The following is a 57671-nucleotide window of genomic DNA, read 5'->3' as shown; positions in this document are numbered from 1 at the left end:
AAGCTCCAGAAAAAGATGCAGACCCAATTATCGTTCACCCTGCTGTTCGTAACATGCTTTTAACTCAAAAAGCATTTGCTGAAGGCGGTCGTGCACTTGTTTACTTACTTGCTCAATATGCTGACATCGTTGAAAAAGGCGAAACAGAAGAAGAGCGTAAGTTTGCTGACAACATCTTGTCTTTATTGACTCCAATTGCAAAAGCATTCTTAACTGAAACAGGTTCTGAGTCTGCTAAGCACGGTGTTCAAGTCTTCGGTGGTCATGGCTTTATTTCTGAGCATGGCATGGAACAAATCGTACGTGATACACGTATTTCATGTTTGTATGAAGGTACAACCGAAATTCAAGCACTTGATTTGTTAGGCCGTAAAGTATTGCAAACTCAAGGTGCAATGCTAAAAGACTTTACCAAAATTGTTCACAAATTTGTTGAAGCAAATAAAGACAACGCTGCCATGAAAGAATTTGTTGAGCCGCTTGCAGCTCTTAACAAAGAATGGGGCGATCTCACTATGCAAATTGGTATGCGCGCAATGCAAAACCCAGATGAAGTAGGTGCTGCTGCTGTAGATTACCTCTACTTCTCAGGTTATATCACTTTAGCGTATCTATGGGCTCGTATGGCACTTGTTGCACAAGAGAAATTAGCAGAAGGTACGACCGATGTTGATTTCTATAACGCGAAAGTTACAACTGCTCGCTTCTACTTCAAGAAAATCTTGCCACGCGTACGTTCTCATGTAGACGTGATTGCAGGTGGTCTAGATCCATTGATGTCATTAGACGCTGAACATTTCGCTTTCTAACCATAGTTAGTTGCGATATGCAATGTTAAAAAACAAAAAAGGACTGCTCAGTTTTGACGGTCCTTTTTTTATAAAATCAATGATAAATTTACACTTTAAATTCCATATCCATTTCGTTTTACAGGATATCTAGCACAGGCCAATGTGCACAAAAAAGGTGAACGATTATGCCAATTTACAATGCTCCTTTAGCTGATATGAAATTCATCTTAAATGATGTATTTAAAGCAGAACAATTTTGGCAGTCTAATGAGAAACTCGCTCATGTAGATGCTGCAACAGCTGAAGCAATTTTAGAAGAAATGGCTAAATTTGCTCAGAACGTGACTCATCCATTAAACCGTACCGGTGATGAAGAAGGCGCTCGCTATGAAAACGGCGAGGTGTTCACACCAGCTGGTTTTAAAGATGCATTCCGTCAATATGCAGAAGGTGGTTGGATTGGCTTAGGTGCCGATGAAGAATGGGGCGGTCAAGGCATGCCAAAAATGCTCACCGTTCTTTCTGATGAAATGTTATTTGCAACTAACCCATCATTTATGCTCTACCCGCTTCTTTCTGTGGGTGCAGGCATGGCTTTAAACAGCTATGCATCTCAAGAACAAAAAGAAACTTACTTACCAAAGATTTATTCAGGTGAATGGTCGGGCACGATGTGCTTAACCGAGCCACATGCAGGTACTGACTTAGGTATTATTAAAACCAAAGCAGAACCTAATGAAGATGGTACTTATAACATCACAGGTACTAAAATCTTTATCACTGGCGGTGACAACGATTTAGCAGAAAACATTATTCATTTAGTACTTGCTAAAACGCCAGATGCTCCTGCTGGTTCACGCGGTATTTCTTTGTTCATCGTGCCAAAGTATTTGGTAAACGAAGATGGTTCATTAGGTGAACGTAACCTCGTTGGCCCAGGTTCTATCGAACACAAAATGGGGATTAAAGCGTCCGCAACTTGTGTGATGAACTTTGATGCAGCAAAAGGTTACCTTGTTGGTAAAGAAAACGAAGGTCTTGCTGCCATGTTTGTCATGATGAACTACGAACGTTTATCAATGGGTATCCAAGGTTTAGGCGCATCTGAATTTGCTTATCAAAATGCAGCGCAATATGCAACTGACCGCTTACAAGGTCGTAGTGCAGCTGGTGTTCAATCACCAAATAAACCTGCTGACAGCATTTTAGTTCATGGCGATGTTCGTCGTATGTTGTTAAACGTACGTGCAAACAATGAAGCATCACGTGCTTTTGCAGTCTATGTTGGTCAACAGCTCGATATCACTAAATTCTCAACTGATGCTGAAGCTGTGAAAAAAGCCAATAATCGCGTTGCGCTTTTGACACCAATTGCTAAAGCTTACCTCACAGATACCGCATTCCAAGCAACTTTAGATGCTCAGATGGTGTTCGGTGGTCACGGTTATATTCGTGAATGGGGTATGGAACAATGTATTCGTGATCTTCGTATTGCTCAAATCTACGAAGGAACGAATGGCGTTCAGTCTCAAGATTTAATTGGTCGTAAAACTATTAAATGTGGCGGTGCGTTCATTGCTGAATACATCACTGAAATTCGTGACTTTGCAAATGACTTAGACACCGATTTGAACTTTATTAAAGATGCAACTTTAGATGCTGCAACTGAAATCGAAGCAATCACTCAGTTTATTATTGAACAAGCTGCTGAAAACGTAGACTTCCCGAATGCTGCTGCTGTTGATTATCTACATGCAGTTGGCTTACTCAGCTTCGCTTATATGTTTGCAAAAATTGCAGCGGCAGCAAAAGATAAGTCTGGTGACTTCTATCAAAACAAACTTGCTTTAGCTCAATACTTTGCTGATCGTATCTTGCCGGATATTGATGCACGTATTGCTAAAATTAAAGCGGGTTCTGACCTAATTATGGGCTTCAGTGAAGACTACTTTACGAATCAAGCTTAATTAAGTTCTTTATGAAAAAGCGTCTGAATATTCAGGCGCTTTTTTATTTTGTATTTACTATTTCCATTGGCATGAAATTTGTTTAATTTCTAAACATTAAGAAACAAACAAAAGATCTTACTATGCCTGATCCTAAAAAATACGAGCGAATACTTGACCGTTTTGGTCATTACGCCGTAGAAGCCTTCCACTATTTAGCCCTGTTTATTATTGGATGTATGGTGGCTTGGTCCGCAGCCAATACTGTTTTTGAAATTTTGACTGTCAAAAAGTATGCTTCAATTGATGATATTTTATTATTATTTATATACTTAGAACTTGGGGCGATGGTTGGAATTTACTTTAAAACCAATCATATGCCTGTACGCTTTCTTATTTATGTTGCGATTACGGCCTTAACCCGCCTACTCATTTCAGATATTCAACATGACCATAAAGCGGATATGGACCAAGTCATTATTACCGGCTCGATTCTTATTTTAGCTCTGTCTATCTTGGTTGTTCGTTTTGCATCTTGGAATTATCCGTCAGTGATGAAAGAGAAACATGCAAAAACACCAACGCCTTTAAAGCCTCCTCAGCCTCAAGATGATGAATTAGCATAAAAAAATGGCCTCAATATTGAGGCCATTTATATATTCTATATTTCAAAATTAACGGACACGATAAATTTGATGTTTTGAATCTACGAGTAAATATTGATTCGGTGTTTTAACCCAACGGTATCCACGTGGTGGTTCATACAAACGATGCGATCTCCAGTCTGAAACATAATAGCGACTATTGCGGTATTCTGCTGGAACACGATCACCACGCTTAAATGCTACATATCGACCATAGTGCTTACCGCGATCGGCATTTGACCACTGTGGAGCGCGATGATCATTTCGGTAGTCATGACGGCGGTCATCACGATGCTCATATCGATCATAGTTTTTACCATGATTATTGTCCCAACGATGACTTGTATCGGCCATCGCAGTAGCTGACATACCCAACATTAATGTTGAAAGTACAAGAACGATTGGCTTTTTCATGACCTATTTCCTTTTATCTTGATCTGAAGCTAGATTAAAAGAGAGTCAAGGAGAAACCATGAATAAAACCGCTTTGATTGATATTGTTTGTAATGACTATAAAGAAAATATGAAGAATCTGTATCTGTGCTACCATTACCATTTTTCAAACTAGGTCAATTGCTGTGTCTGAAATCAGTTTTGAACGTCTTCATCAATTTTTTTGCAAAGTTCCAACCGTACAAGAAGCCCGTATCATGGCTCATGGAGCAGATGGCGAACATGCTTGGTGGTTTAAGTTCAGTATTGATGTAGAACATCCGCTAGCATGGCAAACAGTTCAAGAATTAGGACATGTTTTAAACTATCTCTCGACGAATGAACGTCTACCGACTTTATTCTTCCCTGTTTCTCCACCGCCTTATATGAACGGTGAAGCGAAAGACTTCTTATCGTGGATTATTCAGTGTAACCATCCTGAATTTAACCCAGATGTAGTCTGTGACTGGCTTGAGGCTCGTTTACCAAATCCTGTAGATGATGAATCGCAGTGGAAAATTAAGACTGATTTGAGTGAATTAGAAAAGTTAGATGATAAGACTTTGGATCAGTTGATTCCGCCAGCGCCTTAAATCGGACTTATGGCACAGCCTTTACTTACAGTGATGTTCTAATGTCTTTTGTATAGGCTAATGCCTCACTTTTGAGAGGTCAAAAGTGACAAAAACCTTTGTTTCACTGATGTTGCTTCCCTGCAACACAGTGAAACGGCGACATCCATGTCGCTAATCACCTTGCCAATTTTGTACAAAATTCTGGCAACGAATAAGCTGCAAGTTTAGAATCAAACTAATTAAGACTCCGTCGTGAACATATAGCCTCAACGTCTATATAAAAAATAGAATTAGAAAGTCGACAACCCTGACCATTCCATAAAACGATAAATCCAATACTTCACTTTAGACTCATCTGCATACTTCGCGTAATCCACGCTCATCTGCCTACTTTGTAGGTTTGACCAAGAGGTATTGAAGTAATCTTGCGCATCTTTAAAGACTTGATCTTGAACATTACCCATAACCAACATATCTGTTTCAAGGTTATAATTTTTTAAATTACGGGCCGTAAAATTAGCAGATCCTACAATTAACTCAGCGTGTTGGGCATTATATTTCAAAATCATTTTGCTATGGTTCTGCTCACCATGTGTGTCACACCAACGGATTGGAATACCCGCAGCATGTAGCTCTGAAGCTACCTGACGATTTGGAATACCATTTTTTTGTCGGCCAAATGCATCTTTATTTGGATCAAGTAAAACTCGGACAATAACCCCTCTCTCTTGAGCACTTTTTAGAGCCTGAATAATCTTGCGTTCAGATAAATAAAACATACTTAAATCAAGATGCTCTTTCGGCTTAGCTGAGTTAATCAATTTCAATACAGATTGATAAATCGCCCCTTCAGTTAACACTTGAACTTGAGGTTTGGTTACGTCTTTTTCAAAGTCACCTAAAATGAGCGATGGAGAACTACTACCTGACATTCGCGCAACCGCGGCTTCAGATTGTAAAACGTCTGCGGCTGTCGCTCCTGTTACAACTAATGCAACATTTGAGTGTCTAGAACTACCATCATGCGGATTTGCTGAAGTCACCAGTGACTTCCAACCAGCATCGGTATCGACAACTACAGTTTTACGGTGATTCGCCTTAAAGTTAAATAAGTTCAAATAACTGCGCAGTGTAATTTTTTCCTCACCAAATGGATTTGGCAACCAGCCTTTTTCAGGGTTATTTCCAACATTCTGACAGCAGATATACCATAAGCCTGACCAGAACGGATTAGAAGCACGTAAAGGAGCTAAATTGGTTTCAATCACATCAACACCCGCTTGACGTAACTGGCGGTAATGTTCAGGGCTTAAACCACCATATACTGAGTTAATTGGGTCAGTAATTAATACAATCTGGATTTGGCGATTCTGTCTTTTTTTACTTACTAATGCATCGGTTAACTCTTGCATTAATGGCCTTTGCTTCAGTTTTGAGTCACCCACTTCCGAATTAAACAAGAACATGTCGACCACAACTGTGGTTTTTGCCTCATCAATCATTTTCAAGATTTCATCAAAGATATGCTGATCAACCTGTTGTTGCCCTTTTGCATCAAGGTAGGTTTTATCTGCTAAAAATTTGACATCAGCATGTCTAAGCTTGCCACTAAAGTTAATCCCTTGCGGCAATGGTTTTACTGTGTGGTAAATTGCCGATGCAATATATGCAATAGCAACAACGCAAAGTAATATCGCCATATAACGACGCCCTGACCAATTTATTTTTTGATGAATTCGTTGAAAAATACGCATAAAAAAGACCTAACTTGATGGTTTCAAATTAGGTCTTTTGGATTGATTTTTCAAGTTTAGTTTCGTGTTAAAGCCTTAAAAACTAAAATCAACACCTACCGTAAAATTACGTCCAACTTGTGGAATATTTGATAAGAACGAAGCATGCTGATAAACCGTATCATCTAACAGGTTATTCGCTTTCATATAAACACGATAATCTGTTTTTGCACCATATTGTCCAGAATATGCCAGACCAAGATTGAGCATGTTATAGCCTTCAGTTTCAGTCTCGTAAGCTGCGATCTTATCTTGATTAAAGACATGGTAGTACTCGGCAGAACCGCTAAAGCCATCGCCAAAATCTGCATCAACTTTAGTACCTAAACGTCCCGCTGGAATACGTGGGGCGTTACCCTCTGCATCAATTTTACCGCGTACATAGTCACCAAAGGCACTGATCTTGTACATTGGGGTAATTTGATAACCAATTTCACCCTCAGCACCATAGAAACGTGCTTTATCTTGAGTATATTGAACTAAACGGAAGTCTTTATAACGGTCAAGGGTTTGCGCATAGATGTAGTCATCAAACCAGTTATGGTAAACATGAAGATGGTAATCAAGTTTGTTATTATCAAAATGCAAACCTAACTCAACATTATTCGATTTTTCCTTACTGAGTTGATCATTTCCTAACTCATAAGTATTTGTCGCAAAGTGCCCACCATTGGCATATAACTCTTGAGCTAAAGGTAAACGTTCCTGATGTGAAGCGACAAAAGAAAGTTTGTAGTTCGGTGCAAACTCCCAATTCGCAGCACCTGCATAGGAAAATGCCGAGCCATCAAAATCTTGTTTAGAGTTATCATCTACATCAACTTCTTGCTGATCTGCTCGTGCAGAAAGCTCAAAGTGTACGTCTTTCCATTGTTTATGTTCTAAAGCAAATACACTCCACTTTTTGGTAGTGGTCGGTGCCATAAATGCTTCTTCACCAGTTAAATTCAGTTTTTGCTGGCCTAACTGTGCACCGATCACCCCTTCCCAACTTGCAATTGGGTTATGTACTAACTCAACACGCCCATCATAGCCTTTGTTTTGGAATCTGGTTGCAATTGCTCCCTCTTCAATTTCGTCATGTTGATAGTCGGTATAGCTCGCTTGTGCACGTAACTTTTGGAAGCCTGCAAACGGATCATTTAACTCAGTTTTAAAATCATAACGCTCAGATTTTAAGTCAATCCATGGACCACCATGTTCGTGACCATGTTCTTCTTGTCCATGATCATGAGCTTCTTCACCATCTTCATGCTCATGGTCTCCACAATGCAAATGTGGTGTACCTGTTAAATGAGCGCTACAACTTTCGTATTCATGACTATGCCCCGGTAGGCCATATTGATCGCGACGGTTGCTATAAGAGATACCCGTATAACCACGGTCATAAATCCAAGACAATCCGACATTAACTGAATCGCCCTGAGCAAAAGTATTGTCTACACGGCGCTCTTTTTCACCTTCATGAATGTAATTTGGCGCAATGTAGTTATTCGCATCACGTGTTAACCCCTCAACACGTAAAGCAACTTGGCTACCCAAGCCAACAGTTACTCCAGCGCTCGCCAGTTTTTCATCACTTCCAGTGTTATAACGTAAGCCAACTTGTCCTTCATAACCGTTTTCAGGCATTTGCGTAGGGATCTTGTTATCAATTACGTTAACTAAACCACCCACAGTTCCAGCACCAAACAATAAAGTTGAAGGGCCTCGAATCACTTCGACTTGCTTCGCAAGCACAGGATCTACAGTTACTGCATGGTCAGGAGACAAGGTCGAGACATCAATATTTTCTGATGAATTTTGGAGTACTTTAACGCGTGGCCCATCTTGTCCACGGATGACTGGACGACTCGAACCAGCCCCAAACTGATTCGCGTAAATTCCGACTTCACTACTCAGCGCATCCCCAATAGTGGCGGCCCCTTGCGATAAATGCTTTTGATCAACAACAGTATCTGCAACAGCAAAATCTTGTGAAGTTTGCTCAAGTGGATGAGCCTTAATTCGAATAGTTTCTAACTTTTCAACATTTTCACTTTCTGCTGCAAACGAAGGAACGGATATGACAGCTAAAATGGATAAGGTCAAAATATTTTTATAAAACTGCATTGGATGTGTCCCGAATCACGATATGTTTTATTTTTGTTATATTATAACATTTCGTTTGTTTTGCAATAAAAAACATTTCTGATTCGACGATTAGTTAGACTGGTCAACTAAATGAAGTGAGTAATTTTTGATTTCTAATGCCTTTTACCATCTCTCATGCCGTTATAGCTCCTCCCTTATCTAAGCTTAGCCAAAACACTTTACCGGTTGGCGCGTTAGCCATTGGGAGTATGACACCCGATCTTTACCGCTTATTTACAGTTCAGTCCAGCATGCTGACGCACCAATGGAAAGGTCTGATTTATCCCAACCTTGCATTAGGCCTCGTATTTTGTGCAGTTTGGTATTTTCTTTATCGTCCAGTGGTGTACCGTTTTTTTGGTGTGCAACATGATCTTGGCCTCAGCTCTTTAAAACGTATTTTTATATTTTTTATTGGAGTTATATTTGCACTCATTGTCGGTATAGCAACTCATCTGATTTGGGATGGTTTAACACATTCAGACTTTCGAACGTTTGTATTTAAAGATGTATTAGCTACGACTATTCATTTTTTTGGTCATCCCTACCCTTTGCACCGTCTTTTACAACTTGGCTCCTCTGCTCTTGCCTTACCTTTTCTTGGTTGGATGGGTATTCACTATTACCAGCGCTACAAACAACACTGGAAAGTAAGTAAAAAAATTAAAATTTTCGCGTGGTCTCTGTTTATTCTATCTACAGTCTAAGGCTTATTTTCATTTTGGGATTATGCACGTTACATACCCCATGAGGTTTGGCATGCCGATACCTATTATTTTACAGGCCGTTCTATCAACGAGTTTATGCAAGGTTGGTTAAGTACCTTTAGCTTAGGATGCTTATTATTCTTGTTTTTAGATCGACAACAAAGAATGGGATGAATCAGAAAATTTGCTGCCAAATTGCTCATTTTCAGGTTAATTTCCGCGGTTTTTTGATCTAGTTCTTGTGGCAAACCATGCAACAGGGCATAATCGAAAACTTATTTTTTTGACGGTGCGCGGTTTACGCATCCGTCTTTTCAGCCAATATAGTTTGGATATTTTTCATCATGATGCGAACTCATTACTGCGGCTCTTTAACTGAAGCCCAAATCGACCAAACCGTTACACTATGCGGTTGGGTACATCGTCGCCGTGACCATGGCGGTGTTATTTTCCTTGATATGCGTGACCGTGATGGTCTCGTTCAAGTGGTTATTGACCCAGATACTCCAGAAGCATTTGCAACTGCAGATAAAGCACGCTCTGAATATGTATTAAAAATTACAGGTCGTGTTCGTCGCCGTTATGAAGGTACTGAAAATGCCAATATGGTGAGTGGTCAAATTGAAGTTTTGGGTAAAGACATCGAAGTTCTTGCCGCTTCAGAAACACCTCCATTCCCTTTAAATGATGAAAATACCAATATTTCTGAAGAAATTCGTTTGAAATATCGTTTCTTAGATATTCGTCGTCCTGAAATGTTGGATCGTTTACGCTTCCGTTCTAAATTGACCAATCTTATTCGTAACTATTTCGAAGATAATGGTTTCTTAGACGTTGAAACACCTATTTTGACACGTGCAACTCCTGAAGGTGCGCGTGACTACTTAGTACCAAGTCGTGTACAAAATGGTAGTTTCTATGCACTTCCACAATCACCACAATTATTCAAACAATTGTTGATGGTTGGTGGTATTGATCGTTACTACCAAATCGCGAAATGTTTCCGCGACGAAGACTTACGTGCTGACCGTCAACCAGAATTTACTCAAATCGACGTTGAAACATCGTTCATGAGTGACGATGACATTATGGACTTAATGGAAGTCCTGACTGTGAAGATGTTCGATGAACTTCTTGGCGTTAAATTCGATAAATTCCAACGTATGACTTACGCAGATGCAATGCGTGACTATGCATCAGACAAACCTGATATGCGTATTCCGTTGAAACTCGTTGACGTTGCAGACTTAATGCAAGAAGTAGAGTTCAAAGTATTTGCGGGTCCTGCAAAAGATCCTAAAGGCCGTATTGTTGCTTTACGTGTTCCAGGTGCAGCGTCATTGCCACGTAGTGCAATCGATGAATACACCAAATTCGTTGGCATCTATGGTGCAAAAGGTTTGGCTTACATCAAAGTGAATGAACTCGCTAAAGGAATTGAAGGTCTTCAATCTCCAATCGTGAAATTCATTGAACCGATCGTACTTGAATTGTTGGCACGTGTTGGTGCGCAAGATGGCGATATCGTATTCTTTGGTGCTGATAAAGCTAAAGTTGTAAATGATGCAATGGGCGCGCTTCGTGTGAAGATTGGCCATGATTTGAATCTTGCAACTTGTGAGTGGGCTCCACTTTGGGTTGTTGATTTCCCAATGTTTGAAGAAACTGACGATGGCAAATGGACTTCTGTTCACCATCCATTCACTCTACCAAAATCAAGTGTAGAAGAAGTGAAGAGCAATCCAGGTGAAGCACTTTCTGTTGCTTACGACATGGTATTGAATGGTACTGAAGTTGGTGGTGGTTCTCTACGTATTTATACATTAGAAATGCAAAAAGCGATTTTCGAAGCGCTTGGTATTTCTGATGAAGAAGCAGAAGAAAAATTCAGCTTCTTATTAAATGCACTTCGTTACGGTGCTCCTCCTCACGGTGGTTTGGCATTTGGTCTTGACCGTTTAGTAATGTTAATGACTGGCGCGACTTCTATTCGTGACGTTATTGCATTCCCTAAAACGAAGACTGCTGAATGTCCACTTACTCAAGCACCTGCTCCTGTTGAAGCAAATCAGCTTCGTGACTTGGGCATCCGCTTACGTGAGAAGCCAAAAGCTGAAGAATCTAAATAATTTTTAGATTCTCAAATTAAAAAACCCTGCTTATGCAGGGTTTTTTATTCATTGATTTTCAAATTTTAATGGGATATTTCTTTTTCAAAACTTGAGAGTGTTTTAAATTTTTGATCAAAAATTTGAATGATTTCTGTTTTAAGCTTTTCAAAATCGACCACGTGTTCATCATCATTTAGACAAATTTGTGGAAGTTGCTCATTCTTAATAACCTGATTAATTTCAGGGAGATTTTGTAGCCTTAAATTAAAGTTTTGTCCACGCTCAAATATGTTGACAGGATAAAAACGGGATGAGCACAACTGCCACAATCGAAAAAGATACTGATTAACGTCTAAAGGCTGTCTAAATCGATGACTTGATACTTCTTTTAAATAAGCTTCTTCAGTTTTCCAAACTTCTTCAAATACCGATTTCAAAAAAGGTTGAGGCAAATGAGTACTATAAAAACTTGAAAATTTTCGGTTATATAAACTTAAAAAATTACCCAAATTACTACTCATAGAATAGCGATAGTTAAAAAGTGCATAGGGATTTTTATGAAGTAATTTTCGCTTATCAAAATGTTTATTAATAATCGCAACATCCGTTAGGGCAACTGCACCTAGAAAGTTCTCTTCACCTACGACCATAAGTGGCTGTAAACGCATACCATCACAAGGTAAACCATTTCTAAAAAAGAACTCAGGCTCTAAGGGCCTATTGATAAAGGTATCATCATTAAAATAAACAAAATGCTCTGCTAGTCCCTCAATTTTATAAATATTGATTTCAATAGCATGTGAGTTAAATGTCGGTAAACAGTTTGATTCCATGATTTGATCATGTGTGACCAAATTTAACTTAGGATGATTTTTGACTAAAAATTCAGGGAAATGACCACAAGTCACCAGATGGATCTTTCTAACCCACGGGCAAAACTTCTCAACAGATCGAAACCAGTAATGAAGATTATTCCAGTCGCGATAGCGGCATTGATCAACAAGTTCAACCGCCTTTGTTTGAGTTTCTTTGGATTTATAATATATATATTGTTGCTGCCATTTCGTATCGGTTGAGTCCACCCAAATCATTACAAAATCAACAGGTTGCATTAAACATATATCCAAATAAGTACAGAAATTTACTAGAAAATTTCAGATAAAAAATGGAATTCGAGGTTTATTAATGTTAATAAAAATTCACAATTTATTCATAATTTTAATTTTTCTACACAATTGACTCAATTTAGACTCTATTGAGATGACAGTGAGCAAATGGCATAATATCAGCACTTTTTCTCCCTTGGTGATTCATTATGGCAATGCGCCCTGATGTACGTCGACATGCTTTAATCGTAATTGTATTCTCTCTTGCGCAATGGTTTTTCATGCGCTATATCCTTGCAAATGAATTATTTAACATCACTACAAATCAACGTATTCTTTATTTCTGCGTAAGTAGCTTAGCAGGTGCATTGCTTATTTTTGTTGCGCTGATTTATATGGTATTAAAAGGAAATGCGGATAAAAATTAATATCCGCTTTCCCTCATAAAATTTAGATAATCCTAAAATTTATTTCCCAATATAGTTATCGCATAACTGTATCAATTCCGGATGTCTGTCATGCTGATGGACAATAGGAATGATCTTTTGGTTACGATTGATAATAAGACCTTGATCATTAATCGTAATTTGATCTATTGGATATAATCCAAGAGTTACAATAATAGAATCAAATGGCTGACAGCGAGTTACATCTGCTAAATCATTGGTAATTAATAATTTATTGTGCATTGCCTGATCATAGATTCTTTCAGACATTTTTTGATATGGCTGTTTGCAGAACTCTTCAATCATTTTATTTATATAGACTTTAATCGAGTTCATATCTCCAATTGTGACGCCTGAGCACGAAACCTGCTCATCTTTTGCACTATTATAAAAACCATCTCCATACGCATCGATAATCCATTTTTGATTATATTGCTCAGTGCCTATCGTATAATCTGGATTTTCCATACCAACAAAGAGTCCTTTGCCGAGATCTTTAAAAGGATTACCCTGAAAAAAAACGTCTCGCACATCGCTAAGCAGCACATGTGAAGCATCAGGATGACTTTCTACAACTTCTTTATATTCAAAAAAGCGACTCACATGCGGATAGCCTGTGATTTTAAGGGCTTTTATTTTTGAATCAGGAACTGCTTCATTTACAGTTAATCCAATAATTTTCTTAAGAATATTCTTTATAAACTTAAACTTGTAAATACCTGAGTATTTTGACTTCGATTTAAATTTCCCAATCGTTGAAACTTTAAATTCAATTTTAAAATTTTTGATATTTGAAAATGCATTAACAAACTCTGGCATTTGCTCTTTATAGATAATTAAAGTCAAAATGCCATCAAAGTCTGTCTTTTCCAAAGAATATACAAAAGAAGAAATGAGGTCAGCACTGTATCCAGTTGCTGACCCGATAATAATATTTTTTTGCTTAGTCATAAAATTAGTAAGAAAATTTAAAAAAACGACTAAATTATATATTTATTAAGTATATATTTCTTTAGTTTAACTCTTAGGTAACGTAACAAATCACTATCATCTTGTGAAATAGGAGTAATTAAGCTTCTTTCCTTTTCTAAATAACTTAACGCATCATTATTTTCGATGATCGGGTGATCGAATAAAAAGCTGACATAAAAACTGAAATCACCTCGTCCAACAAGATCTTGCCAATGGTCGTAAATTTTGATCGGCTGATGATAATCAACCAACATCTGCGCCATTTTACGGTCTACAACATAGGCATACGCATAGGCTAGTTTTTCGAGATAGTCATAATCAACTTTTAGAATTTTTTGGTTATACAACTCTTCTGATAAAAATTTTCCACGAACGCGATTGCATATTTTCATTTGAATACCGCCCAAGCTTAGGAAAAAGCACGGACCTAGATTCAAAGAATGAATGTGCTTTTCTAAGTCTTGGAAATCAATTTCAAAACGTTCGATCACATCATCTTCAAAAATAATTGCATATTCTTCATCGGAGTTTAAAAAATCTTTTAGTGCAGCAATATGAGACATGGCACAACCAAGCTCGCCAGGCGTCATCGGTTTTTTCTTGCCTGCTACACCTTGTTGAAAATATTCACTGACGCTTAAATTCTTACCGATTACCCCAAACTGCTTAAATTCATCGCGATATTTGTAAAATGTTGCTTGAGAGTACAACTTTTTTAAACGTTCACTATTAGCAGATTCAATACTGATTAAATATTTTTTCATTTCATTCAAATGTTAAAATGAGTCAGGGATAGTCTATCTAATTATAGTTATATCGAGTGTAAAATTTAATGCTAAATCGCCTGATTCAAAAAAAATGGTATAAATACCAACAAGCAAAAAAAGCAAAATCTTTTGACTCTCATTGGTATATGCGTTTTGGCTGGTTAGAACAACCGTTTACTACACTTGAGCAACTAGATTCTCTCTTTGAGATCCACTCCCCTAAAAAGTTTACATTTGCAGATAGCTTTTATGCTTATGAAAATGGCCGTCATTTCATTTTTTTTGAAGAAGTTGATGACGAACATCCTGTAGGTTTTCTTTCAGTTTTAGAAGTTTTTAAAGATGGCACCTACACACCACCCGAGACAATCTTAAAGCTCGACTATCACCTTTCTTATCCTTGTATATTCAAAGTAAAAGATACTTGGTACATGATCCCAGAAACTTCTGCCAATAAGACGATTGAACTTTGGAAATGTACTGAATTTCCACTGAAATGGGAAAAGCATTCTAATCTGATCGAGAATATCGAAGCAGTCGACAGCACCCCTTTCTATCATGAAGGCTTATGGTATCTTTTTACTTCAACGCGTCGTGATTGTAAGAAATTTGGTGATCGTTTAGATCTATTCTTTACCGAAGATATTTTACATCCAAACTGGCAAGAACACCCAATGAATCCAGTGTGTCGAGGTAGTCAGCAGTTCCGTATGGCGGGTAAACCTTTTATTTATAAAGGACAACTGGTTCGACCAAGCCAAGATTCTTTAAAACGTTATGGTGGTAATATCGAATTAAAGGCAATTACTCAGCTTAGCCCGACAGCTTATGAAGAAAAATTACTAGAAGTAGTTTTACCAGACTGGAATCAAGCAGATGACGGTTGTCATACCATTAATGTCGAAGATAACTTTGTGGTACTTGATGCCATCCGCCTTACACCGAAGAATAATTAAGTTTTCAGCAGGCCTTTATAAATATTATGCGTCTGCTCAGCCATGGCTGGTACAGTCAGTTCAGCCTTGGCTTTTGCATATAAAGGGCTAAAGTCGTGTTGAGCTTCAGGTTGAAGCGCACATTTAATCGCTTTTGCTAAACTTTGTGCATCTCCAATTTCTGCCAGATATTGCTCCGGCAACCACTCAATCACACCGTTCACTTTGGTTGAAGCCATTGCTTTATCGGCCTGTAAAGCTTCGACCATGACGAGTGGAAAACCTTCACGATCTGATGACAAAACCACGATATCTGCTAATTGCACCAGATCTCGAGCATCAGTTCTAAACCCAAGAAAAGCGACCCGATTTTGCATGTTTAATTCACTGACTTGTTTTTCTAAACTTGCTCGAAGTGAACCATCACCAATAACCCATAAATTGGCATCAATCTGTTGCATCGACTCAATCAATAAACTGATATTTTTTACTGGCTCTAGACGTCCAATACACATAACAACTTTTTTGCTTGCATCTAGCTCAGAAAAATCCTTTTGAATCGATTGAAGTAACTTTTCTTTATTTTCAACTGTAAGTACGGGTTGAGGATAGACCCCGTTGTAAACCACGTGTGCTTTAGACTCAGGAATGCCTTGCGTGAGTGCTTGACTCACTGCAATAACCGCATCACCTGCTAAATAGGCAGATTTATTCTTTTTCGTGCCGTGTACAGTCGTTACAAATTTCGGGCCAGATAAAAATGGCTTAATTCGGGCAATCAACTCAGCCGCCTTTCCTGCTTGTGCATGAACAATAGCGGGTTGAATTTGCTGAATGAGATTTTTAAGTTGCCAGAGTAAAAAAATATTCCAACGGCTTCGTGCAAAATCGACAGCATGAAAATGTACTTGTTGGCTAAACTTCTCTACATAGCAAGGATGTGCAATCACATGTACTTCATGGTTTAAAGCAAGCTCATTAACAAGATTAAAAGTGTGCTGCTCTAAACCACCAACTCCACCGCTAGTCGCCAATACCTGAACAATTTTCATAGCTTGCCTACTTATTTTTTATCTTTATTCATGGTTTGTTCAAATAGTTTGGCTTCTTTTAGAAAAGCATAAAACGCGTTAATCATACTATTTACGAAACCACGCCAACCATTTAAGAAACTACGACGAATAAAATAAGACTTCATGAAAGTCACAGGCATTACCAAAACCAATTTTGCAACGCTTGGAGACTTTCCTTTTTGGTATTTCTCTAGTGCTTTGAGGTTGGAATATTGATTATTTTTTTCGACTTTAACGAAAATGCTCGACTCGCCATAATGATAGATATCATGTTGAGCACGCTGAGATTCACCTTCTACAATCACATTTTCATGGACTTTATTGGCAAGGTCGTAACGCCCTTTAGACTTGCGAAAAAAGCGCACCTTTGCATGTTTTTTAGTATGTTTGCTGTTGGGAACACCTAAAAAAACATCATTAATCGGTGTGATTAAAGCATCAAGCTTGTTCTGCTGAATGGTCTCAACAATTTCTTGTTTTAACTCGTTAGATAAGACTTCATCACCATCTAAATTGAGTACCCAATCATTTCGGCATTTTGCTAAAGCCAAACTTTTTTGCCCAGCATAACCTTGCCAATCTTGATGAGAGATTTGCGTATTTTCAAAACGCTGTGCAATTTCATAAGTATTATCAGTACTGCCAGAGTCTAAAATAATAACTTCATCAAATTCACTAACGCTTTGCAAAGTTCGCTCTAACCAAGCACCACAATTTAAAGTGACAATATAGACACTACATGGAATTTTATTCATAACTTATAACGTCCTTTAGCAAGGGCGATACGCATCTGTAAAGCATTCATGGCACCATGCGTGCTGACACGTGGAATATTAAATTGATTAACAGCTTCATAGGCTTCGATTTTTTTACGAGTCGATACAGCGTTTTTAAAGCCAATCTCTTGAGCCATTTTCTGGTGCTTTTCGTTAAATCGACCAAATGGATAAGCAAAGCTCGGGCACTTTCCAACTAATGCTTCAACATCTTGTTTAGACTGAAGCATTTCTTCGTAAGCCGTTTGATCGTCAAGCTTAAGTAAGTTCACATGGTGTTGCGTGTGCGCACCAAATTCAATCAAACTAGAATTCGCCATTTCATGAATTTGATCATGAGTGAGCTTTTCGATTCCTTCAATTTGAGTTGCCAAATAAATGGTTGCTTTTGCATTATATTTTTTAAGTAATGGATAGGCATAAAGATAATTATCCATAAAGCCATCATCAAAACTTAAAGCAACGACATTTTTTTGATTACGATATTGTTCAAGCTCAGAGACAAAACAAAAAGTAGTTCCCTTACGTGTCAACAACTGTAAGAGTTGTTCAAACTTTTCAGGCGGCATGTTCATACCAGAGGCTGCATCTTTAGGTGTAACCTGATGCAACATCACAATGCGTGGTAGTTTGTTCGAACGGAACGGAAGCCAGAAAGTATAATTACCCAGCACATATAACAGTGCAGCAAGTACTAATAGGCCTACCGCAACGTACAAAAACCACATCATGCATAAACCTCATGTGACCATTCATAATCTTCTGAAAGGGGCTGCTTAAATGTCACTTCAACCATAAATTGGGTGATGCGTTTAGCATTGAAAGACCTACGTGTTTTCTCCCAACCCTCTTTCGCTATTTTTTCAGCCTGATCTGGGTTTTGATCAAAGAACTGGATCTTCTTGGCCAAGTCAAACTGATCATCAAAATAAACCACTTCCTGTTCAGTATAGAGCTTCTCAAAGCCTGGAATTCTTGGGCTAAAAGTGAGTAAACCATTACCAGTTAGCTGCACAATACGGTCAGAACTATACAGAGTTACATCATTACGGCGTGAGTAATTAAGTCCCATTTTTGTTTCAGATAGAACTTTATAATAAGCTTTACCGTAAACACCCGGTTGCTCAAAACAACCATAATATTGATAGTTCACATGGCCTTGTTGCAACGCATCTGCTAAGTCCTTTAAAAACTTCTCACGCTCAGGTTCTTTATAGACCACGCCACAAAAAATAAAGGTTTTATCCGTATTCACATTTGAAAATTGCTGTAGTGTTTCTACATTACGGTGACCCACATTTGGCAGATAGGCTACGCTTAAATGCGGCTGTTTTAATTTTTGTAGATATTCGCCACCGGTTGTACAGAAAATAGCATCTAAATATGGCGAGAATGCTTTAACAAAGTCGAGTTTGCTTTCAAGATAAAGCGGGTCAACATACCAAAATGCAATTTTAGTATTTGGGTAAGATTCTTTAATTTGTCTTAAAACATCTGGACTCATTAAGTCACTATGCCCAATCAGCACTAGATCAGGTTCAATATTATTAACGACCTTTAGAACTTCTTTATTAGCCCAATTGGCACCCAGTTTTTTTGTTTTAAAAATGGTTCCCATACGAGCCATGTCACGAAAACTAAAATCATAAACGAAATGGCCATTTTCAATTAATCCGGCAGAAATTTTACGGTCTGTGCAGTAAAAATGGGCGCCTTGTTTATTAAAGCCAAAATTCGCAATATGCAATATTTTCATTTATTTACTCAAAATAAAAAATTTAATTTTTCGCTAAAAGATATGTTGCCACACGGTCTGCTTCTTTAAAAGCATAAGGTTGTGGTAACTGTACAACACAAGTCTGCTGTGAAATTAATTTTGATTCTAACATTTGATCAACTGAGTGGGTAATCCGGTCATCTTTCAACCGGTCCATTGCCATTACACCGACTCGACAACCTGCGGTAAGCGCCTCAAAAATCATAGACACGCTGTCTTCTGTTACCCAAACTGCTTCTGCTTTTTGCATTTCTTCAAAAATCCAGCCTTGAGGTGTTTGATCAACTGGAAATATTTGTAAATGCCCAGCAAAGCTTTGCTGTCTTAAAATATCGATAAATTCTGCTGGTGTACGGCGTGAAGTTGTCAAAATAATCTCAGCGGCTGGATTATTCTCAACAATTTTTTCAACACTGCTTAATACTTTGTTTTGGTTCCATTGATGTCGTTTAGATGAACCACCTAAAGCAATTAAAATTCGGTCTTTTTGATGGCGGTTTTCATTACGAATTGGATTTAATGCCCCACGTGTGACAATCACATGGCTATCAGCATGAATACCGTCATGTTCTGGAATAACAGCATAATCAAAGCAAACCACAGGTAAGTTAGGTTTCATCAATATAATAGTTTTGGCTTTTCTAAAAATTTTGCCGAGTAACCAGACACGAAAGTGTGTGTGGCTTCCCACGCCAAATATAAAATCAGGTGTTTTTTTTAATAACGATTTTTTTGAAGAGAAAAGCGCCTGAATTAAAGAAATAATTGGCAAATCAGAAATAAGGATCTCTTCAAAAGTTGTTTCTGGCTGTTGTCTTTGCATTGCCTGAAACAAGCCTAATGCTTGTGAACGGTGCCCTGCCTTACCATCAGAGACATAGACAATATGCATAAAAGCTCCCGAAGCCAAAAATAAAAAGGCGAAACTTATGTTCGCCTTTTTATGTTAACGGATTAACTTATTTTACGTAAGTTAACCAGTGTTCATATTTCGGATTTCTACCTTGAACTGCATCAAAGTAAGTCTTTTGAATTTCAGTAGTAATTGGGCCACGGCCACCTGTACCAATTGGACGGTCATCGTATTCACGAATTGGCGTTACTTCCGCAGCAGTACCTGTGAAGAATGCTTCATCTGCAATGTAGAATTCATCACGTGTAATACGACGCTCAACAACTTGATAACCAAGATCTTTAGCAATCGTCATTACTGTTTGACGTGTAATACCATCAAGCGCACCACCAGCGATATCTGGAGTGTGTAAAACGCCATCTTTAATTAAGAATACGTTTTCACCAGAACCTTGGCACACATAACCTTGTGGATCCATTAACATTGCTTCGTCGTAACCAGAATGTGCAACTTCTTGATGAGCAAGAATTGACAACGTGTAGTTACCAGATGCTTTTGCTTTACACATCGTCACGTTTGGATGATGGTGAGTAAATGATGAAGTTTTAACGCGAATACCATTCGCCATTGCTTCATCACCAAGGTATGCACCCCACGCCCATGCTGCAACTGCGGCATGAATCGTGTTATTTGTTGCAGCAATACCAAGTTTTTCTGAACCGATCCAGATTAATGGACGTAAATAGCAAGAAGCTAATTTATTTTCACGAACAACATCGATTTGTGCTTGTTCAAGCGTGGCTTGATCATACGGCACTTTCATTTGATAAATTTTTGCTGAATTTAACAAACGTTTTGTGTGGTCTTGAAGACGGAAAATGGCAGTACCTTTAGGCGTTTCATAAGCACGAACACCCTCAAATACGCCCATACTGTAGTGTAATGTATGGGTTAAAACGTGAATCTTTGCATCACGCCAATCAATTAATTTTCCATCTTGCCAAATAAAACCATCACGATCAGCCAAATTCATGGAACACTCCAAATTGTTATAAAATCATTCACTATCCAACTCAACCGAAGCGGTTGGGTCTATTAATCTTTGCCATAAATTGCAAACGACCGCACGGGTACTACGCCAGTCCGCTGCGCTGACTTGCATGGATTGATTTGCAAGGGCTAAGCGGTGGCTTTCGGCACGTTCACTAAGATAGGCTCGAATTAATGCTGTGGCATCTTCACTGGATAAGCAGTCTGCTTTAGCAGCATCTTCTAATATTCTTACATTATCAGAATAATGGGCGAGATCGGGTTTCGTCCCGCTCCATGCAAGTACAGCATACTGTGCCATAAATTCGATATCGACGATACCACCTGCGTCCTGTTTTAAATGAAAAATACCATGTTTTTTTTGTTCAGAAGACGAACCTAGGTGGTCTTTCATTTTCTGACGCATTTTCAACACTTCCTCACGAACATAAGCCTCATCTCTAGATTGAGTCAATATCTCGCGTCGAAATATTTCAAATTTCTGGCAAAGTACCTCGTCACCTGCAATAGAGCGGGCACGTACTAATGCCTGATGCTCCCAAAGCCATGCACTTTTCAACTGATAGTGTTCATAGGCCTTGAGACTTGTCACCAATAAACCGGCCTCACCTGAAGGTCTTAACCGCGTATCAATTTCATAGACACGACCATCTAGGGTTTGAGTGGTCATGAGTGACATAAACTTTTGAGCGACACGCATCGCAAACTCAAAGCCACTAATTGACTTGGTTCCATCCGTATCTGCTTGTTCATCTAGATAATGAATAAAGACAAGGTCCAAGTCAGAACCATAGCCAAGCTCAATCCCACCCACTTTGCCATAACCAATAACAGCAAATGCTTTGTAGTCAAGTGAGCAACGTTTTCCATCAACATCACATGGATAACCATGACGCTTTGCTACGGTCTGATAAGCCAAGTGAAGTGTTGCATTCACACTAACTTCAGCAATATCGGTTAATGCATCGGACACTTTCATTAGCGGGCTTTCAGCTAACACATCACTTGCCGCAACAGTGAGTACATTGCTCTTTTTAAACAGTCGAAGTGCTCGCATTTGGTCTTCAACTTGATCAATTTCAATGCGGAGCAATTGCTGACGTAATGAGTCTTCTAAGTCCCTACGCTTTGGCAACTCAAAGCCCATCGATAGAAACTCATCAAGCAGTACTGGATATTGCGTTAGCTCTTCACAAATCCACGGACTTACGGTCGCCATTTTAACTAAGCGTTGCAATGCGCCTTTACTTTCAATCAACATCACTAAGTACACGGTTCGGCGCATAACTGATTCAATCAGCGGCATTAAGCGCAAAAGTGCAGTTTGAGGTTGTTCAGATTGTAAGATTACTTCAATTAAATGAGGCCAGAATGTTTTTAAACGCTGGACAGCATTTGAAGGTAATTTTTTGAGTGCGTGACCGTGCCAGAATTCATGAATTAGATTTTTCGCATTATCATCCAACACTTCATCTAACTGCTGTTCTAACTGTCCAAAGTTTTCAGTTGCAGCATTTGAACTTGTATCTTCAATGAGCTGCTTAAATTGAACTTTAACTTTTTGACGTTTCTCGTTAAGAACATCAATAAATTCATCCCAACTCGTAAAACCTAAGGTATCTATAATGCGTTGCCTTAGCTCCACTTCTTCTGGCAATAGCTGAGTTTGTTGGTCATTGAGGGCTTGAATTGCGTGTTCAACACGCCGTAAAAACAGGTAAGCATCCTCAAGTTCAAAAACAGCTTGTCTTTCTAACAAACCTGCTTCACCAATGTGCTCAAGGCTAACTAAACACTGACGGTCTTGAAGCTCACGTTTAGAGCCGCCGTAAATAAGCTGGAAGACTTGAACAATAAACTCAATTTCGCGAATACCGCCTGCTCCGAGTTTAATATCATCCTCAATATGACGACGTAAAACTTCACGCTCAATCATCGCTTTCATGTCACGCATCGCGGCAAAAGCGGTGTAGTCGACATAACGACGGAATACAAAAGGACGTGTCATTTCCAACAAGTCTTGTCCTTCTTTACCTCCCGTCACAACACGCGCTTTAATCCACGCATAACGCTCCCACTCACGACCATGCTGACTTAAATATTTTTCTAAAGCTGCGTGACTAATTGCTAATGCCGAGCCATCTCCCCAAGGACGTAAGCGCATGTCAACCCGAAACACAAAACCATCTGCGGTAATGTGCTCAAGTAAATAAATGAGTTTTTGTCCCCACAAAATACAGAACTGCTGTACATCAATACATTTGCGGCCATTGGTTTCGCCTTGCTCATCAAAGGCAAAAATTAAATCGATATCACTCGACAAGTTAAGCTCTTGAGCACCAAGTTTACCCATGGCAACCACAATCAAGTCTTGGACTTTGCCAGAATAACTTAACGGTTCCCCATGTTTCGCCACAAGTGCTAGACGCGCAAAATCCTTTGCTGCACAAATACTGGCATCGGCAAAATCAGAAAGTTCGCGAGTAAGTGTGACAACATCGGTAAGCTGATTGGCATCCTGCCAGATCCAGCGGAACATTAATCGACTACGTAAAATACGCAATCCACGCATCCAAAGCGTTTCATCACCAATTCCATCTAATGTGGTTTGTACAAATTGATAAATCTGTTCGGTCGAGAGCGGTGCAGCAAATTGATCTATTTGATAATCTTGTTCTAAAACAGCTTGATGCAAACCTAAAACTTGTTCTGCGTACTGACTAGCACGCAATGTTTTTTGTAACTGCTCCGCATTCATATAAAAAGCTCTTTTCCTCGTACTCTGTTTTTAGTTATAGCAGTTCGAGTAGTGGTAGGAAAAGGGATTAGACTAATTTTGCTTCCGATGAAGAGTGATGTTCGGTAAGCGCCTCATGACTTTCTTGAGCCGAAGGTAATAAAACTTTAAATGTCGTTCCTACACCCTCTTTGGAGCTAACATCAATTTTACCCTGATTAATTTCGACAAAACGCTTACAAAGGCTCAAACCTAAGCCCGCACCTTTTTCACCTGCGGTTCCTTTAAAGCTGGCTGTAATACGTGGATGGAACAAATTTGTCATTTGTTTTTCGGTCATGCCTAAACCAGTGTCTCGCACGGTTATTTCTATATTTTTGTCAGCTTGCCTAGCTTCAATAAAGACTTTTCCGGATCCATCAATATCGGTAAATTTCAGCGCATTTGACACCAAGTTTTGAATTACAGAGGTCATCATATTGATATCGGCATAGATATTTAAATCATCTGGAACATCATTGACTAGTTCAATATTTTTTTTCAACGCTAAAGTACGCAAAACATCACAAACAATATTGCTGACTTGTCTAAGTTTAAAGTTAATTGGGTGATAAACAAAACGCCCACCCTCTGCCATCGCCCATGTTAGTAAACTTTCAAGCAAGTTATAGGTCGATTGTGAGGTGTCATATAAATAATCTGCAATATTTTGAATACTAGATTCATCTAACGTTTCACGTTCTTTGGCCAGTACTTCAGAAAATCCGAGCAACCCATGAAACGGCGCTCGTAAGTCATGTGAAATAATCGAGAAAAATTTAGTTTTACTTGAGTTAATCGCAACTTGTTGTTCATAGAGTTCGTTTAACTCTTCATAGTTAAACTTCAATTCGACTTGCTGCATAAAAGTAGAACAGTAATCGAGCAGCAATTGAATATCGTCATCTTCAAATGTAGCTGCATCATCATCAAAAAAGACAGCAAAGCCCATAGACGTTTTATCAGGATGTAAAAGATGCACTGCCAATGCCCTGCTGCACTCGATGTTTAGTTCTTTTAAATAGTTGGTTAAGTTTTGATAAGAAGGATGTGAGTGATTAATGATCTGTTGTTTAGCAAAGCACTGTTTTAAATGTTTCGAAGGTTTAAACGAGATTGCCGTCATGCCCTCTGGGCAACGATGCCAAAAGTAAGGTTCCTGATTAAAAGTCAATAAGGCTTTTTTACAATTTAAAAGACGCAGACTAAACCGGAAAAATTGCTCAATGTAGTTCTGCTCGGCGTTTAATCCGAGTAACAGAGATATCCTACAAGCACTTAACTGCTCAACCTGATTTAGTTCTAAACGCTGGAATGTCATTGCCCGCCTCACAGATTTTGTCGTTTTTGGTCGGAACCGCTCTTAAAAAATGTACTTATAATCATTATGATCTACTACAAACTTTAACACAGTACATTAAAAGAGCAACGTTCTTTTCAAAATAGAAATGTGAAGTTTCAATTAAAGGTTTTCAGATACATAAAGTGGGTATGCTTGAGGAAAATACAACAAATGTTTGAAGGTAAAGAGTTGTAAGATGTTAGAAATGCGAGTTCAGAATCATACTAAAAAAGAGAAAACTCATTTTTAAATTTTTAATAATTACAACTTAAACAACTCTAAATTCAACCTAAAGACTTTAGCCGCTCTTCCCTTACCGAATGTGAAGAATGTGGAAATGATATTCCCGTTGAGCGTCAGCGCTATGGTTCTGTAACTCTTTGTGTTGAGTGTAAAAATACACAATAAAAAACTTTCACATCGTTATCGTTAATTATTTTAGTTCAACATGTCAAAACAGTTTTCACATTTTAAGTCACAGGTTTTCAAGAAATTAGCAGGATTAAATTTAGCAGATAAAACAAAACCCCAAAAATTCGTGGTCCTTGAGGTTTCTGTATTCAACCCTTACCCAACAAGGATTAAATCATGCCTGAAATTATATCATCAATTGTAAAAAGTATAGAGAGTGCTATGGAAAAATATGGTTTTTGGAGAGTAGCTTTTCTTATTTTAATTATATTCTTCATCTGGAAATTGCCCGACCTTGTACAAGCATTTCGATGGTGGTGAGCTATGTGGTTATATCCAATATTAATAGGTACTATTTTTGGTTCGATCTTAAGCAGTTTAATTATTTTGCACTATTTATATTTAATATAGCCTTATTAAAAAGGCTATATTAAATAATGAAAACTATTAGAAGATTATTGAATCATTTCTATCGTTATTGGCTTTTGATTAATTGTCGCCTTCGATAGATCTATATTATCACCATATTTCAATGTTCTTTGAATCATTAAATTATCAGACTTAGGTGGAACTTCAGATGGTATTCCTTCTAAACTCGCTACAGGCTTACCATTTTCAATTGATAAAATCATCGTGTTTTCTTGAATACCATTAATTTGACTAAGTGAATTAATTTCTTGGCCTAATTTTTCTATATCCTTATCTTTGAGTTGATTATTTTCCAGATACATTAGCATTTGATTAGATACCTGAATCCCATTAAAACTAGGTTTCCCTCCAACCCTTACAGCAATTGGATAAATATCACTAATCAAGGTACACAATTGCTTTTTACCTAAATCAAACATGCTTATTTTTTTACAGATCTCTTCAATCTCTTCTTTAAACCTTTGATCGCAGATTGCTCTTCTATCTTCTTTTTCATTATCCTTTTTACAAATTTCTTTTCCGTAATTTTCCCCTCCTTTTAAGCACTTAGAATAACAATTATCATGATTGGCACATGCTTGTCTGATATCAATTCCAAGTATTTGGTCAGGTACAAATTTTTCATTTGCTCCTGATCCGCAGCCATTATTAAAGTCTTTATAAGTAGCACCTACTTCTTCAGCATAAGCTGGTGCTGTCATAAATACCGCTAGCAAAGTACAAAACCAAAGTCGCTTCATAGAACATCCCCTTTAGTAGAAGCCACCAACAATTTTTTTTAGATTAATTTTATTTTCTAAATATATTTATCTTTACCTAGTAATAATAATCTTGTGTTCTCCAATTAAAAAATGGAGTTGTTCTATTACAAGTTAGACATGTCATAGATTGTGTCATATTTAATTCCCAATCTCCGGCAAGAGTTTGCTGTTTAAACTTTAAAGTATCATCGAAAGTTTGAAACGTGTCCTTAGTACCACATGCAGTACACTCAACATGAGTTAATCCATCTTTAATAATCATTACAATTTTATGCTTCATAATTAGTTCTCCAAAACCTTCACAAAATCATCTTCAGTCAAAATACGGATATTTGCACCATCCTTCTGCCATTTCAAAGCCTGTTCAAACTTACGCCCATAGCTCATATGTACCCAATGAGGGTTCCCTTTATTACAAATCACTAAATAATCAACTTTCTTAGTGAGACTATCTGTGAAAATACCTCCTTTGGCTTCAATAGCTTCCTTCCATTCAGCCTTTGTATATTGTCCAGATGCGCCAGTCAGACAAATTGTTTTCCCTATAATTTCAATATTTCCATGATAGAAATCAGGATTTTTATTATCTTTAGAGCTAGATACTCTAACTTGAGGTAAACCAAAATTATTAATTTGAATATATTTGGCTAATGTTAAACGGAGTACTTCTTTTGTATCACCACTTACCTGATTTAAAATTCGTACAGGATTCAAAACAAGGATTATTTCCTCATAAATAGGATCATCTTTCAGATAATCATGACGATCCAACCACGCATTTAAAGCCAAAACTTCGTCATCTGTGTAAACACTATCACATGCCAGACCAGCTAATACGCCATGTAATCTTTGAATATCACAAGTATGTTCTTTAAAGTACTTTGAGTTTTTAAATAAATCTAAATGTGCTTGAACTTCTTGGTGATTCGCTAATAAGAACTGCGGGTCTTCAGCTGCTTTAAGCAAAACCTGATAAAGCGGTTCAAAATGAGGTACTGTTACAGCTTCTGGATATTGTTCTACCCATTTAATTAAGGCTTCAATTTCCTGTAAACGCACACGACCATCTAAAAATAAGCCCTCAAAAAACCTAAAAACAAATTCCCTAATTTACTTTGTTTCGCATTGAAATTTATACGATTTAAATCAACTTCCATGATGTCACCAATCTCATTTTATTATTAAAGTAAAGTTGGTTACATAGTATCCAAGATACTAATAACAATCTATATTTTTCTTAATTTTTAAGAGTTTATGCTTGTATCTTTAGCCTAATTATCCTTTTAAATTCTTAATAGCTTCTGTTGTGGCCTTAACCATTTCAGTAGTACTTTTCATTTGGTCTGAGATTAAATTGCTCATGTCTTTATGAGCAGTCCCATCAATTTCTCGACCAAAGTACTTAAGTGCAAGTTCTCTTCGTACACTGGCTGCTTCTTCTGTAGGAACGCTTTCCATAAAACTTGGGTAAGCTTGTAGCTCAACTTGGGTTTGATAGTTTTGATCAGCCAACCTTTGATAGTGTGAGGATTGCTTTATAAAATAGCTAATTAGTGTAATTCCTAATAATAAAATTGAAATTTTAAGAACCCAATATGAAAACTCATCAATTCCAAACTTTTCAGTTAATAATTTCTTACTTAAAAATGTTAAAATTGCTATTATTATGACTATGGGAACTGAGCGATAAAAATATTTTCTATATTTTTTCTCAAGCTTTTTATACTTAGCAACTGCAATATCATAAATATTTTCAGTCATTAAATTATCTAAAATATTTTTAGACCTTCTAAACCCAAGAATCTCCTTATTAACCTCTACAATTTTCCCTTTAAAATTATCAAACAAAATATCATCAAACAAAAGTCGTAGAGAGCTGTATCTTTGTGTTAATGAGGTTAAACCAGCAATTTCGCTAAAATAAAAATCATAATCAGCCTTTAGAACATCATCCAAATAAAATAAGTCTTTGACTTTATCCTGCTTTATTTTTTCAACATCTTTCCTACTTGCATTAGATAAAAGCCCACTAATATTTTCATTAAGAAATAATATAAATTCTTTTTCATTTAAATTATTAAATGTTGATAGGGATAAGTCTTTAAATTCATCTATTGCATTTAATAAATCATTTCCCCTTGCTTCAGACTGAATATAATTAATATAACTATTTTGTCTAAATTCATTAATTTTACTCCTTAAATTATTACTTAATTTGTTAAAATCTTCTAATCCCTCTTCTATTTTCTGATTCATTTTCAAATCACTCGCACATCAATTTATTATAAAGTCTTGACGCACAATAGTATCTAAGCTTTTCTAAACTTTCTACAATAAAAATTAAGCCAACAAAAAACCCCTAAGCCGTTAACTTAGGGGTTTTCGTAGAATCTTACGATTCTGAATATGGTCCCGAGGGTCGGACTCGAACCGACACGTCATCTCTGACAGCGGATTTTGAGTCCGCCGCGTCTACCAATTTCACCACCTCGGGAGAGGAAGTATGTTTGTGTTGCGTATATTAGCGCGTTTGTAAAACTTGTCAAACCCTAAGTGAATATTATCGTTCACTTTTAGATCACTTAAACATTTTTCATGATTTAAGCCATAAGCACAGCCATAAAAAAGCTAAAAAGTTTATACTAGGCCCAATTTTTGCGGTGTTTTTTTCTAAATATGCAACTGTCTGACTTTTCCTTTGAATTACCTGATGAACTTATTGCCCGTTACCCTCTTGAATCACGTAGTGCTTCACGATTGTTACACCTAGACTCAAAGGGTCAATATCACGATCACATGTTCACAGACATTATCGACCTGTTCGAAGAAGGTGATCTGTTAGTGCTCAATGACACTAAAGTCATGAAGGCGCGACTTAAAGGAAAACGCTCTACAGGCGGTGCTATCGAGATTTTGGTTGAGCGCATGCTGAATCACACCACAGCGTATTGCCATATTAAATCGAGCAACTCGCCTAAAGCAGGTGCTGAGCTTTATGTCGGTGCAGATAACATTCCTGTGATTGTACGTGGTCGTCACGAAAATTTATTTGTGGTTGAGTTTTCACAGCCAATTTTGCCTGTCCTTGAACAATATGGTCAGTTACCTATTCCGCCTTACTTTAACCGTGAAGCAGAAGAAATTGACACTGAACGCTATCAAACGGTTTTCCATAACCCAGAAAAAATTGCCAGTGTTGCAGCACCTACTGCAAGCTTACATTTTGATGAAACACTTTTAGAAAAATTAGAACAAAAAAATGTTCAAAAAACTTTTGTGACTTTACACGTGGGAGCTGGCACGTTTATGCCAGTCCGCACTGATGACATTACCAACCATATCATGCACAGTGAATGGTGTGATGTACCTCAAGAAACCATCGATTTAATTTTGGAGACTAAAGCACGCGGCAATAAAGTGATTGCGGTTGGTACAACAGCAACACGTGCTTTAGAAAGTGCAGCTCAAGCTCATGGCGGTAAAATCGCGGCTTGGACTGGTGACACGCAAATCTTTATCTATCCAGGCTATGAGTTCTGCATTGTAGATCGTTTAATTACTAACTTCCATTTGCCAGAGTCTACTCTGCTCATGTTGGTATCAGCGCTTTCAAATCGAGACAATATTTTAGCTGCTTATGAACATGCAGTTAAAAGCCGCTATCGTTTCTTTAGCTATGGCGATGCAATGCTGGTTGATAAATTAGAAGTTTAAAAACCAAGGCGGGGTTAAATCTTACAAGTTGATTCGAGGTTTAACCCAGCTCAAATTTTTACAATAAAAATAATGAGTTTAGCTTTATGAGTTGAAAAAAATTATCGATGAAAATCAAGCATCAATTTTTAAAGATAAATTCCAAATTTAAAAATATTTGGTCTTTATCTCTTTCAATTTAAAAGATAATCTAGAAATAGCTCTTTATGATAATGAACTCATTACTTCCATGCCAATCGATACTGTACAAGAAGCTCTTCATATAAGACGTAAGAAAAATACACAGGTTTTTCGTAATATTGCTCGACTTTGGGATGCTGGACAAAATTCTCATTCAGCCCAAGATCTTTTAGATGCTTTACATCCATGGCGTGAAGATCACAACCTTCGCTTTTTTAATGTGCTCCCCTATTTACTCACCATTTGCAGCATCACAATATTGGCCTTTGGCTATTTTCTTCATCCACATATTCAATATATTTGGAGCTTTTTAGGCGCCTTTTTAACAGGATTTCTGGCTTATTTACTCTATCAATCTCAAGAACCATTAACGCAAGTTATCCGTTATCTAGAACAACGTATGGTGATTTTGCGTTACGGTTTACAGTTTCAACAGTTACCAGTTTATCTTCCCATTCATGCTCAGCCAGTTTTAGTTCTGAGTAAATTAAAACAACACTTCCCGCTGTTTAACCGAGGGACTGAGTCTAACGAAATTACTCAATTTGCTTCGACGACATGGAACGATGGAGTAACCGATCATCAAGTCTTGCTGTTTCAATATCATTACGTTAATGAAATCCCTATTATTCAAGATCAAAATAGCGATAAAAAAATTATAAAAGAAATTCATAAAGATTTATGGGGCGCTTTTATATTTCAAATACCAGCTTTGGGTATTGCTGTTAGCAATCAACGTTCTCGTTTTTTTACTCCCTACAGCAGTAAATGGCAAAGTAGCGATATTTTAATTAACCAAGAACTTAATATTTTTGGGGTTAATCAACACCAGTTAGCCAAAGAAGTCAGCCCGAGCTTAACTTTAAAATTAAATGATTTTTTTCAGCACTTTAAAGGTGATTTAATTTATCATCACGAAGAACAAATTTTGTGTTATCTGGGGGAACAAAATCTTTTTCAGACCACCAGTAAGCAAAGTGAAATTCATGATGTTTCAGCATTGCGTGGGCACTTGCGTACCATGACCATGCCGCAATATGAAAAATTTCAGCAATTAATGTTGAATTTAATTAAATAAATCTCTCGTATTACTTGATTGTCATCTCATTAAAAAATGAGAAGTTAAAAAGTAAACTGAGGGAATAACAATAAGGAACTGACCATGACTGGTTTATTTATTTTCTTGGGGATTTTTGTTGTACTGATTGTCTGGGGCGTTCACATCCGTAATACCATCGTACGTTATTTTAATGCGACTAAACGTGCTTGGGCTGAGGTTGCCAATTTCGAACGTCAAAAAGTAAAGACTTTAGAAGCGCTTGAGACAACACTTAATCAATATACTCATTTTGAAAAATCGACATTAGAAAAAGTCACTGAATTACGTCAGCAAATTCTTAATTTAAATGTGAATAACACTGATATTTCTCAGCTCCAACAAATCGAGAAAATGAGCAAAGAACTGATTCGTAGCTTAAATGTTGTTGTTGAAAACTACCCTGAGCTTAAAGCCGATTCACTCTATAGCAAGATGATGGATGATATTCAGGAACAAAACGAAAATGTGGGTGCTGCGATTAGCATTTTTAATCGTAATGTCGAGTTGTTCAACAATCAGATTGAAGTATTCCCTAACAATCTCATCAATACATTAACTTTATCCAAGAAAGCGATTCGTCCTTTTAAGGATAGTCTTGTTAGTGAAAATTTTGACTATAAACCTAATTTTTAATAGGAAAAAAATAGGCCCTAACCTGTCGAAAATTTTATCTATTTTATAGCCAGCTACATTTAGTAGTAGAACTACATCGCAGAATCAAGGAAAATAGCTCTCTTTTTAGCAGCGAACTGTTTCTTCGCCTCTGCTCGTGTTCAGGATTTTTAGATGAAGTTTGAAAAATTAGGTCAGTCGGGGCGCGCCCGTCGTGGTCGTTTAACTTTAGAGCATGGTGTTGTTGAAACACCAGTTTTTATGCCAGTGGGGACTTACGGCACAGTCAAAGGTATGCTACCGCGTGATATCGAAGACATTCAGGCACAAATTATTTTAGGAAATACCTTCCATTTATATTTGCGTCCGGGTCTTGAAGTGATTAAAGAACACGGCGGTTTGCATAACTTTATTAAATGGGATAAGCCAATTTTGACTGACTCTGGCGGTTTCCAGGTTTTTAGTCTTGGCGCAATGCGCAAAATCAAAGAGGAAGGTGTTACTTTCCGCTCGCCGATTGATGGTTCAAAAGTGTTTTTATCGCCTGAAATTTCTATGGAAATTCAGCAGGTATTGAACTCTGACATCGTCATGATTTTTGATGAATGTACACCATATCCTGCAACGCATGAAGAAGCACAAAAATCATTGCAGCTTTCTTTACGCTGGGCAAAACGTTGTAAAACTCATCATCATGATGAACTCAAAAATAAGAATGCGTTATTTGGCATTATTCAAGGCGGTATGTATGAAGACTTACGTGATGAGTCTTTAAATGGCCTTCTTGAAATTGGCTTTGATGGTTATGCGATTGGCGGCTTATCTGTAGGTGAGCCTAAAGAAGAGATGATCAAAGTTTTAGATTATCTACCAAGCAAAATGCCACAAGACAAACCGCGTTACTTGATGGGCGTTGGTAAACCAGAAGATATCGTTGAAGCGGTGCGCCGTGGTGTCGATATGTTCGACTGTGTAATGCCAACCCGTAATGCGCGAAACGGTCATTATTTTGTCACTGATGGTCTGGTACGTATTCGTAATAGTAAATATCGTCATGATCAGAGTCCGCTCGATCCACATTGCGATTGCTACACATGTAAAAACTTTACCCGTGCTTATCTATTCCATCTTGAAAAATGTGGAGAGATGTTAGCGTCTATGCTCGGTACCATTCATAACTTACGTTATTACCAACGTTTAACTGAAGGTATGCGTGATGCATTAGAGAATGGCACATTTGATGAATTTGTTGAGGACTTTTATGCCCGTCGTGGTTTAGAAGTTCCACCATGTCCGATTGATGAATAAGCCCGATTTGCGCTCAACCTCAAGACAAGGTAAATTGCAAAACGAATTAGGATTATGTCAGGTATCTGACTCATATTTTTAACTTTAGGAAATCAAAATGAGCTTTTTAATTTCTGCTGCACATGCAGCACCGGCAGCTAGCCCAACTACAGGTATTTTGCCAAACATCTTGATGATTGTTGTATTCGTTGCAATCTTTTATTTCTTAATTTGGCGCCCTCAAGCAAAGCGTGCTAAAGAGCACCGTTCTTTAATCGAAAGCTTAGGTGTAGGTAGTGAAGTTGTGTTCGCTGGTGGTTTAATGGGCAAAGTGACCAAAATTGAAGGTGACTATGCAGTTGTTGAACTTAGCCGTGGTGTAGAAGTAAAAATTCAGCGTGCCAGCGTAATTTCAGTATTACCTGAAGGCACTCTAAATAACCTTTAATCATAAAACAGTCGTGCTTTAGCACGACTTTTTCATTTAAGAAGAAAGCGAATGCGTTACCCTGCATGGAAATATTTACTGATTCTGGTTGTTCTGGTAGTCAGTACATTATACGCACTGCCAAGTCTATATCCGGATGAGCCCGCCGTTCAAATTTCCGGTGCCAAAGCTGGTACCCAAATTGATCAAAGTGTGGTGCAAAAAGCAGAGCAAATTTTAAAAACAGCAAATATTGCAAGTCACGATAATACTTTTACAAATAATGCTGCCCTCTTGCGTGTCAGCTCTTCTGAAGCACAGTTGAAAGCAAAAGAAGTATTACGCCGTGACTTAGGTGATCAATATGTTGTCGCCCTAAACCTTGCACCAACCACACCGGAATGGCTGCAAAAGATTGGCGCAAAACCAATGAAACTTGGTTTGGACTTACGTGGTGGTGTCCACTTCTTGCTTGAAGTAGATATGGACAAAGCCGTTGCCCAGCGTATGGAAACCTCTGCCACCGATTTGCGTCGTCAGTTCCGTGAAAACAAAATCAAATTTAATAGTCTTGCATTAACAAACAATGTAATCACTGTTCAATTTGCTGACAATGCTGACCGTGATGCAGCAATGGATTTTTTACGTCGTAATGGGAATGAATATACTCAACAGGCATTAGCAAGCTCTACAGGTTCTACTTTAAAGCTTACTTATACAGATGTACGTCGTCAGGAAATCCAGTCATATGCGGTAAACCAAAACTTAACAACATTACGTAATCGTATTAACGAACTTGGTGTTGCAGAAGCATTGGTACAAAGTCAGGGTAGCAACCGTATTGTTGTTGAATTACCAGGTGTGCAAGATACAGCTGAAGCTAAACGTGTTTTAGGCCGTACTGCAAACCTCGAATTCCGTTTAGTTTCTGACTCAAATGATCAATATATTGACTCATATACAGGTAAATATAATGGTCAACCTTTACCTCCGGGCACAGAAGTTTTTGCTTATGAGTCTTTAGATAGCGGTCGTCAACTTTTGTTGCAACGTAACCGTATCTTAACTGGTGAGCGTGTTCAAAATGCAAGTTCTGGCTTTAGCCAAGACTCTGGTGGTGCCGAGGTAAATATTACCCTCGACAGTGCTGGCGGTAAGCTTATGTCCGATGCAACTCGTAATGCTGTTGGTAAACGCATGGCGGTATTGTTCATCGAAAATAAGCAAAAAATTACTTATGTCACAGATCCTAAAACTGGTGCACAAACAGAAGTTCGTACTCCATACACTGAATCTGTAGTTATTAATGCTGCAACAGTTCAAGCCGTTTTAGGTTCAACTTTCCGTATTACCGGTTTAAGTTCTCCTCAAGAAGCATCAGAACTTGCATTAATGCTACGTGCAGGTGCTTTGGCAGCGCCAATGTACTTTGTTGAAGAACGTGTGGTTGGTCCAAGTCTTGGTCAAGAAAATATTGATAAAGGCGTATTATCAACTCAAATCGGCTTCTTGCTTGTTGCAATCTGGATGGTGGTTTTCTTCCGTGTATTCGGTTTAATCGCGAACTTTGCACTTGTTGTTAACTTGGCAATGATTTTAACAGTCATGTCATGGATTGGAGCTTCCCTCACCTTACCGGGTATTGCGGGTATCGTTATTACCATTGGTATGGCTGTCGATGCGAACGTACTGATATGTGAGCGTATTCGAGAAGAAATGCTCTGGGGAGCCTCGCCCAAACAGGCCATTGTGGCCGGTTATGATCGAGCCTATAACACGATTTTTGACTCGAACTTAACAACGTTCCTTGTTGCTTTCATTTTGTTTGCAATTGGCACAGGTCCGATCAAAGGTTTCGCCGTAACGTTAATGATTGGTATCGTATGTTCGATGTTTACTGCAATTACAGTGACTCGCGCAATTGTACAAATCATTTATGGTAAACGCCGTAATTTGAAAAAGTTGAGCATTTAAGGAGATCGATGATGACTAAAGTGACTCAACAAGATTCAAAACAATATGGACGTCCGGATGATGCAAAAATCATCCCGTTCATGAAGATTGCTAAACCTGCGGCAATCTTCTCGATCCTGATTACGCTAGCGAGTATTTTCTTTATTGCGACTAAAGGTCTTAACTTAGGTTTGGACTTTACAGGTGGTGTTTCAGCTGAGCTTAACTATGCTCAACCAGCCAATCAGTCAGAAGTTATTCAAGCACTTGACAAAGCTGGTTTTAAAGATGCTGTAGTACAGACACTTGGTAGTAATAAAGACTTACTTGTCCGCATGCCAGTACAAGAAGTTAAGGTTGAAGACCTTACAAATGCCATCACCAAGGCTGTACAGTTGCCAAATAATACCGCAGAAGTTCATAAAGTAGACTCTGTAGGTGGTCAAGTAGGTAACGAGCTTTATGTTCGCTCTGCTGGTGCTGTTGCGCTTGCTCTTATTTTAATGTTGATTTACGTGACGATCCGTTTCGAGTTTAAACTCGCGATGGGTGCCGTGATGTCTTTATTCCACGACATCATCATTATTATTGGTGCTTTTGCATTATTCCAGTGGCCGTTTGACCTTACAGTTTTAGCTGCGGTACTTGCTGTTATTGGCTTCTCGCTTAACGATAACATTGTAGTGTCAGACCGTATCCGTGAAAATTTCCGTAAAATTCGCGGTGCGACTCCTCGTGAAATCGTCGATATTGCTTTAACCGAAACTTTACGTCGTACCATTCATACATCAATGACCTTATTGCTAGTCGTTCTAGCAATGATGTTCTTAGGTGGTGATGGCTTACACTGGTTCGCTGTGGCAATGTTTGTTGGTGTTTTTGTAGGTACTTACTCTTCAATTTATATCGGTACAGCTTTTGCCTTATGGCGTGGTCTTAATCGTCAGGACTTCATCGTTCAGGTTAAACCTGAATTTGAAGATGACATTCCTTAAGTTAGATAAAGTAAGACATATAAAAAAACCGCGATTAATTCGCGGTTTTTTTATTTAAAACATATATCATTTACGGCGCAATGCATCCGAAATTGCTTCAACCAACTGTTGAGAAATTTCTTGCTTAGATGCTTTCTCTAACTCACGTTTTTTCATGTGATAGTTTTCAGCAAAGAAAACCGTCATCGCATTTTCATCAGAAGCAAAACCAATATCTGCACGTGATACATCATTGCATGCAATCATATCTAGTTTTTTAGCGACCAGCTTTCCTGCCGCATATTCTTCAACATTTTGTGTTTCAGCTGCAAAGCCCACCATAAATGGGCGTTTTTCCTGACCCGCAATGGTTGCCACAATATCCGGATTTTTTACAAGGGAAACATTCAACTCATCCCCTGCCTTCTTAATTTTATGCTCGGCAACTTCTGCTACGCGATAGTCAGCGACTGCGGCGGTTGCAATGAAGATATCACAGCCTGTTTCTAACGAGTCCATACTGATATCTAACATCTGTCTTGCAGAGGCAACATTTACACGTTTTACACCATTCGGTGTATCCAAACTTACAGGCCCAGCAATCAAAGTCACTTGTGCACCAGCAGCGTAACAAGCAGCAGCTAAAGCAAATCCCATTTTACCAGTACTGTGGTTCGAGATATAACGAACAGGATCAATCGCTTCACGCGTTGGCCCAGCGGTAATAACAACTCGCTTACCTGCCAACAACCCAAATTTTTCAGCAATTGCACGTTGAGCCTGATGGAAATACCCAGCGACTTGCCTTGCAATTTCTTCTGGCTCTGGCATACGTCCTAACCCGACATCTCCACACGCTTGCTCACCCGCGTCTGGCATAATTACATGTACGCCATCTTCAACCAGAGTTTGTAAATTTCGCTGAGTTGCTTTAGCAGCCCACATTTGCTGGTTCATGGCTGGAGCTACCCAGACAGGAGATTTTGTTGCCAAAAACACAGTGCTGAGTAAGTCATCTGCTAAACCATTCGCAAATTTAGCCAATGTGTCACAGCTTGCAGGTGCGACCAGTAACAAATCAGCCCAACGCGCTAATTCAATATGTCCCATACCTGCTTCAGCCGCAGGGTCTAGAAGTTCAGTATGAACAGGATTACCAGAAAGAGCCTGAAAAGTTAGTGGTGTAATAAATGCCTGAGCACCATGTGTCATCACCACTCGCACATCAAAGCCATAATCTTTGAGACGGCGGACTAAGATGGCACTTTTATAGGCAGCAATTCCGCCAGTAACAGCTAAAACAATGTTTTTATGAGGAATAACACTTAGATCAAAGCTCACGAACAGGATACCTTACTGTTGCAGTGGCGCTCACAATAGCATTAAATACGCGCAGACCCAAGATTGATTGGGCAAACAAAATAAAATTTTAAGCGAATTATGCTGGGGAATATGAATACTTCTATTAAAAATTGGCCCGAACAAGAGCGGCCAAGAGAACGGTTATTGCAACAAGGCCCTCAAAGTCTCTCTGATGCGGAGCTATTGGCGATTTTTCTTCGCTCAGGTTCAAGGCAACATTCAGCAGTCGAATTATCACGTTTACTCATTCAACGCTTTGGTAGCCTAAATGCAGTGTTTGATTCATCGTTAAGTGAATTAACTCAATTTAATGGAATTGGAGCAACGAAATACTCTCAATTACTGGCAGTTAAAGAACTTGGACGGCGTTATCTCGATCATCATTTCCACAAGAATAATCTTAGTCTTCACTCTTCTGATTTAGTTTTAGATTATTTATGCTATGAATTAAAAGGTGAAAAACAAGAAGTCTTTGCCGTGCTGTGTCTAGATCCAGAATTAAGAAAGCTTCATTTTAAAAAGCTATTTTTTGGTTCAATGCAGCATTGTGCGGTCTCGGTCAATCAAACTTTACGATACGCCTTACAACAACATGCTTGCCAACTCGTTATTGCACACAATCATCCATTTGGTTCAGCGCAGCCTTCTGCCGAAGATATTACCTTAACTCAGCAACTCGAACATGCCTGCCAACTTGTTGAAATACGGCTCCTAGATCATTTTATTATCTCCCCGGAAGGAAGCTTTTCATTTGCTGAACAACAACTGCTCAACCCCGCAACAATATCAGTTCAATAATATTGACAAAGCTTAACTAAGCCTAGAAGATCAAAACAAAAATAGTGATGCTTAAAATAAAATGATTGTTCGTGATCAACCTAGTATTTTCAAAGTTTTATTCTCTTGGCGAGGAACGATTTTACCTAAAATTCTTCCCTCTCTAGGTGTTGTTATGTTGATCTCGTCAATCATTGGTGGCGTGGAATATATCAATCTGTACCGCTTTCCAGAAATTCCTTTGGTGGGCTTTACGCTCATTGGTGTCGTACTTTCTATTTTCTTAGGATTTAAAAATACTGCATGTTATGACCGTTGGTGGGAAGCGCGAAAGTTATGGGGTGTTTTAATTGCAACTTCGCGCCATTTTGACCGTGACTGCCGTATTTTAACTCAAGCTCGTCGAGAGCGTATTATTCAGCATGTGATTGTTTTTGCTAATGTATTACGTGATCGCTTACGTCGTCAGACTGCGAACCCAACTGAGTTAATACAAACCAGTGGTATGAGCCAGCAAGCACTCACCCAACTCTATCAGCAAAATAATGCCCCTCAGTACACGTTGAGCCTTATTCACTGGGAATTATTACAAGCGCTTAAAGAGGGTGAAATCTCTGACATCATCTATGCACAGATGAATAAAAATGTTTCAGATTTAAGTGTCGTACAAACTGGATGTGACCGAATCGCTAATACACCTATTCCATTTGCCTATTCAGTTTTGCTCAATCGTACTGTCTATTTTTTCTGTTTTATGTTGCCGTTTAGTCTGGGTTCTTTGCTTGGTTTAGCGACACCGCTTCTGGTTGGAATTTTGGCATATACATTCTTAGGACTTGATGCACTAAGTTCGGAAATTGAAGAGCCGTTTGGGACTCAAAGTAATGATTTACCTTTAGATGCGATGGTACGTAGTATCGAAATTGAGCTTTTAGGAACTTTGGGTAAACCTACCCCACCACCAATTCAGGCTCAAGATAACAATTTGCTCTAAAGTCTCTTAGAGAAAACGTTCCCAAATACCTTGTTGATTAACCGTTGGTTTAGGTGTATTTCCCAATTTAATCCATGGCATATTTTCACCATGAAAATCACTGCCAATCGATACAGCTAATTGATATTGCTCAATCATCCGATCGACCATCTGGCGAGTAGATAACGTTTCCATGGGTGGAGGTAGCTCAATTGCATCTCCACCTGAAGTTGCGAACAATTCAATTAAATATCGAATGTTAGTTGCAGATAAATCATAACGAGTTGGGTGAGCTAAAACCGCCAGCCCTTTACTTTCATGGATCACATCAATTGTTTCTTTTAATCCTAACCCTTCAAACTTAACAAAGGCACATCTTCCCTCTTTTAAGAAACGATCAAATGCTTGTTGAGGACGGCTTACAATATTCTTCTCGACCAATGTTTTAGCAATGTGAGTTCTTGTCACACGGTCAGCCTGATCTTCAACTTTGGCAAGAACATCTTCATAAATTTGAAAACCAATACATTTTTCTAATAAATCGCAAATGACTTTAGCTCTTTGCGCCCTAACTCTTTTTTGTTGTTCTAATGCTTCTAAAATTGGGGCTTCATCTTGCATGTTTAAAGCAACAATATGTACGCCATAACTTTTTTTAGTTGTTGGGCGTGACCACTGACTCGAAATCTCAGTACCAGAAATGATTTTTAAATCATGACCTTGTGCTGCAATTCTAGCTCGCTGCAATCCATCCATTGTATCGTGATCAGTTAAAGCCAAAGTATGCAAATTCACATCAATAGCAGCTTGCACCAGTAATTCCGGAGACAAAGTTCCATCAGAAATATTGCTATGTGTATGTAAATCTATGCCTTGCATCTTTTATACTATGCCATTCACCAAACCTGATCAGATACTCTAACATGAAAGCACTTCTGGACTTTGTTCCATTAATTATTTTCTTCTATTTATATAAAACAGTTGATCCAGCTAACGCACAGCATCCTTTACTTAAACTGATCGGGTCTGCTGGCGGTGCAGATAATAATAATATTCTTGTAGCAACTACTGGTCTAATTATTTCAATGCTCGTGGTATATGGTGCCCTATTTGTTTTCCAAAAATTCCGTTTAGATAAACAACAATGGTTTGTATTGTTTATGACTGTGATTTTTGGTGGCATCACGCTCATGCTAAGTGATGATTTCTATATTCGTCTAAAAGCTGCAATTTTGAATTTGGTTTTTGCAGGCGCATTCTTGGTTTCACCTTGGTTTGGTAAAGATCGTAAGCCACTCATACGACGTTTATTTGATCCTATTTTAGAGTTAAGTGAAAAAGGTTGGAAAAATCTAAATTTCGCTTGGGCAGTCATGTTTGTGGTGATGTCTTGTTTGCATGTGTTCTTTGCATTTTTATTTCACGGCGGAAAATATTGGGGTGAATTCACTGCATTTGGTGACATGATTGTGATGTTTTCATTTATCATTATTCAGTTCATTATTTTACGTAAACATTTTAAGTCACCTGAAGCTTAAAATGATTCCTGATTGATTACAGAGATACGATCACATGCCTTTTTTTGTTCTAAGCTGTACCGATAACGAAGGAACTCTAGAGAAGCGCTTAGCAATACGCCCTCAGCATATCGAACGTTTACAAAAACTTGATGATGAAGGTCGTCTTGTTACAGCAGGTGCTATGCCAAAAGATCCTAATGATCCACAAGCAGGCTTCTATGGTAGTACCATGATTGTTGAATTCGACAGTCGCGAAGCATTAGACGAATGGTTAAAAGAAGAACCATTTCTCAAAGAAGGCATTTACGCTCATATTGATGTAAAACCGTTTAATAAAGCATTTCCAAAAGGGTAATCATATGCACCCTGCAATCAAAAGCTTTCTTGGCTTGTGTTTGATCTGTTCAACTGCTAGTGCAGTTGAACCTGCTGCCACACCAGCAACGACTCCTCCAAGTGCGCCTTCAACTCAGGCTGCGAATCAACCAGTTCCAACAGCTTCTACAACGGTGTCGACCGCAACAAAACCACTCACGGCTGAGCAACTTGCAAAGAATAAACAACAGCAAGATGCGAAAATCAAAGCTTTAGTTCAAGATCAGGCATCTCGCTTAAAACAGTTAGAACATGCCAATCTTGAAGCACTCGCTCAGAACCAAGAGCTACAGTTAAAAAACGACAGCCTCTCTGTTCAGGTTCAAGTCTTACAAAGCGAACGTAGTGCGCAAATGTTTTTATATGGCGCGGTTACCTTAGCGGGTGGCGTATTGCTAGGATTCTTTATCGCTAGTTATATCCATACAAAACGTCGACGTCAGTGGTAAATCCAAGCAATCTATTAAACCAAATGAACGTATCAAACCGTATCCAAACAGCAGAACTGGATTGGGAATTAATCGATGGTATCGAAGTTCCCATTTCCAAACAATTTGGTGATGTCTATTTCTCTAAAGATAATGGCTTACTTGAAACACGACATGTTTTTCTAAATGGTAATGACTTATCAGAACGCTTAGCCCATCTAAAAGATTTTGAATATTTCAGTGTAGGAGAAACCGGTTTTGGTACGGGTTTAAACATTCTTGCACTTTGGCAACTTTGGCAACAAGTTCGTCCAGATAATCAAAGTCATTTACATGCAATTAGTGTTGAAAAATTTCCATTAAGTAAAGCTGACCTTATTCGTGCTTTAAATGTCTGGGATGAGCTTAAACCACTTGCAGAGCAATTAATTGAACAATATCCGCTCCCTATTGCTGGATGTCATCGCTTAACTTTTCCTAACGAGCGTTTTAGCATCGACCTATGGCTAGGAGATGCACAAGACATTTTCCCAAGCATAGCTAAAACTAAAGCAGTAAATGCTTGGTTTTTAGATGGCTTCGCGCCCTCTTGCAATCCAGAGCTGTGGGAACAAAACGTTTTAAACCATATTGTTCGTCTTTCTGACTATGGCAGCACATTTTCCTCTTTTAGTGTCGCGGGTGTTTTAAAACGTGGGCTAAAAGCGCATGGTGTTAGTATTTCTCGTCCACGTGGTTTTCGGCATAAACGGGAAATGCTCAAAGCAATCTGGAATCCACCTCAATCTGATGATGAATCCTCACAATCAGACCAAGTTCAGCTATTGGATAATCAACAGCAGCATATTGCGATTATAGGAGCTGGTGTAGCAGGTTTAACTACGGCGTGGGCATTTGCAGCACGCGGGCATCAAGTCACCTTATACGAGCAAATAGAAGCATTATCTGGCGCTTCTGGAAACCCTTTGGCATTGCTTAATCCTAAACTATGTCCGATTGAACAAAGCCATGAACATCTCATGACTTTAAGTTGGCAACATGCCTTAAATTTTTATAAAAATTTTCAAGCATTCCGTCCACTTCAAATACAACAAATCGCATTGAAAAATGCGGATGAACTTCTCGATCTTGTAAACCAATATCCAGCAGAAGTTGTTACCCACTCAACAAACTCACTTGAAACCGCATATTTTAGCATTTCACTAACCGAAGCGGGTTCTGTTTCACCACATCAACTACGTGATGAAATTTTACAACACCCTTTAATTGCTCTAAAAATTGCCCATGTCACAGCACTGGTTCCTTTTGAAAATAAAGTGCAATTGCATACTGATAATGAGGTTATTGCTGAGGCAGACCATGTTGTTGTGTGCTGTGCTCGGGGAAGTGCTGCTTTATTTGAAAGCTATCCAAAGTTAAAACCAATACGCGGACAAGTGAGTTGGGTTAATAATTCTTTTGCTCCCCTGCCTTTAAATGAAGCTTATAGCTATGGTGGGTATTGCATGCAACTTGATGCTTCACAGATGATTTTAGGTGCATCTTTTTACCCAAATCGTGAAGATGAAGATGTGCTTCCCGAAGACCATGTGCATAACTTTGAATTAATCCACAGTGTATTCCCTGCATATGCAGAAAAGTTACCATCCACTTCGACATGGCAAGGCCGTGCATCTATCCGTGCACAAAGCTTAGATTATTTTCCTCTTGTTGGAAAAATGCTTGAGAATAGTCGAATTGCTACTTTTGCAGGTCTTGGTTCTAAGGGCTTTCTATTTGCTCCGCTATGCAGCGAGATCTTGGTTGCCCAGATATTAGGAGAGGCTTGCCCAGTACCGGACAGCTTATTACAAAAACTGAATCCGCAAAGATTTCAAAAAAAAGTAAAACCTAAAAAGCCGTATTTCAAACCACACAAACCGCAATAGTTCTCTTCAATAAAAAAGCACCCTAGGGTGCTTTTTTTTATGCGCCCTGCTCTAGAGGCAAGCCAGCATCACGAGCTGCACGTGTCCCCCCCATCAGCACGACATATTCACGCGAGGCATCCAATCCTTCTAGTTTCTCAGCTGCACGAGGAGCTTTGCTACCACCACCACATAAAATATAAATCGGCTGACCCGCAGAGACCTGGTTCAAAATATCAGCATTCAAATCATTAATCGGGCGATTCACCGCACCTTTAACATGCCCTTCTGCATAAGCATTAGTATCACGGACATCCCAGATAACAGCATTTTCTGGGAATTCAAATGTTGTAATTTCTTGTTTACGGATCATTGTGCACTCCTTTGATGTAAACAACACTTGGCAAATGAAGAAAACCCTCTTAGCATCTCAAATATTCTTTCACTTTGTAAAGGTCTAAACTATGCCTTCTTTCGATATTGTCTCTGAATTAGAGTTATTTGAGGTTAATCATGCTGTACAAAACACACAAAAAGAGATTGCAACACGCTTTGACTTCCGTGGTCATGATGTTTCAGTCGAAATAAACGAAAAAAATAAAGAAATTAAAATCAGTACAGAAAGTGATTTCCAGTGTGAACAAGTTTACAACATGTTAGAAAATCACTTTTATAAACGTAAAATTGATGTACAAGCACTTGATCCACAAAAAGCTGCTGCTTCAGGCAAAAATTTTGTACAAGTAATTAAACTTAAAGACGGTCTTGACTCAGATACTGCAAAAAAAATTAATAAAGCCATTAAAGAAAGTGGCGTTAAAGTGCAATCTTCTATCCAAGGCGACAAAATTCGTGTAACAGATAAAAAGCGTGACACTTTACAACAAGTCATGAATTTTTTACGTGAACAGCAATTTGGTGTGCCATTACAGTTTAATAACTTTAAAGATTAATCTCTTTTCGTGACATTCAAAGCTAAGGTAATTCCATGTCTCAATCCAATCGTCTATCAAAACTGGTAAAAGCGACTTCAAAATTCCCTAAAGGTATTCGGAGCACGCTTTGGAGCAAGGCGTTTGGTCGTATCGTGCCAATGGTTGGTACAGCAAATATCCGCTATCTGGAAGTAGACTCAAACCACGTTACAGTCCGTTTAGAAAACCAGAAAAACATGCAGAATCATATTAAAGGAGTACATGCTGCGGCGATGGCTCTTTTAGCAGAAACTGCAACAGGTTTTCTAACGGGTTTACATATTCCTGATAACCGCATTTTATTAATCAAATCATTGCATGTAGATTATTTAAAAGTGGTTGAAGGTGGTTTGACTGCTACAGCAACATTGTCTGCTGAACAGCAAAAGTTTATTGCAGCTAATGAGAAAGGTGAACTTGTGATTCCGGTTACAGTCATTGATGATGCAGGCAATGAACCAATCCAGTGCCAGATGCTGTGGGCATGGTTACCTAAACGTAAGAAATAATAACTAATCTAAAGTATTTTTAGATTTTTATTTGCCTCAAGATATAAAAATTATTTTTTGTATCTTGAGGTCAAAATGAAAAAAATACTGATTCTTTCCTCTTTATTTACCAGTTTAATATTTACAACAATAACGACTCATGCGACTGAACCTCACGTTAAAACCAGTAAATTAACTTCGACCAAATCAGAAGCGATAGATAAAGTAAGCGCTCAAAACAAAAGAATAGTCATCGACTTTTATGAAGGCGTCTTTTTAAAACATAAAGTCAAAGAATATGCAGACCGTTATATTGGTCAACAATATATTCAGCACAATCCGAATGTACCAGATGGGAAAGCACCTTTTGTTAATTTCTTCACTGAAAAATTTCAAAACAATCCTCAAGCTAAAAATGAGATTAAACGTGCGATTGCTGAAGGTAATCTTGTCGTTTTACATGTCCATTCGACTGAAAATGAAAAAGATCGAGGAAGAGCGATTATTGATATATTTCGTGTCGAAAGTGGAAAAATCGTAGAGCATTGGGATGTAATACAAAATATTCCTGAGCAAAGCAAAAATACCAATACGATGTTTTAATTCTAAAAATGATTTCTTTATCTAAATTAAAAATTAAAGCCTGAATACTGATATTCAGGCTTTATACGTTTTATTGAGTATCTAAAAACTTTTGTCTTGCTTCTTCAGGTATTTGACGCTTATTACCCTTTACATCTACTGCTACAAAGGTAAACACTCCTTCAGTAATACGTATTGGCTCACGAGAGTCATCATGACTATCCCAAACTTCAATTTGCATCTGAATAGAAGTATTTCCAACTTTTAAGATTTTGGTATAGCAGCTAATGACAAAGCCAACCTTTACCGGAACCAAAAAGGTCATTTGATTAATGGAAATCGTAGCACAACGGCCACGACTGAAACGTTCTGCGTGAATTGCTCCAGCCAAGTCCATTTGTGACACAATCCATCCACCAAACACATCACCACTCCAGTTTGTATCTGCTGGCATGGCAATCGTTTGTAAGGATAAAATTCCTTCTGGTTTGGTATAAGCTTCTGACACCTTAGCTCCCGAAATTCGTTTGAAGTTGTTGATCGAGCCACTGCTGCAATTCAGGCGCACGTAATGCACCGCTAATACGCGCGACCTCTGTCGTTTTATTCATTAAGACAAGTGTCGGAATACTTCTCACATGAAAAGCTTGGCTCAAGCGAGGAGATTCTTCGGTATCAATCTTGGCAAAAATAACGCCTGGATTCTGTTTTGCGACCTGCGCAAAATGTGGAGCCATCATTTTACAGGGTCCGCACCATTCTGCCCATAAGTCTATGAGAATAGGTAAATCACTATTCGTGATGTAGTTACTAAAATTTTGCTCATTTAGTTCAATAGGTGCAAGCGGTAGTAATGGCTGATGACATTGCCCACAGCTTGGTTGCTCAGGAAGTTTTTCTTCCGGAACTCGGTTTTTAGCACCACACGATGCACATACAATAATCATTTACATCACTCCTATATGCTGATGTAAAAATTCTAATTGGGTTATCACTGCTTTTTCAAACCATGAACCGTGATAGATATCAAAATGTTTCATATCCCACTCATGATAACTCACAAAAGGTGCAATATTTGTCGCAGCTTCGCGACTGGACTCAATAGGAATAAGTGAATCTTTTTGGGCTGCAATAAATAAAACCGGAATATTAATCTGACGTACAACCTGAATTGGACGGTATCGCATCAAATTAAAGAAGACGCGAGCTGGGACTTCCCCGCTCCAATAATAGTCAGGATTCACAATCGATAGATAGCCATAATAACTATCTGCTGTAGGCATAAAGCATAAGTTATGTTGATCAACCACAGGCAACCTCTTTGGATTAAGCCCCATCTTTGATCCCATATAATCCTGACTCGATAACTTCAATGCTTGAGGATAACGTTGCAAAGGATAGAGCTTGGCAGTTTCAGCACCATCTACATAAGGAATTTGTACTAAAATTGCCTGAATATTCTTTAATTCAGAAGCTAGGCTTAGTGCATATCCGCCACTTAAAGAAGTTCCCCACAGTACAATCCTTCGGTTATCTACAAGCTTACAGGTCGAAGCATATTGAATAACGGTCTTCCAATCTTCTAATTGTGAATTGATTGAGACCATTTCTCTAGGCTTGCCAGTACTCCCACCCCAATATCGATAATCAAACAAAATAACAGCATAACCTGCTTGGGCGAACCGCTGAGCATATTGGATGAGTTTAAATTGACGCAATCCAGCAAAACCATGCGCCATAATAATTACTGCAGATTTCTTATTTGTTTTTGGAATATAAAAATCAGCTGCGATCACTTCCTGATCACATGGAACATATAAAGGCTCAACCGTATAAGCGTGCATATGTGCTCCGTGGCATTATAGTCGAAGTAATGAATTTACAAAAAACATCCTGATCGCCTTTTAAAAATCTATAACTGTTCTATGACATAAGTTTTATCTATGTAGGAACAACGTTTTAGTGTCTTGTATCTCAGGTTAAGCTTAATGCTATGATACAGCATAAGAGGTTTTGTTAAATTTTGGAGTGACGAAATGTCAGATAATGTTGGTTTCGCAGGTCAAATTGGTCCAGAGCATGTTAGCCAAGTTGTAGAAAAAGGATTTAAATCGATTATCAATAATCGACCAGATATGGAAGGCGGCCCAGAACAGCCTACAAGTGCTCAAATTGAAGAAGCAGCACGCCAAGTAGGTCTAGACTATGTTTATCAACCTGTTGTAGCTGGACAAATTACGGAACTCGATGTACGTACTTTTGCTAATCATTACAATGAGTTGCCAAAACCTGTACTTATGTTTTGCCGCACAGGAAACCGTTCAAATAATCTATATCAAATAGCAAAACAGATGGATTTATTAGACGACTAATTTTAAGAAATTAATATTCCATAAAACCCTATTTCTTCCTTAAAGTAGGGTTTTTTGATAACTTATTTTGCATATCTCTGCACGAATTCAACAGAACTAAAAATAATATTGATCTAAAGTATTTAAATCTTTTTTGAATCAATTATTAATTTTTATGAATAAATTTATATTCGCTCTTTTAAGCTGTTTAATTCTTACAGCATGCTCCTCAATGCAAGTAAAACCTACGGTTGGAGTAACTATGGGTACACACATTTAAAAAAAGAAGCAGCCTAAATGCTGCTTCTTTTTATATTAATTACCATTTGTACAATTTGGATCTATTCCATATGGGCTTTCTATATTTGGTCCATTAAGATCGCTAAGACTGACATCTTTAGTTAAATAACCTAAAGTTAAAGATGTAGATCCTTTGATTAAACTTCCCGAAACTGTAGATTTAGCCGTTAACTGCACAGTTAACCACGATGCATAAATTTTAGGATATTGAATCTTAAGATCAAAACGACCATTCGCATCTGTTGTATATTTATTATTCGTTGCGGCGGTGCCTGCACTATTAATGTACGATACAACTTGTACAGTAGAATCCTTTTTAAGTGGAGTTAATTGATTAATAACTTCTCCATTAGCATTTACAGCTTGAACTGGTGAAGTACACATTGATCTAATAACTGGGAGATATTCATCAGGTTTACCATCCGTCGGATTAGAAGTATCAACAAAACCAAATCGCCCTTTATAGTAAGCAAGAGCATTAACTCCCATTGTTACGTCTTGATTTGGTATCGGCTTACCATCCACATCAGTCACTTGTACCGAAATATTCTTATAGTAATACACCCCTTCACTCGTATCTTCCATCGTCGTCGGATTATATGCTACAGCAATTGCCCCTACTGCAACTGGCACATCGGAATTAACAACATCGAGTTTATAAGTATAAATTTTTGTTGATTGACCAAAATTCGCTTCTAGAACTAAATCATCTATCACAAATTGAGCTGCACTATATGAGGAATATCTTTGATTTTCACTAAAAGATAAAGTATATGTGATCTGACCATTCGCATCGGTTTGTGTTGCATTAGGTGTAAATTTGACACCGTTTAAAACTGAATTTTTAACTCTAAGCGTGATAGCCTGATTTGCTAAAGTTGAGCCATTTGCATCTACAGCCGTTAATGTAACAGTTGTCTGATCTCCTCTAACATTTAAAGAAGTTTTTGTAGCATCAAACAATACAATACTTGTAGTATCAGCCTCGACAGTACTATTGCTACCTGTCACTGTTACCGTCTGTTCTTGAGTAAGCGTACCATTATTTGTAGATGCAATTAATTTAAAACCATTTTTAACTAACTCATTTATTGAAGTTGATGTTTTTGGAGTTTTTATAATGTATACAGCATTACCTGCTGCATCTGTAATTTGAGTTGATACCCCTTCTATAGACACATTGTTTGTTGGATCAACTAATGCCAAAGTAACATTAGCACCAGCAACACCACCTTTATTTTTGTCTAAAGCTCTAACAGTAACTGTTAAAGTATCATTTGTCGCTGCAACTGATAATTTATCTAATTCTATCTTTAAAGCTGTGGCATTGGCTTGCTGTGTTCCACTACCATTACTTCCAGATGAGTTATTATTTGATGAACCATTTTGATAATAGCCATCACCACCTCCCCCACCACAACTTGCTAACATAATTGATACAGCAATAGCGGACAACTTCAAGGTAAGTTGTTTTTTATACATAATTTTCATTTCCCCAATCTTTCCTAAAGGTATAAGATTTATTAATTATTTATATTATAAGTGTAATCATATTCACTGCACTCTGTAAACATAAATTATTTTATGTTTTATTGTGTAACTTATTAAATGAAAAATTTATAGATGTTGGGCTTTATAATGTTTGATATTATTATTATTGGCGCAGGTACTGCTGGTATTAGCGCATATAAAGAAGCAATTAAACATACCCATAAGATTTTAATTATAAATGATGGACCCTGGGATACCACTTGTGCTCGTGTAGGCTGCATGCCAAGTAAAGTTCTCATCTCTACAGCAAACCGTATGTTTGACATTCAAAATGCTCAAGAGGTTGCTTTGGAGGTATCTTCAAAAATTAATACAGATCAAGTGATGCAGCACGTACAAACTTTACGTGATCGTTTTAAACAAGCAACATTAAAAGATGTAGAACAATGGCCTGCAGAACATAAAATTTCTGGTAAAGCACATTTTATTGATTCACAAACTGTAGAAGTTAATGGGCAACAGTACCAATCAAAAAGTTTTATTCTCGCTGTCGGCTCAACTCCTAATTATGATCAAACCTGGAAGAAAGAACTTGGTAATCGTCTTATAACAACAGATCAAATATTTGAGTTAAAAACACTACCTAAATCTATCGCTGTCATTGGAAGTGGTGTGATCGCCCTTGAGATTGCTCAAGCAATGCATCGTTTAGGTGTAGAAACTACAATCTTTGCTCGCAGTAAACGGATTGGGGTACTTACTAGTCCTAGGCTTCAACAACTTGCACAAAAAGAGCTAGGTAAAGAGTTAAAAATTCTATTCGAAACTCTACCAAATGAAGTTAAATGCAGTGAAGAAAACGCTGTATTAACTTACCAACTTGATGAAACAGAGAAAACTCTCAAAGTTGAATATGTTTTAGCAGCAACAGGCCGTACAAGTTTAATTGATACTCTAAAACTAGAAAATATTGATAACTCTTTTAAAGATATTAAGTTATTACCTATAAATACAAAAACCAAACAGTTAGATACATATCCAATTTTTATCGTTGGTGATGCTTATACCTCAACACCACTGCAACATGAGGCAGCACATGAAGGGAAAAAAGTTGTTTATAACTGTTTGAATTATCCACAGGTTAATTCAGTTAAGACGCTTACCCCATTAGGAATTGTATTCAGTCATCCTGAAATGGCAATCGTCGGGCAAAGTTATAAACAACTAAAAGACAATGGTATAGACTTTATTACAGGTGAAGCCTCTTATGAACGGCAAGGAAGAGCTATAGTTCTTGGGGAAAACAGAGGTGCGATTGAGGTTTATATAGAGAAAGAAAATCAAAAACTTCTTGGTGCTGAATTATTTACAGAAGCAACAGAACATATGGCTCATTTATTAAGCTGGATAATAGGTGAAGAATTGACGTTAAATGACATTCTAGAGAAGCCTTTCTATCACCCTACTCTAGAAGAAGGTCTTCGCACTGCTTTAAAACATGCACGCAGACAGTTATAAAGATAGTCTAATTAATTTAATATTGATTTAGAGGATTATGATAACAATGATCTTAAGTTTGAATTTAAAGGTCCTTATGTCGGTTTAGAAGCCCATTTCTAACTTAGAACGGATTCGAAATTTCCTTCCTCTATAAAAAAAGGACTCATATAGAGTCCTTTTTTTATTGTCTTACTGCATTTAAATCAATTTATTAATTAATTTCCCATAAGGAAACACCCCGGCCTCTTTCGGGGTCGGGGTGTTTGAATAATGAGCTGGCGATGACTTACTCTCACATGGGAAACCCCACACTACCATCAGCGCTAAGAGGTTTCACTTCTGAGTTCGGGAAGGGATCAGGTGGTTCACTCTTGCTATGGTCGCCAGCACAACTGGTATGGATACTTGCATTGGTCTTAATATGCCGATGCGTTTTCCAAATCTTTACAGATGGGCTGATTGAATCTTACTTTATTTGTTCATTTTAGCTAAGCATATAACTAAATCAAGTTGCTTTGCATATTAATGAATCGATTGATGCTTTATATACAACTGCTTGGGTGTTGTATAGTCAAGCCTCACGAGCAATTAGTATTGGTCAGCTTCACATATCACTATGCTTCCACATCCAACCTATCAACTTCCTAGTCTCGAACGGCTCTTTAGAGGACATAAAGTCCTAGGGAAATCTTATCTTGAGGTAGGCTTCCCGCTTAGATGCTTTCAGCGGTTATCCCTTCCGAACATAGCTACCCGGCGATGCGACTGGCGTCACAACCGGTACACCAGAGGTTCGTCCACTCTGGTCCTCTCGTACTAGGAGCAGATCCTCTCAAATTTCCAGCGCCCACGGTAGATAGGGACCGAACTGTCTCACGACGTTCTAAACCCAGCTCGCGTACCTCTTTAAATGGCGAACAGCCATACCCTTGGGACCTGCTTCAGCCCCAGGATGAGATGAGCCGACATCGAGGTGCCAAACACCGCCGTCGATATGAACTCTTGGGCGGTATCAGCCTGTTATCCCCAGAGTACCTTTTATCCGTTGAGCGATGGCCCTTCCATACAGAACCACCGGATCACTAAGACCTACTTTCGTACCTGCTCGACTTGTGGGTCTCGCAGTTAAGCGCGCTTTTGCCTTTATACTCTACGCGTGATTTCCGACCACGCTGAGCGCACCTTCGTACTCCTCCGTTACTCTTTAGGAGGAGACCGCCCCAGTCAAACTACCCACCAGACATGGTCCTCGCCCCGGATTACGGGGCAGAGTTAGAACCTCAACATTACCAGGGTGGTATTTCAAGGACGGCTCCATTGGAACTAGCGTTCCAACTTCAAAGCCTCCCACCTATCCTACACAAGTAAGGTCAAAGTTCAATGTCAAGCTGCAGTAAAGGTTCACGGGGTCTTTCCGTCTAGCCGCGGGTACACTGCATCTTCACAGCGATTTCGATTTCACTGAGCCTCTGCTGGAGACAGCGCCGCCATCATTATGCCATTCGTGCAGGTCGGAACTTACCCGACAAGGAATTTCGCTACCTTAGGACCGTTATAGTTACGGCCGCCGTTTACTGGGGCTTCGATCAAGAGCTTCGCTTACGCTAACCCCATCAATTAACCTTCCAGCACCGGGCAGGCATCACACCCTATACGTCCACTTTCGTGTTTGCAGAGTGCTATGTTTTTAATAAACAGTTGCAGCGGCCTGGTTTCTGTGGCTGCCAATAGCTCAGACCGCGAGGGTCATCACCGTCAGCAGCGTACCTTCTCCCGAAGTTACGGTACCATTTTGCCTAGTTCCTTCAGCAGAGTTCTCTCAAGCGCCTTGGTCTACTCGACCTGACCACCTGTGTCGGTTTCGGGTACGATTCCTGTGTAACTGAAGCTTAGAGACTTTTCCTGGAAGCATGGTATCAGCCACTTCGCTGTACAAGTACAGCTTGCTATCAGATCTCAGCATAGAGCACCCCGGATTTGCCTAAGATGCATGCCTACTTCCTTCCACCTGGACAACCAACGCCAGGCTGACTTAACCTTCTCCGTCCTCTCATCGCATTACACAGAAGTATTGGAATATTAACCAATTTCCCATCGACTACGCCTTTCGGCCTCGCCTTAGGGGTCGACTCACCCAGCCCCGATTAACGTTGGACTGGAACCCTTGGTCTTTCGGCGAACGGGTTTTTCACCCGTTTTGTCGTTACTCACGTCAGCATTCGCACTTCTGATACCTCCAGCATACTTCTCAATACACCTTCATCGGCTTACAGAACGCTCCCCTACCACTTGACTAAAAGTCAAATCCGCAGCTTCGGCACATAGTTTTAGCCCCGTTACATCTTCCGCGCAGGCCGACTCGACTAGTGAGCTATTACGCTTTCTTTAAAGGGTGGCTGCTTCTAAGCCAACCTCCTAGCTGTCTATGCCTTCCCACATCGTTTCCCACTTAACTATGATTTTGGGGCCTTAGCTGGCGGTCTGGATTGTTTTCCTCTTGACTACGGACGTTAGCACCCGCAGTCTGTCTCCCGGATAGTACTCATAGGTATTCGGAGTTTGCATCGGTTTGGTAAGTCGGGATGACCCCCTAGCCGAAACAGTGCTCTACCCCCTATGGTATTCGTCCGAGGCGCTACCTAAATAGCTTTCGGGGAGAACCAGCTATCACCAGGCTTGATTAGCCTTTCACCCCTATCCACAAGTCATCCCCTGGCTTTTCAACGACAGTGGGTTCGGTCCTCCAGTTAGTGTTACCCAACCTTCAACCTGCTCATGGATAGATCGCCTGGTTTCGGGTCTATACCCAGCAACTAAACGCCCTATTAAGACTCGATTTCTCTACGGCTCCCCTATACGGTTAACCTCGCTACTGAATATAAGTCGCTGACCCATTATACAAAAGGTACGCAGTCACCGAACAAGTCGGCTCCCACTGCTTGTATGCATGCGGTTTCAGGATCTATTTCACTCCCCTCACAGGGGTTCTTTTCGCCTTTCCCTCACGGTACTGGTTCACTATCGGTCAGTCAGGAGTATTTAGCCTTGGAGGATGGTCCCCCCATATTCAGACAAGGTTTCACGTGCCTCGCCCTACTCGTCATCATTATGTGTGCCCTTTCGTGTACGGGAATATCACCCTCTACGTTCGCACTTCCCAGAGCGTTCCACTAAAACACACATAACTTAATGGGCTGATCCCCGTTCGCTCGCCGCTACTAAGGGAATCTCAATTGATTTCTTTTCCTAAGGGTACTGAGATGTTTCACTTCCCCTCGTTCGCCTTGCAACACTATGTATTCATGTTGCAATACCTACCTTAAAGTAGGTGGGTTCCCCCATTCAGAAATCTCCGGATCAAAGGATATTTGCCGCCTCCCCGGAGCTTATCGCAGGCTATTACGTCTTTCATCGCCTCTGACTGCCAAGGCATCCACCACATGCACTTAATTACTTGACTATACAACCCCAAACAGTCGTCAACACTTACAAGTGAGAGTTGTCCGTGCGATTCTTCATCGCTACTATCTGTTGTCTGTGTACTTAAACACTGTACAGCTTCAATCTAAATTCATATACCAAAACGCTTGATTCAGTTAATTTGCTAGTTCTCAATTCATCTAGATTAATTGCTTAATCTAAACTCTTGAGTGAACAATTTATTTCAGACTCAATTTTGCCAATCTGTTAATGAATAAACACGCCTTCGTCAGGTCATGCTTAATACCGTGATACTTAAATCACAGAAGTTAATAAACTAAGATCTAAATCTTTATTTACTAATTTCTGTAATCCGAACTTCTCTTAAGTTCTGGTGGAGACTAGGAGAGTCGAACTCCTGACCTCCTGCGTGCAAAGCAGGCGCTCTACCAACTAAGCTAAGTCCCCAGCTTACATCATCAGTCATGTATCTTTTATCTATAACTTCAACCAGTCAAAGTCATGGTGGGTCTGACAAGACTTGAACTTGTGACCCCACGCTTATCAAGCGTGTGCTCTAACCAACTGAGCTACAGACCCTCAGATACATCTATGAAGAACAACTTGTTGTGGATTCTTACCAATCGTCAATCTTTCGTTAAGGAGGTGATCCAGCCGCAGGTTCCCCTACGGCTACCTTGTTACGACTTCACCCCAGTCATCGGCCACACCGTGGTAACCGCCCTCTTTGCAGTTAGGCTAGCTACTTCTGGTGCAACAAACTCCCATGGTGTGACGGGCGGTGTGTACAAGGCCCGGGAACGTATTCACCGCGGCATTCTGATCCGCGATTACTAGCGATTCCGACTTCATGGAGTCGAGTTGCAGACTCCAATCCGGACTACGATCGGCTTTTTGAGATTAGCATCCTATCGCTAGGTAGCAACCCTTTGTACCGACCATTGTAGCACGTGTGTAGCCCTGGCCGTAAGGGCCATGATGACTTGACGTCGTCCCCGCCTTCCTCCAGTTTGTCACTGGCAGTATCCTTAAAGTTCCCGACATTACTCGCTGGCAAATAAGGAAAAGGGTTGCGCTCGTTGCGGGACTTAACCCAACATCTCACGACACGATCTGACGACAGCCATGCAGCACCTGTATGTAAGTTCCCGAAGGCACCAATCCATCTCTGGAAAGTTCTTACTATGTCAAGGCCAGGTAAGGTTCTTCGCGTTGCATCGAATTAAACCACATGCTCCACCGCTTGTGCGGGCCCCCGTCAATTCATTTGAGTTTTAGTCTTGCGACCGTACTCCCCAGGCGGTCTACTTATCGCGTTAGCTGCGCCACTAAAGCCTCAAAGGCCCCAACGGCTAGTAGACATCGTTTACGGCATGGACTACCAGGGTATCTAATCCTGTTTGCTCCCCATGCTTTCGCACCTCAGCGTCAGTGTTAGGCCAGATGGCTGCCTTCGCCATCGGTATTCCTCCAGATCTCTACGCATTTCACCGCTACACCTGGAATTCTACCATCCTCTCCCACACTCTAGCTAACCAGTATCGAATGCAATTCCCAAGTTAAGCTCGGGGATTTCACATTTGACTTAATTAGCCGCCTACGCGCGCTTTACGCCCAGTAAATCCGATTAACGCTTGCACCCTCTGTATTACCGCGGCTGCTGGCACAGAGTTAGCCGGTGCTTATTCTGCGAGTAACGTCCACTATCTCTAGGTATTAACTAAAGTAGCCTCCTCCTCGCTTAAAGTGCTTTACAACCATAAGGCCTTCTTCACACACGCGGCATGGCTGGATCAGGCTTCCGCCCATTGTCCAATATTCCCCACTGCTGCCTCCCGTAGGAGTCTGGGCCGTGTCTCAGTCCCAGTGTGGCGGATCATCCTCTCAGACCCGCTACAGATCGTCGCCTTGGTAGGCCTTTACCCCACCAACTAGCTAATCCGACTTAGGCTCATCTATTAGCGCAAGGTCCGAAGATCCCCTGCTTTCTCCCGTAGGACGTATGCGGTATTAGCATTCCTTTCGAAATGTTGTCCCCCACTAATAGGCAGATTCCTAAGCATTACTCACCCGTCCGCCGCTAAGTGATAGTGCAAGCACCATCACCCCGCTCGACTTGCATGTGTTAAGCCTGCCGCCAGCGTTCAATCTGAGCCATGATCAAACTCTTCAGTTAAAAATCATTTTGCACCTTATTAAAGACAAGGTGCCAATTCTGGCTCATCAATTTTCTGACTTAAATTTCGCTCAAATAAACTTCGAGTAATTTAAACCAATCAATCAATGATAATATTTCGATTAATCAATCAGTAAAAATCCACACAAGTTGTTCTTCAATTCTCTTAATGAT

General features: G+C 39.0%; 50 protein-coding genes, 3 tRNA genes, 3 rRNA genes and 3 pseudogenes (1 of these 59 running past the window's edge). 29 read left to right on the top strand and 30 right to left on the bottom strand.

The annotated features are described in order from the left end of the window. The 3 genes from F968_RS00295 to F968_RS00285 form a co-directional block, all read left to right on the top strand. On the top strand, window positions 1-809 hold the end of the coding sequence (locus tag F968_RS00295; protein WP_004789135.1) for an acyl-CoA dehydrogenase C-terminal domain-containing protein. Its footprint begins 994 nt before the window's first position; the window shows 809 of its 1803 coding nt (coding positions 995-1803); the start codon falls outside the window, past its left edge; the stop codon is at window positions 807-809. 167 nt (window positions 810-976) lie between these two features. Beyond that, the gene (locus F968_RS00290) at window positions 977-2758 is read left to right on the top strand and encodes an acyl-CoA dehydrogenase C-terminal domain-containing protein (RefSeq protein WP_004789132.1); all 1782 of its coding nucleotides are present in this window, start codon (window positions 977-979) and stop codon (window positions 2756-2758) included. Between the two features lie 122 nt (window positions 2759-2880). Beyond that, window positions 2881-3363 carry a phosphate-starvation-inducible protein PsiE gene (locus tag F968_RS00285; RefSeq protein ID WP_004789131.1) on the top strand — a complete coding sequence of 161 codons (483 nt, stop codon included), beginning with the start codon at window positions 2881-2883 and terminating at the stop codon, window positions 3361-3363. Window positions 3364-3411: 48 nt separating this feature from the next. Here the strand turns inward: F968_RS00285 and F968_RS00280 are convergent, their stop codons facing one another. Continuing rightward, window positions 3412-3795, bottom strand: a complete 384-nt coding sequence (locus F968_RS00280) for an RcnB family protein (protein WP_004789127.1) — start codon at window positions 3793-3795, stop codon at window positions 3412-3414. A gap of 164 nt (window positions 3796-3959) precedes the next feature. On the opposite strand from F968_RS00280, the gene F968_RS00275 reads away from it, so the two are divergent. Beyond that, window positions 3960-4406 (top strand): hypothetical protein, encoded by a 447-nt coding sequence (locus tag F968_RS00275; RefSeq protein ID WP_004789125.1) that lies wholly within the window; start codon window positions 3960-3962, stop codon window positions 4404-4406. A 272-nt stretch (window positions 4407-4678) separates the two neighbouring features. Here the strand turns inward: F968_RS00275 and F968_RS00270 are convergent, their stop codons facing one another. Continuing rightward, window positions 4679-6142 carry a phospholipase D family protein gene (locus F968_RS00270; RefSeq protein WP_004789124.1) on the bottom strand — a complete coding sequence of 488 codons (1464 nt, stop codon included), beginning with the start codon at window positions 6140-6142 and terminating at the stop codon, window positions 4679-4681. A gap of 75 nt (window positions 6143-6217) precedes the next feature. Further along, window positions 6218-8293, bottom strand: coding sequence for a zinc piracy TonB-dependent receptor ZnuD (gene znuD / locus F968_RS00265; protein WP_004789121.1), 2076 nt, complete (start codon window positions 8291-8293; stop codon window positions 6218-6220). 137 nt (window positions 8294-8430) lie between these two features. Here znuD and F968_RS00260 point away from each other — a divergent pair. Together F968_RS00260 and aspS are read left to right on the top strand one after the other, a co-directional pair. Next, window positions 8431-9195: pseudogene (locus F968_RS00260) on the top strand (DUF4184 family protein). A 170-nt stretch (window positions 9196-9365) separates the two neighbouring features. Continuing rightward, window positions 9366-11150: an aspartate--tRNA ligase gene (gene aspS, locus F968_RS00255; RefSeq protein WP_004789117.1), complete on the top strand. Its 1785-nt coding sequence runs from the start codon at window positions 9366-9368 to the stop codon at window positions 11148-11150. 65 nt (window positions 11151-11215) lie between these two features. Here aspS and F968_RS00250 read toward each other — a convergent pair whose 3' ends face one another. Continuing rightward, on the bottom strand, window positions 11216-12244 hold the full coding sequence (locus F968_RS00250) for a stealth conserved region 3 domain-containing protein (protein ID WP_004789116.1): 1029 nt from the start codon (window positions 12242-12244) through the stop codon (window positions 11216-11218). Window positions 12245-12447: 203 nt separating this feature from the next. On the opposite strand from F968_RS00250, the gene F968_RS00245 reads away from it, so the two are divergent. Further along, entirely contained in the window at window positions 12448-12666 is a 219-nt protein-coding gene (locus tag F968_RS00245) for a hypothetical protein (protein ID WP_004789113.1), read from the top strand. A gap of 39 nt (window positions 12667-12705) precedes the next feature. On the opposite strand, the gene F968_RS00240 is transcribed toward F968_RS00245, so the two are convergent. Both F968_RS00240 and F968_RS00235 read right to left on the bottom strand, forming a co-directional pair. Next, complete coding sequence (locus tag F968_RS00240; RefSeq protein ID WP_004789110.1) at window positions 12706-13635, bottom strand: lipooligosaccharide outer core biosynthesis glycosyltransferase GtrOC6; 930 nt, start codon at window positions 13633-13635, stop codon at window positions 12706-12708. 29 nt (window positions 13636-13664) lie between these two features. Next, entirely contained in the window at window positions 13665-14420 is a 756-nt protein-coding gene (locus tag F968_RS00235; RefSeq protein ID WP_004789108.1) for a glycosyltransferase family 25 protein, read from the bottom strand. Between the two features lie 68 nt (window positions 14421-14488). Here F968_RS00235 and ghy point away from each other — a divergent pair, with 68 nt between their 5' ends. After that, window positions 14489-15379, top strand: coding sequence for a glycosyl hydrolase Ghy (gene ghy / locus F968_RS00230; RefSeq protein ID WP_004789103.1), 891 nt, complete (start codon window positions 14489-14491; stop codon window positions 15377-15379). On the opposite strand, the gene F968_RS00225 is transcribed toward ghy, so the two are convergent. From F968_RS00225 to F968_RS00190, 8 genes are all read right to left on the bottom strand, one after another. Beyond that, a complete protein-coding gene (locus F968_RS00225) occupies window positions 15376-16410 on the bottom strand; it encodes a glycosyltransferase (protein WP_004789102.1) in 1035 nt (344 codons plus the stop codon). The two genes, ghy and F968_RS00225, sit on opposite strands and share 4 nt — an antisense overlap. A gap of 11 nt (window positions 16411-16421) precedes the next feature. Beyond that, a complete protein-coding gene (locus F968_RS00220) occupies window positions 16422-17186 on the bottom strand; it encodes a glycosyltransferase family 2 protein (protein WP_004789101.1) in 765 nt (254 codons plus the stop codon). After that, window positions 17183-17938, bottom strand: a complete 756-nt coding sequence (locus F968_RS00215; protein WP_004789099.1) for a polysaccharide deacetylase family protein — start codon at window positions 17936-17938, stop codon at window positions 17183-17185. Before F968_RS00215 ends, F968_RS00220 begins: the two co-directional genes overlap by 4 nt. Next, entirely contained in the window at window positions 17935-18963 is a 1029-nt protein-coding gene (locus tag F968_RS00210; RefSeq protein WP_004789097.1) for a glycosyltransferase family protein, read from the bottom strand. The genes F968_RS00215 and F968_RS00210 overlap by 4 nt, the downstream gene beginning before the upstream one ends. Before the next feature lie 22 nt (window positions 18964-18985). Further along, on the bottom strand, window positions 18986-19876 hold the full coding sequence (locus tag F968_RS00205) for a mitochondrial fission ELM1 family protein (RefSeq protein WP_004789094.1): 891 nt from the start codon (window positions 19874-19876) through the stop codon (window positions 18986-18988). A 67-nt stretch (window positions 19877-19943) separates the two neighbouring features. Further along, complete coding sequence (locus F968_RS00200) at window positions 19944-20870, bottom strand: branched-chain amino acid transaminase (protein ID WP_004789093.1); 927 nt, start codon at window positions 20868-20870, stop codon at window positions 19944-19946. A gap of 24 nt (window positions 20871-20894) precedes the next feature. Further along, window positions 20895-23645, bottom strand: coding sequence for a bifunctional [glutamate--ammonia ligase]-adenylyl-L-tyrosine phosphorylase/[glutamate--ammonia-ligase] adenylyltransferase (glnE, locus tag F968_RS00195; protein ID WP_004789092.1), 2751 nt, complete (start codon window positions 23643-23645; stop codon window positions 20895-20897). 67 nt (window positions 23646-23712) lie between these two features. Further along, window positions 23713-24984 carry a sensor histidine kinase gene (locus F968_RS00190; protein ID WP_004789091.1) on the bottom strand — a complete coding sequence of 424 codons (1272 nt, stop codon included), beginning with the start codon at window positions 24982-24984 and terminating at the stop codon, window positions 23713-23715. 303 nt (window positions 24985-25287) lie between these two features. On the opposite strand from F968_RS00190, the pseudogene F968_RS19470 reads away from it, so the two are divergent. Continuing rightward, window positions 25288-25438: pseudogene (locus F968_RS19470) on the top strand (TraR/DksA C4-type zinc finger protein). Between the two features lie 433 nt (window positions 25439-25871). Here F968_RS19470 and F968_RS00185 read toward each other — a convergent pair. The 4 genes from F968_RS00185 to F968_RS00165 all read right to left on the bottom strand — a co-directional run bounded on the left by F968_RS00185 (window position 25872) and on the right by F968_RS00165 (window position 29100). Beyond that, window positions 25872-26585, bottom strand: coding sequence for a hypothetical protein (locus tag F968_RS00185; protein WP_004789090.1), 714 nt, complete (start codon window positions 26583-26585; stop codon window positions 25872-25874). 303 nt (window positions 26586-26888) lie between these two features. After that, window positions 26889-27665: a BRCT domain-containing protein gene (locus tag F968_RS00175; protein ID WP_004789087.1), complete on the bottom strand. Its 777-nt coding sequence runs from the start codon at window positions 27663-27665 to the stop codon at window positions 26889-26891. A gap of 216 nt (window positions 27666-27881) precedes the next feature. Further along, on the bottom strand, window positions 27882-28862 hold the full coding sequence (locus F968_RS20510; protein ID WP_004789086.1) for a hypothetical protein: 981 nt from the start codon (window positions 28860-28862) through the stop codon (window positions 27882-27884). Window positions 28863-29013: 151 nt separating this feature from the next. Beyond that, window positions 29014-29100: transfer RNA gene (locus F968_RS00165), tRNA-Leu, on the bottom strand. 182 nt (window positions 29101-29282) lie between these two features. Between F968_RS00165 and queA the strand changes: the two genes are divergently transcribed. The 7 genes from queA (at window position 29283) to secF (ending at window position 36873) form a co-directional block, all read left to right on the top strand. Continuing rightward, window positions 29283-30320, top strand: coding sequence for a tRNA preQ1(34) S-adenosylmethionine ribosyltransferase-isomerase QueA (gene queA, locus F968_RS00160; RefSeq protein WP_004789084.1), 1038 nt, complete (start codon window positions 29283-29285; stop codon window positions 30318-30320). Window positions 30321-30549: 229 nt separating this feature from the next. Continuing rightward, window positions 30550-31578, top strand: a complete 1029-nt coding sequence (locus F968_RS00155; protein ID WP_004789083.1) for a hypothetical protein — start codon at window positions 30550-30552, stop codon at window positions 31576-31578. Window positions 31579-31662: 84 nt separating this feature from the next. Then, entirely contained in the window at window positions 31663-32232 is a 570-nt protein-coding gene (locus tag F968_RS00150; RefSeq protein WP_004789082.1) for a LemA family protein, read from the top strand. Between the two features lie 153 nt (window positions 32233-32385). After that, the gene (gene tgt / locus F968_RS00145; RefSeq protein ID WP_004789081.1) at window positions 32386-33519 is read left to right on the top strand and encodes a tRNA guanosine(34) transglycosylase Tgt; all 1134 of its coding nucleotides are present in this window, start codon (window positions 32386-32388) and stop codon (window positions 33517-33519) included. Window positions 33520-33616: 97 nt separating this feature from the next. After that, entirely contained in the window at window positions 33617-33946 is a 330-nt protein-coding gene (gene yajC, locus F968_RS00140; protein WP_004789080.1) for a preprotein translocase subunit YajC, read from the top strand. A 51-nt stretch (window positions 33947-33997) separates the two neighbouring features. Further along, window positions 33998-35899 carry a protein translocase subunit SecD gene (gene secD, locus F968_RS00135; protein ID WP_004789079.1) on the top strand — a complete coding sequence of 634 codons (1902 nt, stop codon included), beginning with the start codon at window positions 33998-34000 and terminating at the stop codon, window positions 35897-35899. Window positions 35900-35907: 8 nt separating this feature from the next. Continuing rightward, window positions 35908-36873, top strand: a complete 966-nt coding sequence (secF, locus tag F968_RS00130) for a protein translocase subunit SecF (RefSeq protein WP_081399420.1) — start codon at window positions 35908-35910, stop codon at window positions 36871-36873. Between the two features lie 66 nt (window positions 36874-36939). Here secF and coaBC read toward each other — a convergent pair whose 3' ends face one another. Then, window positions 36940-38193 carry a bifunctional phosphopantothenoylcysteine decarboxylase/phosphopantothenate--cysteine ligase CoaBC gene (gene coaBC, locus F968_RS00125; protein WP_004789077.1) on the bottom strand — a complete coding sequence of 418 codons (1254 nt, stop codon included), beginning with the start codon at window positions 38191-38193 and terminating at the stop codon, window positions 36940-36942. A 99-nt stretch (window positions 38194-38292) separates the two neighbouring features. Between coaBC and radC the strand changes: the two genes are divergently transcribed. Together radC and F968_RS00115 are read left to right on the top strand one after the other, a co-directional pair. Beyond that, entirely contained in the window at window positions 38293-39012 is a 720-nt protein-coding gene (gene radC, locus F968_RS00120; RefSeq protein ID WP_081399419.1) for a RadC family protein, read from the top strand. A 61-nt stretch (window positions 39013-39073) separates the two neighbouring features. Next, window positions 39074-39985, top strand: coding sequence for a bestrophin family protein (locus F968_RS00115; protein WP_004789075.1), 912 nt, complete (start codon window positions 39074-39076; stop codon window positions 39983-39985). 6 nt (window positions 39986-39991) lie between these two features. Here the strand turns inward: F968_RS00115 and F968_RS00110 are convergent, their stop codons facing one another. Continuing rightward, the gene (locus tag F968_RS00110) at window positions 39992-40843 is read right to left on the bottom strand and encodes a PHP domain-containing protein (protein ID WP_004789074.1); all 852 of its coding nucleotides are present in this window, start codon (window positions 40841-40843) and stop codon (window positions 39992-39994) included. Window positions 40844-40887: 44 nt separating this feature from the next. On the opposite strand from F968_RS00110, the gene F968_RS00105 reads away from it, so the two are divergent. The 4 genes from F968_RS00105 to mnmC are packed head-to-tail and all read left to right on the top strand — an operon-like array spanning window position 40888 to window position 44215. Then, entirely contained in the window at window positions 40888-41502 is a 615-nt protein-coding gene (locus tag F968_RS00105; protein ID WP_004789072.1) for a septation protein IspZ, read from the top strand. A gap of 34 nt (window positions 41503-41536) precedes the next feature. Further along, window positions 41537-41839: a YciI family protein gene (locus F968_RS00100; protein WP_004789071.1), complete on the top strand. Its 303-nt coding sequence runs from the start codon at window positions 41537-41539 to the stop codon at window positions 41837-41839. A 4-nt stretch (window positions 41840-41843) separates the two neighbouring features. Next, window positions 41844-42308: an SH3 domain-containing protein gene (locus tag F968_RS00095; RefSeq protein ID WP_004789069.1), complete on the top strand. Its 465-nt coding sequence runs from the start codon at window positions 41844-41846 to the stop codon at window positions 42306-42308. A gap of 23 nt (window positions 42309-42331) precedes the next feature. Further along, on the top strand, window positions 42332-44215 hold the full coding sequence (gene mnmC / locus F968_RS00090; RefSeq protein ID WP_004789068.1) for a bifunctional tRNA (5-methylaminomethyl-2-thiouridine)(34)-methyltransferase MnmC2/FAD-dependent 5-carboxymethylaminomethyl-2-thiouridine(34) oxidoreductase MnmC1: 1884 nt from the start codon (window positions 42332-42334) through the stop codon (window positions 44213-44215). 37 nt (window positions 44216-44252) lie between these two features. On the opposite strand, the gene F968_RS00085 is transcribed toward mnmC, so the two are convergent. After that, window positions 44253-44567, bottom strand: coding sequence for a rhodanese-like domain-containing protein (locus F968_RS00085; protein ID WP_002116171.1), 315 nt, complete (start codon window positions 44565-44567; stop codon window positions 44253-44255). 91 nt (window positions 44568-44658) lie between these two features. Between F968_RS00085 and F968_RS00080 the strand changes: the two genes are divergently transcribed. From F968_RS00080 to F968_RS00070, 3 genes are all read left to right on the top strand, one after another. Then, complete coding sequence (locus tag F968_RS00080; protein ID WP_004789065.1) at window positions 44659-45147, top strand: YajQ family cyclic di-GMP-binding protein; 489 nt, start codon at window positions 44659-44661, stop codon at window positions 45145-45147. A 35-nt stretch (window positions 45148-45182) separates the two neighbouring features. After that, a complete protein-coding gene (locus F968_RS00075) occupies window positions 45183-45677 on the top strand; it encodes a DUF4442 domain-containing protein (RefSeq protein WP_004789063.1) in 495 nt (164 codons plus the stop codon). A 75-nt stretch (window positions 45678-45752) separates the two neighbouring features. Next, window positions 45753-46259 (top strand): nuclear transport factor 2 family protein, encoded by a 507-nt coding sequence (locus tag F968_RS00070; protein WP_004789062.1) that lies wholly within the window; start codon window positions 45753-45755, stop codon window positions 46257-46259. A 70-nt stretch (window positions 46260-46329) separates the two neighbouring features. On the opposite strand, the gene F968_RS00065 is transcribed toward F968_RS00070, so the two are convergent. Genes F968_RS00065 through F968_RS00055 form a run of 3 tightly spaced genes read right to left on the bottom strand, consistent with a single transcriptional unit; the run spans window position 46330 to window position 48082 of the window. Beyond that, window positions 46330-46746: an acyl-CoA thioesterase gene (locus F968_RS00065; protein ID WP_004789061.1), complete on the bottom strand. Its 417-nt coding sequence runs from the start codon at window positions 46744-46746 to the stop codon at window positions 46330-46332. A gap of 1 nt (window position 46747) precedes the next feature. After that, window positions 46748-47185, bottom strand: coding sequence for a thioredoxin TrxC (gene trxC / locus F968_RS00060; RefSeq protein ID WP_003655112.1), 438 nt, complete (start codon window positions 47183-47185; stop codon window positions 46748-46750). Then, entirely contained in the window at window positions 47186-48082 is an 897-nt protein-coding gene (locus tag F968_RS00055) for an alpha/beta hydrolase (RefSeq protein WP_004789058.1), read from the bottom strand. It lies immediately after the preceding gene. A gap of 192 nt (window positions 48083-48274) precedes the next feature. Here F968_RS00055 and F968_RS00050 point away from each other — a divergent pair, with 192 nt between their 5' ends. Beyond that, window positions 48275-48610: a protein tyrosine phosphatase family protein gene (locus F968_RS00050; protein ID WP_004789054.1), complete on the top strand. Its 336-nt coding sequence runs from the start codon at window positions 48275-48277 to the stop codon at window positions 48608-48610. A 154-nt stretch (window positions 48611-48764) separates the two neighbouring features. Continuing rightward, window positions 48765-48869 (top strand): lipoprotein, encoded by a 105-nt coding sequence (locus tag F968_RS20790; RefSeq protein WP_373885757.1) that lies wholly within the window; start codon window positions 48765-48767, stop codon window positions 48867-48869. Window positions 48870-48904: 35 nt separating this feature from the next. Here F968_RS20790 and F968_RS00045 read toward each other — a convergent pair whose 3' ends face one another. Next, window positions 48905-50380: an Ig-like domain-containing protein gene (locus tag F968_RS00045; protein WP_004789051.1), complete on the bottom strand. Its 1476-nt coding sequence runs from the start codon at window positions 50378-50380 to the stop codon at window positions 48905-48907. Window positions 50381-50527: 147 nt separating this feature from the next. Here F968_RS00045 and F968_RS00040 point away from each other — a divergent pair, with 147 nt between their 5' ends. Both F968_RS00040 and F968_RS20505 read left to right on the top strand, forming a co-directional pair. Next, window positions 50528-51898, top strand: coding sequence for a dihydrolipoyl dehydrogenase (locus tag F968_RS00040; protein ID WP_004789049.1), 1371 nt, complete (start codon window positions 50528-50530; stop codon window positions 51896-51898). A gap of 18 nt (window positions 51899-51916) precedes the next feature. Beyond that, window positions 51917-52000, top strand: a pseudogene (locus F968_RS20505) (hypothetical protein); the annotation flags it as partial. Between the two features lie 153 nt (window positions 52001-52153). On the opposite strand, the gene rrf reads toward F968_RS20505, so the two are convergent. The 5 genes from rrf to F968_RS00015 all read right to left on the bottom strand — a co-directional run bounded on the left by rrf (window position 52154) and on the right by F968_RS00015 (window position 57497). Next, a 5S ribosomal RNA gene (gene rrf, locus F968_RS00035) occupies window positions 52154-52268 on the bottom strand. A gap of 179 nt (window positions 52269-52447) precedes the next feature. Next, window positions 52448-55340, bottom strand: a 23S ribosomal RNA gene (locus F968_RS00030). Between the two features lie 352 nt (window positions 55341-55692). Next, window positions 55693-55768: transfer RNA gene (locus tag F968_RS00025), tRNA-Ala, on the bottom strand. A 55-nt stretch (window positions 55769-55823) separates the two neighbouring features. Beyond that, window positions 55824-55900: transfer RNA gene (locus F968_RS00020), tRNA-Ile, on the bottom strand. A gap of 59 nt (window positions 55901-55959) precedes the next feature. Beyond that, window positions 55960-57497 (bottom strand): 16S ribosomal RNA (locus F968_RS00015). Together the 16S, 23S and 5S rRNA genes with 2 tRNA genes alongside form the textbook arrangement of a ribosomal RNA operon. Window positions 57498-57671: the final 174 nt, after the last annotated feature.

The sequence above is a fragment of the Acinetobacter sp. NIPH 817 genome, assembly GCF_000368405.1.
Lineage (GTDB): Bacteria > Pseudomonadota > Gammaproteobacteria > Pseudomonadales > Moraxellaceae > Acinetobacter.
Note: the sequence above shows the minus strand (reverse complement) of the source record. Positions and strands in the feature narration are given on the sequence as shown.

What these genes read in the sequence shown, in the direction of transcription:
- F968_RS00290 (WP_004789132.1), top strand. Translation starts at nt 977, where the DNA reads ATGCCAATTTACAATGCTCCTTTAGCTGATATGAAATTCATCTTAAAT.
- F968_RS00285 (WP_004789131.1), top strand. Translation starts at nt 2,881, where the DNA reads ATGCCTGATCCTAAAAAATACGAGCGAATACTTGACCGTTTTGGTCAT.
- F968_RS00280 (WP_004789127.1), bottom strand. Translation starts at nt 3,795, where the DNA reads ATGAAAAAGCCAATCGTTCTTGTACTTTCAACATTAATGTTGGGTATG.
- F968_RS00270 (WP_004789124.1), bottom strand. Translation starts at nt 6,142, where the DNA reads ATGCGTATTTTTCAACGAATTCATCAAAAAATAAATTGGTCAGGGCGT.
- znuD (WP_004789121.1), bottom strand. Translation starts at nt 8,293, where the DNA reads ATGCAGTTTTATAAAAATATTTTGACCTTATCCATTTTAGCTGTCATA.
- aspS (WP_004789117.1), top strand. Translation starts at nt 9,366, where the DNA reads ATGATGCGAACTCATTACTGCGGCTCTTTAACTGAAGCCCAAATCGAC.
- F968_RS00250 (WP_004789116.1), bottom strand. Translation starts at nt 12,244, where the DNA reads ATGCAACCTGTTGATTTTGTAATGATTTGGGTGGACTCAACCGATACG.
- F968_RS00245 (WP_004789113.1), top strand. Translation starts at nt 12,448, where the DNA reads ATGGCAATGCGCCCTGATGTACGTCGACATGCTTTAATCGTAATTGTA.
- F968_RS00240 (WP_004789110.1), bottom strand. Translation starts at nt 13,635, where the DNA reads ATGACTAAGCAAAAAAATATTATTATCGGGTCAGCAACTGGATACAGT.
- F968_RS00235 (WP_004789108.1), bottom strand. Translation starts at nt 14,420, where the DNA reads ATGAAAAAATATTTAATCAGTATTGAATCTGCTAATAGTGAACGTTTA.
- ghy (WP_004789103.1), top strand. Translation starts at nt 14,489, where the DNA reads ATGCTAAATCGCCTGATTCAAAAAAAATGGTATAAATACCAACAAGCA.
- F968_RS00225 (WP_004789102.1), bottom strand. Translation starts at nt 16,410, where the DNA reads ATGAAAATTGTTCAGGTATTGGCGACTAGCGGTGGAGTTGGTGGTTTA.
- F968_RS00220 (WP_004789101.1), bottom strand. Translation starts at nt 17,186, where the DNA reads ATGAATAAAATTCCATGTAGTGTCTATATTGTCACTTTAAATTGTGGT.
- F968_RS00215 (WP_004789099.1), bottom strand. Translation starts at nt 17,938, where the DNA reads ATGATGTGGTTTTTGTACGTTGCGGTAGGCCTATTAGTACTTGCTGCA.
- F968_RS00210 (WP_004789097.1), bottom strand. Translation starts at nt 18,963, where the DNA reads ATGAAAATATTGCATATTGCGAATTTTGGCTTTAATAAACAAGGCGCC.
- F968_RS00205 (WP_004789094.1), bottom strand. Translation starts at nt 19,876, where the DNA reads ATGCATATTGTCTATGTCTCTGATGGTAAGGCAGGGCACCGTTCACAA.
- F968_RS00200 (WP_004789093.1), bottom strand. Translation starts at nt 20,870, where the DNA reads ATGAATTTGGCTGATCGTGATGGTTTTATTTGGCAAGATGGAAAATTA.
- glnE (WP_004789092.1), bottom strand. Translation starts at nt 23,645, where the DNA reads ATGAATGCGGAGCAGTTACAAAAAACATTGCGTGCTAGTCAGTACGCA.
- F968_RS00190 (WP_004789091.1), bottom strand. Translation starts at nt 24,984, where the DNA reads ATGACATTCCAGCGTTTAGAACTAAATCAGGTTGAGCAGTTAAGTGCT.
- F968_RS00185 (WP_004789090.1), bottom strand. Translation starts at nt 26,585, where the DNA reads ATGAAGCGACTTTGGTTTTGTACTTTGCTAGCGGTATTTATGACAGCA.
- F968_RS20510 (WP_004789086.1), bottom strand. Translation starts at nt 28,862, where the DNA reads ATGAATCAGAAAATAGAAGAGGGATTAGAAGATTTTAACAAATTAAGT.
- queA (WP_004789084.1), top strand. Translation starts at nt 29,283, where the DNA reads ATGCAACTGTCTGACTTTTCCTTTGAATTACCTGATGAACTTATTGCC.
- F968_RS00155 (WP_004789083.1), top strand. Translation starts at nt 30,550, where the DNA reads ATGCCAATCGATACTGTACAAGAAGCTCTTCATATAAGACGTAAGAAA.
- F968_RS00150 (WP_004789082.1), top strand. Translation starts at nt 31,663, where the DNA reads ATGACTGGTTTATTTATTTTCTTGGGGATTTTTGTTGTACTGATTGTC.
- tgt (WP_004789081.1), top strand. Translation starts at nt 32,386, where the DNA reads ATGAAGTTTGAAAAATTAGGTCAGTCGGGGCGCGCCCGTCGTGGTCGT.
- yajC (WP_004789080.1), top strand. Translation starts at nt 33,617, where the DNA reads ATGAGCTTTTTAATTTCTGCTGCACATGCAGCACCGGCAGCTAGCCCA.
- secD (WP_004789079.1), top strand. Translation starts at nt 33,998, where the DNA reads ATGCGTTACCCTGCATGGAAATATTTACTGATTCTGGTTGTTCTGGTA.
- secF (WP_081399420.1), top strand. Translation starts at nt 35,908, where the DNA reads ATGATGACTAAAGTGACTCAACAAGATTCAAAACAATATGGACGTCCG.
- radC (WP_081399419.1), top strand. Translation starts at nt 38,293, where the DNA reads ATGCTGGGGAATATGAATACTTCTATTAAAAATTGGCCCGAACAAGAG.
- F968_RS00115 (WP_004789075.1), top strand. Translation starts at nt 39,074, where the DNA reads ATGATTGTTCGTGATCAACCTAGTATTTTCAAAGTTTTATTCTCTTGG.
- F968_RS00110 (WP_004789074.1), bottom strand. Translation starts at nt 40,843, where the DNA reads ATGCAAGGCATAGATTTACATACACATAGCAATATTTCTGATGGAACT.
- F968_RS00105 (WP_004789072.1), top strand. Translation starts at nt 40,888, where the DNA reads ATGAAAGCACTTCTGGACTTTGTTCCATTAATTATTTTCTTCTATTTA.
- F968_RS00100 (WP_004789071.1), top strand. Translation starts at nt 41,537, where the DNA reads ATGCCTTTTTTTGTTCTAAGCTGTACCGATAACGAAGGAACTCTAGAG.
- F968_RS00095 (WP_004789069.1), top strand. Translation starts at nt 41,844, where the DNA reads ATGCACCCTGCAATCAAAAGCTTTCTTGGCTTGTGTTTGATCTGTTCA.
- mnmC (WP_004789068.1), top strand. Translation starts at nt 42,332, where the DNA reads ATGAACGTATCAAACCGTATCCAAACAGCAGAACTGGATTGGGAATTA.
- F968_RS00085 (WP_002116171.1), bottom strand. Translation starts at nt 44,567, where the DNA reads ATGATCCGTAAACAAGAAATTACAACATTTGAATTCCCAGAAAATGCT.
- F968_RS00080 (WP_004789065.1), top strand. Translation starts at nt 44,659, where the DNA reads ATGCCTTCTTTCGATATTGTCTCTGAATTAGAGTTATTTGAGGTTAAT.
- F968_RS00075 (WP_004789063.1), top strand. Translation starts at nt 45,183, where the DNA reads ATGTCTCAATCCAATCGTCTATCAAAACTGGTAAAAGCGACTTCAAAA.
- F968_RS00070 (WP_004789062.1), top strand. Translation starts at nt 45,753, where the DNA reads ATGAAAAAAATACTGATTCTTTCCTCTTTATTTACCAGTTTAATATTT.
- trxC (WP_003655112.1), bottom strand. Translation starts at nt 47,185, where the DNA reads ATGATTATTGTATGTGCATCGTGTGGTGCTAAAAACCGAGTTCCGGAA.
- F968_RS00055 (WP_004789058.1), bottom strand. Translation starts at nt 48,082, where the DNA reads ATGCACGCTTATACGGTTGAGCCTTTATATGTTCCATGTGATCAGGAA.
- F968_RS00050 (WP_004789054.1), top strand. Translation starts at nt 48,275, where the DNA reads ATGTCAGATAATGTTGGTTTCGCAGGTCAAATTGGTCCAGAGCATGTT.
- F968_RS20790 (WP_373885757.1), top strand. Translation starts at nt 48,765, where the DNA reads ATGAATAAATTTATATTCGCTCTTTTAAGCTGTTTAATTCTTACAGCA.
- F968_RS00045 (WP_004789051.1), bottom strand. Translation starts at nt 50,380, where the DNA reads ATGAAAATTATGTATAAAAAACAACTTACCTTGAAGTTGTCCGCTATT.
- F968_RS00040 (WP_004789049.1), top strand. Translation starts at nt 50,528, where the DNA reads ATGTTTGATATTATTATTATTGGCGCAGGTACTGCTGGTATTAGCGCA.